This window comes from Streptomyces coacervatus, assembly GCF_029223485.1.
Taxonomy (GTDB): domain Bacteria; phylum Actinomycetota; class Actinomycetes; order Streptomycetales; family Streptomycetaceae; genus Streptomyces; species Streptomyces coacervatus.
In genome coordinates this window covers 1-56537 of record NZ_JARHTP010000019.1, presented here as the reverse complement: position 1 = coordinate 56537, position 56537 = coordinate 1, and the positions used below count along the sequence as shown (strand labels likewise).

52 protein-coding genes and 2 pseudogenes (1 of these 54 running past the window's edge) are annotated in these 56537 nt (G+C 69.9%); 33 read left to right on the top strand and 21 right to left on the bottom strand.

What is annotated here, in order from left to right; all coding sequences use genetic code 11:
* Together P2Q00_RS37545 and P2Q00_RS37540 are read right to left on the bottom strand one after the other, a co-directional pair.
* A protein-coding gene (locus P2Q00_RS37545) for an HAD-IC family P-type ATPase (RefSeq protein ID WP_275778636.1) crosses the window boundary here: on the bottom strand, positions 1-270 show its 5' end (the start). The gene continues 2124 nt to the left of window position 1, outside the view; only the first 270 of its 2394 coding nucleotides appear in the window; it begins with the start codon at positions 268-270; its stop codon lies beyond the left edge, outside the window.
* Positions 271-400: 130 nt separating this feature from the next.
* Positions 401-682 (bottom strand): DUF2530 domain-containing protein, encoded by a 282-nt coding sequence (locus P2Q00_RS37540; protein WP_275778635.1) that lies wholly within the window; start codon positions 680-682, stop codon positions 401-403.
* Between the two features lie 113 nt (positions 683-795).
* Between P2Q00_RS37540 and P2Q00_RS37535 the strand changes: the two genes are divergently transcribed.
* Positions 796-2247, top strand: coding sequence for an NCS2 family permease (locus P2Q00_RS37535; RefSeq protein WP_275778633.1), 1452 nt, complete (start codon positions 796-798; stop codon positions 2245-2247).
* Here P2Q00_RS37535 and P2Q00_RS37530 read toward each other — a convergent pair.
* Positions 2240-2422 carry a ribbon-helix-helix protein, CopG family gene (locus tag P2Q00_RS37530; protein WP_115907461.1) on the bottom strand — a complete coding sequence of 61 codons (183 nt, stop codon included), beginning with the start codon at positions 2420-2422 and terminating at the stop codon, positions 2240-2242. The genes P2Q00_RS37535 and P2Q00_RS37530 overlap by 8 nt on opposite strands.
* 152 nt (positions 2423-2574) lie before the next feature.
* On the opposite strand from P2Q00_RS37530, the gene P2Q00_RS37525 reads away from it, so the two are divergent.
* Positions 2575-3012, top strand: a complete 438-nt coding sequence (locus P2Q00_RS37525; protein WP_275778630.1) for a MarR family winged helix-turn-helix transcriptional regulator — start codon at positions 2575-2577, stop codon at positions 3010-3012.
* Between the two features lie 24 nt (positions 3013-3036).
* A complete protein-coding gene (locus tag P2Q00_RS37520) occupies positions 3037-4443 on the top strand; it encodes an MFS transporter (RefSeq protein ID WP_275778629.1) in 1407 nt (468 codons plus the stop codon).
* Between the two features lie 21 nt (positions 4444-4464).
* Here the strand turns inward: P2Q00_RS37520 and P2Q00_RS37515 are convergent, their stop codons facing one another.
* Positions 4465-4971 (bottom strand): GNAT family N-acetyltransferase, encoded by a 507-nt coding sequence (locus tag P2Q00_RS37515; RefSeq protein WP_275778627.1) that lies wholly within the window; start codon positions 4969-4971, stop codon positions 4465-4467.
* Positions 4972-4997: 26 nt separating this feature from the next.
* On the opposite strand from P2Q00_RS37515, the gene thpR reads away from it, so the two are divergent.
* Positions 4998-5564, top strand: a complete 567-nt coding sequence (gene thpR / locus P2Q00_RS37510; RefSeq protein WP_275778625.1) for an RNA 2',3'-cyclic phosphodiesterase — start codon at positions 4998-5000, stop codon at positions 5562-5564.
* Positions 5565-5777: 213 nt separating this feature from the next.
* On the opposite strand, the gene P2Q00_RS37505 is transcribed toward thpR, so the two are convergent.
* Complete coding sequence (locus tag P2Q00_RS37505) at positions 5778-6770, bottom strand: aldo/keto reductase (RefSeq protein ID WP_275778623.1); 993 nt, start codon at positions 6768-6770, stop codon at positions 5778-5780.
* Between the two features lie 150 nt (positions 6771-6920).
* Here P2Q00_RS37505 and P2Q00_RS37500 point away from each other — a divergent pair, with 150 nt between their 5' ends.
* Complete coding sequence (locus P2Q00_RS37500) at positions 6921-7862, top strand: nuclear transport factor 2 family protein (RefSeq protein WP_275778621.1); 942 nt, start codon at positions 6921-6923, stop codon at positions 7860-7862.
* A gap of 62 nt (positions 7863-7924) precedes the next feature.
* On the opposite strand, the gene P2Q00_RS37495 is transcribed toward P2Q00_RS37500, so the two are convergent.
* The 3 genes from P2Q00_RS37495 to P2Q00_RS37485 form a co-directional block, all read right to left on the bottom strand.
* Positions 7925-8299, bottom strand: a complete 375-nt coding sequence (locus P2Q00_RS37495; protein WP_275778619.1) for a VOC family protein — start codon at positions 8297-8299, stop codon at positions 7925-7927.
* Positions 8300-8500: 201 nt separating this feature from the next.
* A complete protein-coding gene (locus P2Q00_RS37490; RefSeq protein ID WP_275778618.1) occupies positions 8501-9142 on the bottom strand; it encodes a maltokinase N-terminal cap-like domain-containing protein in 642 nt (213 codons plus the stop codon).
* Positions 9143-9156: 14 nt separating this feature from the next.
* Complete coding sequence (locus tag P2Q00_RS37485) at positions 9157-9744, bottom strand: Uma2 family endonuclease (RefSeq protein WP_275778617.1); 588 nt, start codon at positions 9742-9744, stop codon at positions 9157-9159.
* 356 nt (positions 9745-10100) lie between these two features.
* Here P2Q00_RS37485 and P2Q00_RS37480 point away from each other — a divergent pair, with 356 nt between their 5' ends.
* The 3 genes and pseudogenes from P2Q00_RS37480 to P2Q00_RS37470 form a co-directional block, all read left to right on the top strand.
* Positions 10101-10310, top strand: a complete 210-nt coding sequence (locus P2Q00_RS37480; protein WP_275778616.1) for a hypothetical protein — start codon at positions 10101-10103, stop codon at positions 10308-10310.
* Between the two features lie 16 nt (positions 10311-10326).
* Positions 10327-11247, top strand: coding sequence for a DUF2637 domain-containing protein (locus P2Q00_RS37475; protein ID WP_275778615.1), 921 nt, complete (start codon positions 10327-10329; stop codon positions 11245-11247).
* Between the two features lie 80 nt (positions 11248-11327).
* Positions 11328-11576 (top strand): annotated as a pseudogene (locus P2Q00_RS37470) (DUF4111 domain-containing protein); the annotation flags it as partial.
* Here P2Q00_RS37470 and P2Q00_RS37465 read toward each other — a convergent pair.
* Positions 11564-12238: an SGNH/GDSL hydrolase family protein gene (locus P2Q00_RS37465; RefSeq protein WP_275778613.1), complete on the bottom strand. Its 675-nt coding sequence runs from the start codon at positions 12236-12238 to the stop codon at positions 11564-11566. The pseudogene P2Q00_RS37470 and the gene P2Q00_RS37465 sit on opposite strands and share 13 nt — an antisense overlap.
* A 120-nt stretch (positions 12239-12358) precedes the next feature.
* On the opposite strand from P2Q00_RS37465, the gene P2Q00_RS37460 reads away from it, so the two are divergent.
* The 3 genes from P2Q00_RS37460 (at position 12359) to P2Q00_RS37450 (ending at position 15651) form a co-directional block, all read left to right on the top strand.
* Positions 12359-13342: a WD40 repeat domain-containing protein gene (locus tag P2Q00_RS37460; RefSeq protein ID WP_275778611.1), complete on the top strand. Its 984-nt coding sequence runs from the start codon at positions 12359-12361 to the stop codon at positions 13340-13342.
* Positions 13343-13475: 133 nt separating this feature from the next.
* Complete coding sequence (locus P2Q00_RS37455) at positions 13476-15002, top strand: cellulase family glycosylhydrolase (protein WP_275778609.1); 1527 nt, start codon at positions 13476-13478, stop codon at positions 15000-15002.
* Positions 15003-15114: 112 nt separating this feature from the next.
* Entirely contained in the window at positions 15115-15651 is a 537-nt protein-coding gene (locus tag P2Q00_RS37450) for a hypothetical protein (protein ID WP_275778607.1), read from the top strand.
* Between the two features lie 84 nt (positions 15652-15735).
* Here P2Q00_RS37450 and serC read toward each other — a convergent pair whose 3' ends face one another.
* Positions 15736-16854, bottom strand: coding sequence for a phosphoserine transaminase (serC, locus tag P2Q00_RS37445; RefSeq protein WP_275778606.1), 1119 nt, complete (start codon positions 16852-16854; stop codon positions 15736-15738).
* A gap of 198 nt (positions 16855-17052) precedes the next feature.
* Between serC and P2Q00_RS37440 the strand changes: the two genes are divergently transcribed.
* The 5 genes from P2Q00_RS37440 to P2Q00_RS37420 all read left to right on the top strand — a co-directional run bounded on the left by P2Q00_RS37440 (position 17053) and on the right by P2Q00_RS37420 (position 24762).
* Positions 17053-19917, top strand: a complete 2865-nt coding sequence (locus P2Q00_RS37440) for an FAD-binding and (Fe-S)-binding domain-containing protein (RefSeq protein WP_275778604.1) — start codon at positions 17053-17055, stop codon at positions 19915-19917.
* Positions 19918-20017: 100 nt separating this feature from the next.
* Positions 20018-21142 carry a lipid II:glycine glycyltransferase FemX gene (locus P2Q00_RS37435; RefSeq protein ID WP_275778602.1) on the top strand — a complete coding sequence of 375 codons (1125 nt, stop codon included), beginning with the start codon at positions 20018-20020 and terminating at the stop codon, positions 21140-21142.
* A 331-nt stretch (positions 21143-21473) separates the two neighbouring features.
* The gene (locus P2Q00_RS37430) at positions 21474-21608 is read left to right on the top strand and encodes a hypothetical protein (protein ID WP_275778600.1); all 135 of its coding nucleotides are present in this window, start codon (positions 21474-21476) and stop codon (positions 21606-21608) included.
* Between the two features lie 77 nt (positions 21609-21685).
* Complete coding sequence (locus tag P2Q00_RS37425) at positions 21686-23689, top strand: ABC transporter ATP-binding protein (RefSeq protein WP_275778599.1); 2004 nt, start codon at positions 21686-21688, stop codon at positions 23687-23689.
* A gap of 134 nt (positions 23690-23823) precedes the next feature.
* Complete coding sequence (locus P2Q00_RS37420) at positions 23824-24762, top strand: EamA family transporter (RefSeq protein WP_275778598.1); 939 nt, start codon at positions 23824-23826, stop codon at positions 24760-24762.
* Between the two features lie 18 nt (positions 24763-24780).
* Here P2Q00_RS37420 and P2Q00_RS37415 read toward each other — a convergent pair whose 3' ends face one another.
* Both P2Q00_RS37415 and P2Q00_RS37410 read right to left on the bottom strand, forming a co-directional pair.
* On the bottom strand, positions 24781-25056 hold the full coding sequence (locus P2Q00_RS37415; protein ID WP_275778597.1) for a DUF397 domain-containing protein: 276 nt from the start codon (positions 25054-25056) through the stop codon (positions 24781-24783).
* A complete protein-coding gene (locus P2Q00_RS37410; RefSeq protein WP_275778596.1) occupies positions 25016-25861 on the bottom strand; it encodes a helix-turn-helix domain-containing protein in 846 nt (281 codons plus the stop codon). Before P2Q00_RS37410 ends, P2Q00_RS37415 begins: the two co-directional genes overlap by 41 nt.
* A gap of 119 nt (positions 25862-25980) precedes the next feature.
* On the opposite strand from P2Q00_RS37410, the gene P2Q00_RS37405 reads away from it, so the two are divergent.
* Genes P2Q00_RS37405 through P2Q00_RS37370 form a run of 8 tightly spaced genes read left to right on the top strand, consistent with a single transcriptional unit; the run spans position 25981 to position 36050 of the window.
* Positions 25981-26775 carry a TIGR03084 family metal-binding protein gene (locus P2Q00_RS37405; protein WP_275778595.1) on the top strand — a complete coding sequence of 265 codons (795 nt, stop codon included), beginning with the start codon at positions 25981-25983 and terminating at the stop codon, positions 26773-26775.
* The gene (locus P2Q00_RS37400; protein WP_275778593.1) at positions 26772-28445 is read left to right on the top strand and encodes an acyclic terpene utilization AtuA family protein; all 1674 of its coding nucleotides are present in this window, start codon (positions 26772-26774) and stop codon (positions 28443-28445) included. The genes P2Q00_RS37405 and P2Q00_RS37400 overlap by 4 nt, the downstream gene beginning before the upstream one ends.
* Positions 28400-30040: an acyl-CoA carboxylase subunit beta gene (locus tag P2Q00_RS37395; RefSeq protein ID WP_425579672.1), complete on the top strand. Its 1641-nt coding sequence runs from the start codon at positions 28400-28402 to the stop codon at positions 30038-30040. Before P2Q00_RS37400 ends, P2Q00_RS37395 begins: the two co-directional genes overlap by 46 nt.
* Positions 30041-30048: 8 nt before the next feature.
* Entirely contained in the window at positions 30049-31908 is a 1860-nt protein-coding gene (locus P2Q00_RS37390) for an acetyl/propionyl/methylcrotonyl-CoA carboxylase subunit alpha (protein ID WP_275778589.1), read from the top strand.
* 42 nt (positions 31909-31950) lie between these two features.
* Positions 31951-33087, top strand: a complete 1137-nt coding sequence (locus P2Q00_RS37385; protein ID WP_275778587.1) for an acyl-CoA dehydrogenase family protein — start codon at positions 31951-31953, stop codon at positions 33085-33087.
* 43 nt (positions 33088-33130) lie between these two features.
* Positions 33131-34699, top strand: coding sequence for a 4-coumarate--CoA ligase family protein (locus P2Q00_RS37380; RefSeq protein ID WP_275778585.1), 1569 nt, complete (start codon positions 33131-33133; stop codon positions 34697-34699).
* Complete coding sequence (locus tag P2Q00_RS37375) at positions 34696-35430, top strand: enoyl-CoA hydratase family protein (RefSeq protein WP_275778583.1); 735 nt, start codon at positions 34696-34698, stop codon at positions 35428-35430. Before P2Q00_RS37380 ends, P2Q00_RS37375 begins: the two co-directional genes overlap by 4 nt.
* Complete coding sequence (locus P2Q00_RS37370) at positions 35418-36050, top strand: TetR/AcrR family transcriptional regulator (RefSeq protein WP_275778581.1); 633 nt, start codon at positions 35418-35420, stop codon at positions 36048-36050. The genes P2Q00_RS37375 and P2Q00_RS37370 overlap by 13 nt, the downstream gene beginning before the upstream one ends.
* Positions 36051-36073: 23 nt before the next feature.
* Here P2Q00_RS37370 and pdxH read toward each other — a convergent pair whose 3' ends face one another.
* Positions 36074-36742: a pyridoxamine 5'-phosphate oxidase gene (gene pdxH / locus P2Q00_RS37365; RefSeq protein WP_275778580.1), complete on the bottom strand. Its 669-nt coding sequence runs from the start codon at positions 36740-36742 to the stop codon at positions 36074-36076.
* Positions 36743-37021: 279 nt separating this feature from the next.
* On the opposite strand from pdxH, the gene P2Q00_RS37360 reads away from it, so the two are divergent.
* A complete protein-coding gene (locus P2Q00_RS37360) occupies positions 37022-38122 on the top strand; it encodes a citrate synthase 2 (RefSeq protein WP_275778579.1) in 1101 nt (366 codons plus the stop codon).
* Positions 38123-38222: 100 nt separating this feature from the next.
* On the opposite strand, the gene P2Q00_RS37355 is transcribed toward P2Q00_RS37360, so the two are convergent.
* On the bottom strand, positions 38223-39251 hold the full coding sequence (locus P2Q00_RS37355; protein WP_275778578.1) for an isopenicillin N synthase family dioxygenase: 1029 nt from the start codon (positions 39249-39251) through the stop codon (positions 38223-38225).
* Between the two features lie 556 nt (positions 39252-39807).
* Between P2Q00_RS37355 and P2Q00_RS37350 the strand changes: the two genes are divergently transcribed.
* Both P2Q00_RS37350 and P2Q00_RS37345 read left to right on the top strand, forming a co-directional pair.
* On the top strand, positions 39808-40635 hold the full coding sequence (locus P2Q00_RS37350; RefSeq protein WP_275778576.1) for a GNAT family N-acetyltransferase: 828 nt from the start codon (positions 39808-39810) through the stop codon (positions 40633-40635).
* A gap of 134 nt (positions 40636-40769) precedes the next feature.
* Positions 40770-42176 carry a PAS domain-containing protein gene (locus P2Q00_RS37345; protein WP_275778575.1) on the top strand — a complete coding sequence of 469 codons (1407 nt, stop codon included), beginning with the start codon at positions 40770-40772 and terminating at the stop codon, positions 42174-42176.
* A gap of 16 nt (positions 42177-42192) precedes the next feature.
* Here P2Q00_RS37345 and P2Q00_RS37340 read toward each other — a convergent pair whose 3' ends face one another.
* A complete protein-coding gene (locus P2Q00_RS37340; RefSeq protein WP_275778574.1) occupies positions 42193-42948 on the bottom strand; it encodes an SIS domain-containing protein in 756 nt (251 codons plus the stop codon).
* Positions 42949-43174: 226 nt separating this feature from the next.
* On the opposite strand from P2Q00_RS37340, the gene P2Q00_RS37335 reads away from it, so the two are divergent.
* Together P2Q00_RS37335 and P2Q00_RS37330 are read left to right on the top strand one after the other, a co-directional pair.
* Positions 43175-43867: an iron-dependent transcriptional repressor DtxR gene (locus tag P2Q00_RS37335; protein ID WP_062703554.1), complete on the top strand. Its 693-nt coding sequence runs from the start codon at positions 43175-43177 to the stop codon at positions 43865-43867.
* 638 nt (positions 43868-44505) lie between these two features.
* A complete protein-coding gene (locus P2Q00_RS37330) occupies positions 44506-45432 on the top strand; it encodes an alpha/beta fold hydrolase (protein ID WP_275778573.1) in 927 nt (308 codons plus the stop codon).
* Between the two features lie 40 nt (positions 45433-45472).
* On the opposite strand, the gene P2Q00_RS37325 is transcribed toward P2Q00_RS37330, so the two are convergent.
* From P2Q00_RS37325 to P2Q00_RS37315, 3 genes are all read right to left on the bottom strand, one after another.
* On the bottom strand, positions 45473-47065 hold the full coding sequence (locus tag P2Q00_RS37325) for a transporter (RefSeq protein WP_275778572.1): 1593 nt from the start codon (positions 47063-47065) through the stop codon (positions 45473-45475).
* The gene (locus tag P2Q00_RS37320) at positions 47062-47835 is read right to left on the bottom strand and encodes an ABC transporter ATP-binding protein (RefSeq protein WP_275778571.1); all 774 of its coding nucleotides are present in this window, start codon (positions 47833-47835) and stop codon (positions 47062-47064) included. The genes P2Q00_RS37325 and P2Q00_RS37320 overlap by 4 nt, the downstream gene beginning before the upstream one ends.
* 82 nt (positions 47836-47917) lie before the next feature.
* Positions 47918-48571 carry a bifunctional DNA primase/polymerase gene (locus P2Q00_RS37315; protein ID WP_275778570.1) on the bottom strand — a complete coding sequence of 218 codons (654 nt, stop codon included), beginning with the start codon at positions 48569-48571 and terminating at the stop codon, positions 47918-47920.
* Positions 48572-48836: 265 nt separating this feature from the next.
* Here P2Q00_RS37315 and P2Q00_RS37310 point away from each other — a divergent pair, with 265 nt between their 5' ends.
* Positions 48837-50222 (top strand): NsdA family TPR-like regulatory protein, encoded by a 1386-nt coding sequence (locus P2Q00_RS37310; RefSeq protein WP_275778569.1) that lies wholly within the window; start codon positions 48837-48839, stop codon positions 50220-50222.
* 190 nt (positions 50223-50412) lie between these two features.
* The gene (locus P2Q00_RS37305) at positions 50413-52200 is read left to right on the top strand and encodes a hypothetical protein (RefSeq protein ID WP_275778568.1); all 1788 of its coding nucleotides are present in this window, start codon (positions 50413-50415) and stop codon (positions 52198-52200) included.
* Positions 52201-52228: 28 nt separating this feature from the next.
* Here the strand turns inward: P2Q00_RS37305 and P2Q00_RS37300 are convergent, their stop codons facing one another.
* Entirely contained in the window at positions 52229-53536 is a 1308-nt protein-coding gene (locus P2Q00_RS37300; protein WP_275778567.1) for an ABC transporter substrate-binding protein, read from the bottom strand.
* Positions 53537-53653: 117 nt separating this feature from the next.
* On the opposite strand from P2Q00_RS37300, the gene P2Q00_RS37295 reads away from it, so the two are divergent.
* Both P2Q00_RS37295 and purU read left to right on the top strand, forming a co-directional pair.
* Complete coding sequence (locus P2Q00_RS37295; protein WP_275778566.1) at positions 53654-54154, top strand: SCO4402 family protein; 501 nt, start codon at positions 53654-53656, stop codon at positions 54152-54154.
* 46 nt (positions 54155-54200) lie between these two features.
* Entirely contained in the window at positions 54201-55082 is an 882-nt protein-coding gene (gene purU, locus P2Q00_RS37290) for a formyltetrahydrofolate deformylase (protein WP_275778565.1), read from the top strand.
* Between the two features lie 168 nt (positions 55083-55250).
* Here purU and P2Q00_RS37285 read toward each other — a convergent pair whose 3' ends face one another.
* Entirely contained in the window at positions 55251-56405 is a 1155-nt protein-coding gene (locus tag P2Q00_RS37285; protein ID WP_275778564.1) for a maleylpyruvate isomerase N-terminal domain-containing protein, read from the bottom strand.
* Between the two features lie 5 nt (positions 56406-56410).
* Positions 56411-56537, bottom strand: a pseudogene (locus P2Q00_RS37280) (IS481 family transposase); the annotation flags it as partial.

The window sequence follows — 56537 nt, the reverse complement described above, 5'->3', positions numbered from 1 at the left end:
GGCGATGATCACGTATCCGAACAGGCTGTCCTGGAACGGCGCGACGAACAGCATGATCAGCCAGAGCACACCGATGATCGCGTTGAACCGGGTGAAGACGTTCGCCCGGACGATCTCGCCCATCGACCGGCTGCTGCGCACCGGAACGTCGTTGACCTGTCCCCGCGCGACCCGCTCGGCGACCTCGGCCGCGGTCAGCCCGCGCGCCGTCGCCGGGATGGGTACCGGGTGCACAGGGTCGAGCTCCGCGCCCGCGTCGATGTGCGTCATGCATTCGACGGTACGTGTGGATTTACGGCTTCACCCGCCGAGTGCCCGGAAGATCCGACCTGGGGAGGAGCGAACTCGTGCGCTGGTTGTACGGCCTATTCGGTCACCGAGGCCTACTCCTCACGGAGGCCTACTCGGTCACCGGCTGTTCGGTCGACCCCGACTCCGGTGCCGCCGCCCGCTTGATCGCCGCGTCCCGCTTCCTGACGAACCAGACGCCGTACAGCCCGAGCACGCCTCCGGCCAGGCAGGTCCACAGCCACCACAGGTGCCCGTGGTCGTCGAACCAGCCGTAGAAGGGGAGCTGCACCAGGAAGAGGACGAACCAGAGGATCGTGCCGCCGGTGATGGTGGCGACCACGGGGCCCTCAAGGGGCTCCGGCGCCTCGTGCTTGGGGGTCCACTTCGCCATGAGGGACAGCTTACGAGGCGATCACATCTACGCGCGGAGATAGCGCCCAAGGATTCATATGTTCATACTGAAACAGTTTCCGTGTGTCCACTTCTGCTCGTAGGAACCTCTGAATGCCCACCTCGGCCCCCACCAAGGTCCCCGCCCCCGACCAGTCGGGGGCCCAGCCGGCATCCGGCGCGCTGGACCGCTACTTCAAGATCTCCGAGCGCGGCAGCACGCTCCCGCGCGAGATCCGCGGCGGTTTCGCCACCTTCTTCGCGATGGCCTACATCATCGTGCTGAACCCGATCATCCTGGGCAGCGCGAAGGACATGTACGGGCACCACCTGGACAACGGCCAGCTGGTCACCGCGACCGCCGTGACGGCCGCCTTCACCACCCTCCTCATGGGCGTCGTCGGCAATGTGCCGATCGCGCTCGCCGCGGGCCTCGGTGTGAACTCGGTCGTCGCGCTCCAGCTCGCCCCCCGGATGTCCTGGCCGGACGCCATGGGCATGGTGGTCCTGGCCGGCTTCGTCGTGATGCTGCTGGTCGCCACCGGACTGCGCGAGCGCGTCATGAACGCCGTGCCCTACAGCCTGCGCAAGGCGATCTCCATCGGCATCGGCCTGTTCATCATGCTGATCGGGCTCGTCGACTCCGGCTTCGTCTCCCGCATCCCGGACGCCGCCCAGACCACGGTCCCGCTCCAGCTCGGCGGCAACGGCCACCTCAACGGCTGGCCGGTCCTGGTCTTCATCCTGGGCACGCTGCTGACCCTGGCCCTCATCGTCCGCAAAGTCTCGGGCGCGATCCTGATCTCGATCGTGACGATGACCGTCCTCGCGGTGATCATCAATGCGGTGGCGAAGATCCCGTCCTGGGGTCTTACGACGCCCAAGTGGCCCGGCAACCCGGTCGCCACCCCGGACTTCGGCCTGATCGGAAAGGTCAGCCTGTTCGGCGGCTTCTCCCATGTCGGTGTGCTGACCGGCATCCTCTTCGTCTTCACGGTCCTGCTGTCGTGCTTCTTCGACGCGATGGGCACGATCATGGGCGTCAGCGACGAGGCCAAGCTGACCGACGCCCAGGGCCAGATGCCCGGCATCAACAAGGTCCTTTTCGTCGACGGCATCGCGGTCGCCGCGGGCGGCGCCAGCTCCTCCTCGGCCACCACCTGCTTCGTGGAGTCCACGGCCGGCGTCGGCGAGGGGGCCCGTACGGGCTTCGCGAACGTCATCACCGGCGGACTGTTCGCCCTCGCCCTGTTCCTGACCCCCGTCGCCACGATGGTCCCGTCCCAGGCGGCCACCCCGGCCCTGCTCGCGGTGGGCTTCCTGATCCTGGCCGGCTCGGTCAAGGAGATCGACTGGGCCGACTACACCATCGCAATGCCCGCCTTCGTGACGATGGTGATGATGCCGTTCACCTACTCGATCACCAACGGCATCGGCATGGGCTTCATCACCTTCGTGGTACTGCGCCTGGCTGCCGGCCGGGGCCGGGAGATCCCGGTAGCGATGTACGTCGTGGCGGCGGTGTTCGGCTTCTACTACCTGATGCCGGCGCTGGGCCTCACGTGACGCCGTAGAACCTCTCCGTCTCCTCCACGGCGGACTGGAAGCGCTCGTCGAAGTCATCGCGAATGAGCGTCCGGACGACATAGTCCTGGACGCTCATTCCTCTTTTGGCGGCGTGGTGCCGGAGCCGTTCGAGCAGCTCTCCGTCTATCCGCAGGCTGAGCACACTGGTCCCCATGGGTACGAGGGTCGCTGCACCCTTCGGCGCGGTGTGTCACGTTCCGCGTCTCGATCACCCATATGAGTGATGTTCCGATTCAGTGGCCCGGGTCACGGGAATCGCGGCGCATTCCAGCTTGTTTAGCGAGAGTAATGAGTTATCCTAAAGACATGTCGGACCTCAGCCATGGCGACGACGCTGCCGCCGTGAACTCCCTGCGATCAGCTGTCATGCGGCTGTCCCGTCGGCTCAAGCACCAGCGCGTCGACGAGTCGCTCAGCCCCACCGAGATGTCGGTGCTGGGCACCCTCTCCCTCTGCGGGAAGGCCACCCCGGGCGAACTCGCCCGCAAGGAGCATGTGCAGCCGCCGTCGATGACCCGCATCGTCGCGCTGCTGGAGGCCAAGGGGCTGGTCCGGCTGGAGCCGCACCCCGAGGACCGGCGCCAGAAGGTCGTCACCAAGACCGAGCAGGCCGAGGCCATGCTCGAGGAGAGCCGCGCCAAACGGAACGCGTTCCTGGCCAACCTGGTCGACGGCCTCGACGAGGACGAGTGGGCCAAACTGCGCGCCGCCGCCCCCGTGCTGGAGAAGCTCGCACACCTGTAAGCCACAACGAGGAGGCGAACCCTTTTGAGTTCGGGACCCGGAGCAGACTCCGCCCCCGCACCGATACCTACTACCCCTGCTCCTCCCCCTCCTTCTCCCCTTCCTTCTCCGTCTCCCTCTTCGTCTCCTTCTCCCGCTGTTTCCCGCAAGTCCTCGATGTTCAGCTCGCTGAAGGTCCGGAACTACCGCCTGTTCTTCGGCGGCCAGGTCGTCTCGAACATCGGCACCTGGATGCAGCGCATCGCCCAGGACTGGCTGGTCCTCAGCCTCACCGGCTCCGCCACGGCCGTCGGCGTCACGACGGCACTGCAGTTCCTGCCGATGCTGCTCTTCGGCCTCTACGGCGGCGTCCTCGTCGACCGTCTGCCCAAGCGCCGCACGCTGCTCGTCACGCAGACCTCGATGGCCGTCACCGGCATCGCGCTCGCCGCGCTCACCCTCTCCGGCCATGTCCAGATCTGGCATGTCTACCTCGCCGCCTTCGCGATGGGTCTCGCCACGGTCGTCGACAACCCGGCCCGCCAGTCCTTCGTCTCCGAGATGGTCGGCCCGGAGCAGCTGCAGAACGCGGTCAGCCTCAATTCCGCCAACTTCCAGTCCGCCCGCCTGGTCGGCCCCGCCGTCGCGGGCCTGATGATCACCGGCGTGGGCACCGGCTGGGCGTTCCTCTTCAACGGGCTGTCCTTCGTCGCCCCGGTCGCCGGTCTGCTGCTGATGCGGCCGCGTGACCTGCACGTCGTAGAGCGGGCGCCGCGCGGCAAGGGCCAGCTGAGGGAGGGCCTGCACTATGTCGCCGGGCGCCCCGACCTGATCTGGACGATCGTTCTCATCGGGTTCATCGGGACCTTCGGCTTCAACTTCCCGGTCTACCTCTCCGCCTTCGCGAACGACGTCTTCCACGCGGGCGCCGGCTCCTACAGCCTCTTCAACACGCTGATGGCGGTCGGTTCGCTGTCGGGTGCCCTGCTCGCCGCCCGGCGCGGCACGGCCCGGATGCGCATCCTGATCGCGGCGGCGGTGGCCTTCGGCGCGATGGAGATCGTCGCCGCGACCGCCCCCTCGCTCTGGCTGTTCGCCCTGCTGATGGCCCCCATCGGCATGTTCGGCATGACGGTCAACGTCACCGCCAACACCAGCATCCAGATGGCCACCGACCCGGCCATGCGCGGCCGGGTCATGGCCCTCTACATGATGGTCTTCCTCGGCGGATCCCCGGTCGGCGCACCCATCGCCGGCTGGATCACGGACACGTACGGCGTCCGGGCGGGCCTCGCCGTCGGCGGCGCGATCGCCACGGCGGCCGCCGTCACCATCGGCGTGGTCCTGGCCCGCGTGGGCAACCTGCGTCTGTCGGTCGGCTGGAACCGCGGCCATCCGCAGGTGCGGTTCGTGCCGCGGGAGGCCCAGCAGCAGCTGGCGACTGCGGTCTGATCTCCCGGCCCGGGGGCGTGGCTACACCCTCCGGGCCAGGAGCTGCCCCGGCCACTCGCCCACGGTGAAGGCCTCGACCCTGGCGAAGCCGTTGTCCTCGTAGTAGCGGACGAGCCTGCCGTCGTCGCCCGCGTAGCAGTCCACCCGCAGGAGCGAGACGCCCGCGCGCCGGGTCTCCTCGGCGGCGTGCGCGAGCAGGGCGCTGCCCAGGCCGTGGCCCTTGAAGCGGCGGTCGGAGGCGAGCCAGTGGATGTAGCGCTCCGGCTCGTCGACCGGCGGGATGTAGGAGCCGGGTGCGTCGGTGAGGGTCAGGGACGCGGCCGGTACCCCGTCCGCCTCGGCGATGAACGCGCTGCCGCCGTCCATGTACCCGGCGAGCGACTCGGCCACCTTCGGGTTCTCCGACAGCGGCTTCGTCCCCCACTGCCCGGTCCGCCCCTGCGCGACCAGCCACTCCACACCGCTGTCGAGCATGCCCAGGATCACGGGTATGTCGTCGGGTCCGCCTTCTCTGATGGTGATCTCCATGCGTCCATGGTGGCAGGGTGGGCGGTATGAGACTCTTCGCCGCGGTGCTGCCCCCCGAGGGGGTCGTCCATGAACTCGCCGCCGAGGTGGCCGAGTTGAAGAAGCTGCCGGGTTCGCTTCGCTGGACCGGGCGGCCGGGCTGGCACTTCACACTTGCCTTCTACGGCGAGGTGGACGACGGCGTCGTAGCCGATCTGTCGGCTCGGCTGGAGCGGGCGGCGCGGCGATCCGAGCCCTTTGCGCTGGCCTTGCGGGGTGGTGGGCAGTTCGGGCACGGGCGGGCCTTGTGGGTGGGCGCGGAGGGGGATCTGGAGGCGCTGAGGCGGTTGGCGGAACGTGCCGAGGCGGCGGCGCGGAAGGCGGGCGTGGCGATGGACGAGCACCGGCGGTACAAGGCCCACCTGACCGTGGCCCGCAGTCGGGACGCGGCGGACGTACGGCCGTATGTCGCGGCTCTCGGGGAGTTCACGAGCCGTACCTGGACGGTGGCGGAGCTGGTGCTGGTGCGGAGCAATCTGCCGCGGTCCGGGGTGCCGGGGGAGCAGCCGCGGTATGAGGCGGTCGCCCGTTGGCCGCTCGGGGGCGCCGGTTAGGCTCGGGTACGTGGACCCGAAGACCCGGAACCGGATCATGGCCGGTGTGCTTGTTCTTTTGTTCGTCGTGGTGGGGCTGGCGGCTGCCCTCGGTAAGTAGCGCTCGGCAAGGTAGCGGCGGGAAACTGCGCGTTCGTTGCCGGGTGCGGGTTGTTCGTGGCTTGTCGCGCAGTTCCCCGCGCCCCTAAAAGAAGGGCGCTTCCGTCGGCGGCGCTACCAGGCGAAGGCCTCCGGCGACGGGCCCGGGCCCGGGAAGATCTCGTCCAGGCCTGACAGCAGCTCCTCGCTCAGCTCCAGCTCGACAGCCCTGATCGCGGACTCCAGCTGCTCCGCAGTGCGCGGGCCGACGATCGGGCCGGTCACGCCCGGGCGGGTGAGGAGCCAGGCCAGGGCGGCCTCGCCCGGCTCGACGCCGTGCTTGTCGAGCAGGTCCTCGTACGCCTGGATCTGGGCGCGGATGGTGGTGTTGGCGAGGGAGTCGGCGGCCCGGCCGCTCGCCCGGCGCCCGCCCTCGACCTCCTTCTTGATGACGCCGCCGAGCAGTCCGCCGTGGAGGGGCGACCAGGGGATGACCCCGAGGCCGTACTCCTCCGCGGCCGGAATGACCTCCATCTCGGCGCGCCGCTCGGCGAGGTTGTAGAGGCACTGCTCGCTGACGAGGCCGATGGTCCCGCCGCGGCGGGCAGCGATCTCATTGGCCTGGGCGATCTTGTAGCCGGGGAAGTTGGAGGACCCGACGTAGAGGATCTTCCCCTGCTGCACCAGGACGTCGATCGCCTGCCAGATCTCCTCGAAGGGAGTGCGGCGGTCGACGTGGTGGAACTGGTAGACGTCGATATGGTCGGTCTGCAGCCGCTTCAGGCTGGCGTCGACCGCGCGCCGGATGTTCAGCGCGGAGAGCTTGTCGTGGTTCGGCCAGGCGTCGCCGTCGGCGGCCATGTTGCCGTAGACCTTGGTGGCGAGGACGACCTTGTCGCGGTGGGCCGCGCTCTTGGCGAACCAGTTCCCGATGATCTGTTCCGTACGGCCTTTGTTCTCGCCCCAGCCGTACACGTTGGCGGTGTCGAAGAAGTTGATGCCGGCGTCCAGCGCCGCGTCCATGATCGCGTGGCTGTCGGCCTCGTCCGTCTGCGGTCCGAAGTTCATCGTGCCGAGGACCAGTCGGCTGACCTTGAGTCCGGTGCGTCCGAGCTGCGTGTACTTCATGACCACCTAGCCAACGGCGTGGAGTGCGCTCTAAGCAAGGGAGCTCGGCGGGTCGTGGGGGTCTTGGAGATCTTGACGCTAACTGCTGGTTAGTGCTTTCCTGTGGGAAGCGTGAGCTTGAACTTTCAATATCCATTTCTGGAGAGCCACATGCCCCCCACCACGCCTGCCCGCAGGACCCTTGTCGCCTTCCTCGCCTCAGCCGCACTGCTGGGCGCCGCCGCCGTGCCTGCCGTAGCGTCCGTGCCGGCCTCTTCTGATTCTGGTGCGCACACCGGTTTCGGCTACGACGACTGCGCCCGCCTCGGCTATCAGAAGGCCGTCGCCGTCCGTGTCCTCAAGGGCGTCTTCGAGCAGGGCGACACCGAGGTCGTGGACCGCTTCGTACGGCCGGACTACATCCAGCACAACCCGCTCGCACCGGACGGGGCGGAGACGTTGAAGAACCTGGGCAAGTCCGTCCACCAGCAGTTCCCGGACTTCTCGTACGACATCAAGCGGGTCATCTCCGAGGGTGACCTCGTGCTGGTGCACTCCAACGTCGTCGCGACGCCGGGGACGCGGGGCTCCGCGGTCTTCGACATCTTCCGCTTCCAGGGCGGGAAGATCGCCGAGCACTGGGACACCGGGCAGAGCGTGCCGGAGAAGTCGGCCAACGGCAACGACATGTTCTCGACGGTGAGCCTGCCGCGGACCGAGCAGCCGGGGCCGGGCTTTCTCACCGCGTACAACAAGAAGCTGGTGACGGCCGCCTTCGACCAACTGCTGGTGAAGAAGGACCTGTCGGCGATCGACCGGTACTGGGGTGCCGAATACCACCAGCACAACCCGAACATCGCGGACGGTGTGGACGGCGTGAAGTCGGGGCTGGGCGCGTACTTCAAGCAGTTCCCGCAGCTGACGGTCACGCCGAAGCGGGTGATCGCCGAGGGGGACCTGGTGGCGGTCCACAGCCACTACGTGAACGCGCCGGGGGAGCGCGGGCAGGCGATCGTGGACCTGTTCCGGGTGCGGGGCGGAAAGATCGTCGAGCACTGGGACGTGATCCAGGACGTGCCGGCCACCTCGGCGAACGGCAACGGGATGTTCTAGGCGGCCAGTTGATCGCCCGGTCGGGCGCCGTGTTTCCGGCACCCGACCAGGCCCTGACTCGGCTACAGATACGGGCGGGTGATCAGCTCGATCGCATGACCGGCGGGGTCCTTGAAGTAGACGCCTCGACCGCCGTGCCCGTTGTTGATCTCGCCCGGGCGGCGCATCTGCGGATCGGCCCAGTGCTCGATGCCGCGGTCGCACAGCCGCCGGTACGCGCGGTCGAACAGCTCGTCGTCGAGCAGGAACGCGTAGTGCTGCATCTGGATCTCCACCGGCGGCTCGGCGAACTGCAGCAGTACGCCGTCGGTGAGCTGGATGTTGGTGAACGGGCCCCAGGACGGTGCCTCCGGGAGTTCCAGCAACTCCCGGAAGAACCGCGCCGATTCGTTGCGGTCCTTGGAGGCGATGATGGTGTGGTTGAACGTGGCTGTCATTCGGCTGACCTCATTGGTGTTCGACGCGGGAAACGGACTCGCGGTGCGCGAGTGCGGGGAGGTCCGCGTGCGGAACTGAGGGGGTGCGTTCGTTGCACCCGCCGTGCGATCAGTCGGCCACCGGGTGGCCAATCCGTGTGTGGCGCAATGCCGGTCCGGTGTTCACGTCGGAGGACTCTACAGGGACACCAGGAAATTCGGTCAGGCGTGCAGCGTGACGAACACGGCCCGGGCGCGGGTGTCGGCCGTTGCCTGCCAGGCGCCGGTGACGTGGCCGAGTACGCCCTCCGCGGGCAGCGCTGCCGGGCGCAGGATGCGGTGCACGCGGAGCAACTTGCCGTCGGCGGTGTGGAGTTCGGTGCTCTCGGTGGTGTCGGTGGCCGTGGTGAGCGGGCCCTTGACGGTGGGGGAGCCGCCGCCGTAATCGCGGGTCACCTCATGGTCGGGGGTGTCCGTGATGCTCTGGGCCATGGCCTGGACCCGGCCCTCGATCAGAGCCAGGAGCTCGGCGCGGAGCACCGGGTCCTGGCAGCCGTCGTAGGCCCAGCGCTTGCCCAGTACGCCGTGCTCCATGGTGCCGACGAGGGCGTCTTCCGCACCGTTGAGCGGGGCGCCGCGGTAGGTCAGCGGCACCAGGTAGGCGGCCGGGGCAGGGCCCGACGCGTCGGTGGCGACCATGAACTCGATGCCGACCTCGCCCTCCGGGTCGTCCAGCCGGAAGCCGCCGGCCTTGGTCAACTCCGGTGCGGCCGGGCCGCCTTGGTACCAGGCGCGGGTGGGCAGCCAGGTGGTGAGCAGTTCCACCTTGGTCGGCTTGAGGGTGGTGCGGTGGATGATCGCCATACGACCGGATTCTGTCAGTCGCGGGGGAAGTCGTCGGTCTTGAGGGTGAGGCCGAGGTGGGTGGTGGTCATGTCGACGTCGGCCCCGAAGGTGACGGACAATTCGGTGAGGTACTCGCCGTCGTTGGGCTGAGTGTAGAGGTGGCACTTGGCCTGGTAGGGGTCGGCGATGAGATAGACGGGGACCTCGGCGACGGCGTAGGCGGTCTTCTTGGGGCCGTAGTCGTTGGCGGCCGTGTCCTTGGAGATGACCTCGGCCGCGAACTCGATGTCCTGATAGCGCCAACGCCCCTTGTCGTCCTTCACCGAACGCTCGGCCACCGCCGCTACGTCACACGCGAAGCCGTTCAGACGGCCGGGGAAGTCGATCCTCACGTCTGACGCCAGCCGCGTGCGGGGGTACTTGGCGCGCAGCTGCTCCAGGATGTCGAAGATGATCTGGAAGTGGGTGTGCCGCTGCGGTGACATGAAGATGTTTCCCCCGACGATCTCGACCTTCGTTCCCTCGGGGATGGGCATCTTCTCGAGCCACTCGAACATGACGTCCAGGGTGAGCTCGCCGCTCGCTTCGGCCATCTCGATCCTGTCTTCAAGGACGGTCATCGTGGCGCTCCTCCCCGGCTGCCTTCGCACAAGTGCAGCCGCGCAGTACAACGATACGCACGGTGGCGGGGGCACGGGGCGGATCAGCGCCCAGGGTGACCGCCCGCCGGGAATAAATGATCTTTCCTGTGGGAGAAGAATTCAAAAGACAAACTGCTCGATTCTTTACCTATTGAGGACAGTGTGGTCGGCTCGGATTACAAACGTTTTCGCCGATGTTTTCGTCAAATTGGCCTCACTCGTTTGCCGCGCATCCGGAGGAGGGGACGCGGCGTTAGCGGAATATGGCGAAAGCAAGGCTCCTTAACCCGTACCGTTCCGGAGCGACAGCGGAGGATCCGTCCAACGCCCGTGCTGTGACAGTGGGGCGCTACACCTTCACGCCCGCCGCGGCGTACTCGGCGGCCGAGGCCTGCGGCACCTTGCACGGAGACGGCGCACGGATCGAACTGCAGGTCACCGGGGCTCTGTTCACCGAGTTCCTGACGGTCCTGGACACGGCACAGGAGGAACTCGGGCGACGGTGGAACGACCAGGGGCGCGCCGGCTGCCACGCAGCCACATGACGGGGGCGGACCTCGCATGAACGACGAATATCTGGATCTTTCCTTCACGCCGCATGAACGGTATCCCGGTGACCGGTATCCGAGTGATCGGTATCCCGGTGACTACAACACCGGGCTGGCCACCGGCCGCCACCGGGGCCCCTCCGATGACATGTACTCCGCGGGGCCCCTGGTGGAGGGCTGGGACCCGGTCGAGGAGCTCACCTCCCTCTTGCAGAATGCCGTGACGGCCGAGCAGACGGGCACTGTGTCGCCGCCCGGTCGCGAGCCGCGGTCGCCCGACCTCGACTTCACGGGCGAGTCGATGGACAACCTGGCAAAGATCACAGCCGAGTTGCCGCCCATCCGGCGCCGTACCGTCCGGCATCGGAAAGTGCGCTTCCGGTTCCGTCTGCGCTTCACGTGGTTGCAGACGGTCAGCTTTCTGATCGCCGCGCTCGCTGCCGTGATCGTGTCGATGGTGAGCGTCTTCGGCGGCATGGTGGCCTATGCACCGCTGCGGCACGTCGCGTCGGCCACGCAGGGCGGCATGCTGACCTGGTGGCCTCTTCTGGTCTACGGCCCCTGGATGGTGGCCTCGCTGTCCATCCTGCGCAGCGCCCTTCACCAACGCCGGGCACTGCACTCCTGGTTCGTCGTGCTGCTGTTCTCCTTCCTTGCAATGTCGCTGTGCGTGGCCGAGGCCGACAGGAGCTTCACCGGTGTCGCCGCAGCCGCTCTGCCGACACTCGCGTCGCTGGCGTGCTTCCAGCAGCTGGTCCGCCAGATCACTCTGACCCGGCCACCGCGGAAGACCATCTCCCGCCACCGGCACCGCAACACGCCCACAACTGCGAAGTCCCCTGCAACTGCCACCAGGAGCAGTTCGGCCGCTTCCAGAAGCGGTTCGGCGACTCCCAGGAGCGGTTCAGCCACTTCGAAGCCGCGTACGGCCTGAACGGCCGCCTTCAAGCCGTCTTCAAGCCTGCTGCTTCCCGTCGGCCTGCCGCGCCGCACGCTCCAGTCGGCTCCGACACCCGCAACGTCCTCCTCACCCTCGCCCGCATCTGGACCACCCTCGCCACCGGCCGTATCCGCTCCAAGGACGCGGCGGCCGAGTGGGCCCTGCGGCGGCTGCCCGCCGGGCACCGCCCCGTGCTCGCACGCGCGCGTGCCGTCTATCTGGGGGAGGAACAGGAGGGCTGGAGCGACCTGACACGCGCCGTGCGGCCCTGTGCCGCATTCCTTGTCGCGGGCATCGAGGCGGAGGCGGCTCAGGCCTCGTAGGGCTCGCCGACGTCCCACGCCTGGTGCATCGCGTCCGCGAAAGCAGCCGCGATCTTGTGCTCGCCGCTCGCGTTCGGGTGCGTGCCGTCGTAGGTGTCGAGGTGGATGTCGTACGACGGCGGGGGCGAGGCCAGCAGGAGCGGAGAGCGCGGCTCGTCCAGGTCGGCCACCGTCTTCGCCAGGAGTTCGTTGAAGCGGGTCACCTGCGCGGCGAAAGGGGCGTCCGAGGTGGCGCGGACATTCGGGATCACCGGCAGGACGACCAGCCGGATGTGGGGGTTCGCCGACCTCGCCTCCGCAACGAAAGCCCCTACGTTCTCCGCCGTCTGCTCCGCGTTCGTGTAGAAGCCCAGGTCGATCAAGCCGAGGGAGACGAGAAGGACGTCCGCGCGGCAGGAGCGCACCGCCTCCCCGATCAGCGGAGCCATGTGCAGCCAGCCCTCGCCCCAGCCGGCCAGATGGGCGCGCGGGAAGCCGGGGTCGGCGTACTCGTACGACACCGGCGCGTCCGTCGCCTTGTCGTACAGCGTCTCGCGCGGGCCGACGAGGGCGAACGGGCTGCCGTACGTCTCGCGCAGGTGCTCCCACATCCGGTAACGCCACGTGTGCTCGCCCGCGCTTCCGATCGTCATGGAGTCGCCGACCGGCATGAACCTAAGCATCCGCTCATGATGGACGATCGACGGTCACTCGTGGGGAGGGTGGGGTGTGAGGCCTGCCACGCGCCCCACCCGGCCGTGCGTCCGTCCATGCGGTGGGGCCGGGATGGCAGGCTTGGGCGCATGCGCCGACCGTTCGCTCTCCTCGCCGGGGTCCTTCTCGTGGGCGCCTTCGCCGTGCCCGCCTCCGCCGCCGACGGCGACGGCAAGGGGGACCAGGGGTTCACCATCAAGGACTCCCGCATCGCCGAGTCCAGCGGCCTCGCCGCCTCCCGTCTGCACCCCGGCGTCTACTGGACCCACAACGACAGCGGCGACGGGCCGTACATCTACGCCGTCGACAGCAGCACGGGGAAGACCGTCGCCCGGGTCACGCTGAGCGGAATCGGTTCGCCCCGCGATGTCGAGGCCATCTCCATCGGGCCCGACAACCAGATCTACGTCGGCGACATCGGCGACAACCTCGGCGGCAAGTGGCCGTACGTCTGGATCTATCGGCTGCCCGAGCCGAAGAAGCTCGTCGACCAGACGGTCCGGGCCACGCAGTACGTGGTGAAGTACTCGGACGGGGCGCGGAACGCCGAGTCGCTGGTCGTCGATCCGAAGACCGGGCGGGCGTACATCATCGACAAGAACGAGGACGGCGGGCACCTCTACGAGGGCCCGGCCGAGCTCTCCACCTCCGGGACCAACATCTTCAGGCCCGTCGCAGCCGTGGACCTCTGGGCCACCGACGCCGCCCTCTCCCCGGACCGCAAACAGCTCGCCGTGCGCGGCTACTTCGGCGGGATCTACTACGACTGGAACGGCGGCAAGATCAAACGCAAGGGGCGGCTGAACGTGCCGCTGCAGGGGCAGGGCGAGTCCATCACCTACTCCGTCGACGGAACCAGGCTCATGTACGGCAGCGAGGGCGCCGACAGCTCCGTGCAGCCGGAGGACGTACCGGGTGGGGGCGGTGCCTCCAAGTCGCCGTCCGGGGGCGGGAGTTCGAGCGCCTCGGGCAGCACCGGCGGTGGCTTGGACGGCAACCTCAAGGTCGGTGCACTCGCCGTCGCCGTCGCGGCGGCGGTCCTCTTCGGCATCCGGCGGCTGCTGCGCCGGTGACGTCGTGACGCAGTGACGCAGTGACGCCGCAACGCTTGACGTGTTCATGTGGTGTGGCTTCCATGGAAGGTGCCGGGTTGTGGGAGCGCTCCCACTGGTTCCGGGCCCGCGCCTCCCGAGAGGAAGCAGCGACATGTTCCGCAGTCTGCGAAGAGCGCGGTGTGCTGTTGCCGCGGCGCTTCTGATGCCTCTGACGCCGTTGGGGCTCAGTGCTGGGTCGGCACACGCGGCGGATGCCGCCGGTGCCGGGTACTGGCACACCAGCGGCCGGCAGATCCTGGACGCGGCCGGGCATCCGGTCCGGATCGCCGGGATCAACTGGTTCGGCTTCGAGACCGGCAACCATGTCGTCCATGGGCTGTGGTCCCGCGACTACAAGTCCATGATCGACCAGATGAAGTCGCTGGGGTACAACACCATCCGGCTGCCCTACAGCGACGACATCTTCAAACCGTCGACCGTCCCAGACAGCATCGACTTCAGCACCGGCAAGAACGCCGATCTGCAGGGGCTCAACTCCCTTCAGGTCATGGACAAGCTGGTGGCCTATGCCGGTCAGGACGGGCTCAAGGTCATCCTCGACCGGCATCGGCCGGACGCGGGCGGGCAGTCGGCGCTCTGGTACACGTCGGCGGTTCCCGAGTCGACGTGGATTGCCGATCTGAAGGCTCTCGCGGCCCGTTACAGGGGCCAGGACACCGTCGTAGGCATCGATCTGCACAACGAGCCGCACGATCCGGCGTGTTGGGGGTGCGGGGACGCGGCCACCGACTGGCGGCTGGCGGCTCAGCGGGCGGGGAACGCGGTGCTGTCCGTCAATCCCGATCTGCTGATCTTCGTCGAGGGTGTGCAGACATACGGCGGTGTGTCCGGCTGGTGGGGCGGGAACCTGATGGGGGTCGGGCAGTATCCGGTGCAGCTGGATGTGGCCGACCGGGTGGTGTACTCGGCCCATGACTACGCCACCAGCGTGGCGCAGCAGCCCTGGTTCAGTGACCCGTCCTTCCCGGACAACATGCCGGGGGTCTGGGACAGGTACTGGGGTTACCTCTTCAAGCAGAACATCGCGCCGGTGTGGGTGGGGGAGTTCGGTACGACGCTGGCGTCCGCGACCGATCAGAAGTGGCTGGCTGCGCTGGTGAGTTATCTGAGGCCGACGTCGACGTACGGGGCGGATTCCTTCCAGTGGACGTTCTGGTCGTGGAATCCCAACTCCGGTGACACGGGCGGGATTCTGAAGGACGACTGGGTGACCGTGGACACGGTGAAGGACGGGTATCTGGCGAGCGTCAAGGCGCCGCTCTTCCCGAGTACGGGTGGGGGAAGTGGCGGCGGAGGCGGTGGCGGTGGCGGGAGCGCGGCTGCCTGCTCGGCCGCGTACACCGTGAGCAGCGACTGGGGGAGCGGCTTCAACGCTGACGTAAAAGTCACCAACTCCGGTACTACGGCGATCAGTTCGTGGAAGGTGACCTGGACGTCGAGCGGGTCGCAGCAGGTGACAAACATGTGGAACGCGTCGTACACCCAGAGCGGAGCCACCGTGACGGCCGTGAACGCCTCGCACAACGGGAGTGTGCCGGTGGGGGGTTCGGTGAGTTTCGGGTTCGGGGGTGCGCCGGGTGGGGGTGCGGTGCCGATTGTGAGCTGTACGGCGACGTGACAGCTGCACCTCTTCGCCCTGAAAGTGGCAATTCTCCGACCCTCGGCGCAGCGGCCATCTACTGTGACGGCAGACCCGTGCTGCCCCTCGCGGCCGCCTGAGGAGGAATCCTGTGTCATCGCCCTACGGCCCCGAGCACGCTCCCGTCGGCGAGGTGGGTGCGGCGCTCATGATGATCGACTCCCGGCTCAAGGCCGTCCACGACGGCAGGACCGCGATCGATCCCGAACAGCAGGCGCTGATCGACCAGTTCACCGCGTCGCTGGGCCCCGAGGGAATCGATGACGTGCTGGACGGCACCTGCACCCTCATCTACATGTTCATGACGTGGCTGCGGAAGGCCCACGAGGACCACGACAAGGACGTCATCGAGTACGTGGTGCCCAGCCTTGTGGCCTCGATGCGCATGATGCCCAAGAGCGTCCGCCCCGAGGCCATCCCCACCATGGCCGGCCTGGTCATCGCCGCGGGCACCGGCCTGAGTCCCAACCTGTGGCGCAAACAGTACGGAGACTGGACCGCGGCGGAGATGAATCCCCTGGAGACCTGTGCCTTCCTCCTCGCGGAGCACATCAACCGCATCACCGACGACCCCGACTTCGCCACCCGCCTGATCAGCGAGGCGCTGTCCCGTACGGAAGAAGTCTGACGTGCTTCCGGCACGCGTGACATACGGCGAAGGGCGCCCCGCGGATCTCCCGCAGGGCGCCCTTCGCCGTCGTAGAAGAAGCGGCTACAGCTTCTCGATCACGTAGTCGATGCACTTCGTCAGCGCCTCGACGTCCGCCGGGTCGATCGCCGGGAACATCGCGACGCGGAGCTGGTTGCGGCCGAGCTTGCGGTACGGCTCGGTGTCGACGATGCCGTTGGCGCGCAGGACCTTGGCGACGGCCGCCGCGTCGATCTCGTCGGCGAAGTCGATCGTGCCGATGACCTGGGAGCGCTTGGCCGGGTCGGAGACGAACGGGGTGGCGTACTTGCTCTCCTCCGCCCAGGTGTAGAGGCGGGTCGAGGAGTCCTTCGTGCGGGCCGTGGAGAAGGCCAGGCCGCCCTGCCCGTTGAGCCACTCCAGCTGCTCGTTCAGCAGGAAGAGGGTGGCCAGGGCCGGGGTGTTGTACGTCTGGTTCTTGCGGGAGTTGTCGATCGCCGTGGGGAGGCTGAAGAACTCCGGGACGTGGCGGCCGGACGCGTGGATGCGCTCGGCGCGCTCGATCGCGGCCGGGGAGAAGACGCCGATCCACAGGCCGCCGTCGGAGGCGAAGGACTTCTGCGGGGCGAAGTAGTAGACGTCCGTCTCGGCGATGTCGACCGGGAGGCCGCCGGCGCCGGACGTGGCGTCGACCAGGACCAGGGACCCGGAGTCCGCGCCCTCGACGCGCTTGATCGGCATCGCGACGCCGGTGGAGGTCTCGTTGTGCGTGAAGGCGTAGACGTCGACGCCCGCCTCGGCCTGCGGCTGCGGGTGAGTGCCGGGGTCGCTTGCGATGACGGTGGGCTCGGCCAGCCAGGGGGCCAGCTTGGCGGCCTTCGCGAACTTCGAGCTGAACTCGCCGAAGTTGAGGTGCTGCGACTTGTTCTCGATCAGGCCGTGGGTTGCGATGTCCCAGAAGGCCGTGGAGCCGCCGTTGCCGAGGATGACCTCGTAGCCGTCGGGGAGCTGGAACAGCTCGGAGATGCCCTCGCGGACCTTGCCGACCAGGTTCTTCACGGGAGCCTGGCGGTGGGAGGTGCCGAGGAGGGAGGTTCCGGTGGCGGCCAGCGCGTCCAGCGCTTCCGTCCGCACCTTGGAGGGGCCCGCGCCGAAACGTCCGTCGGCGGGCTTGATGTCAGCGGGAATCTGGATCTCAGCCACGGGGTGAGGTTATCCGGTGCGGAAACCTGGGCGAAACGTCGTCCGTCGGGTGAGACGGCGTTTTGGGTGACCGTCCCTGGGGGCTCCGCCCCCAGACCCCCGTTCGGCCCGAAAGGCCTCGTCCTCAAACGCCGGACGGGCTGACATTGCCTGACCGGCGGCTGGAGGGTGCCGGCCGGTGGCTGGTTTGCTGGACTCATGTCGGATCTCGAGGCACGTTTGCGCGAGGTCGTCCGGGGCGATGTGCGGTTTGACGTCGCCGCACGGGCGCTGGTCACCATGGATGCGTCCAACTATCGGCGTGTCCCGCTGGGGGTGGTCGCTCCCAGGGACGGCGACGACGTGGCGGCGGTCCTTGGGGTGTGCCGGGAGTACGGTGTGCCCGTCGTCGCCCGGGGTGGGGGTACGTCCATCGCCGGGCAGGCCACCGGTACCGGCGTCGTGCTGGACTTCACGCGGTACATGAACCGGCTGGTTTCGCTCGATGCGGAGGCGCGTACCGCCGTCGTGCAGCCGGGGCTCGTCCTCGACCGGCTGCAGGAGGCCGCCGCCCCGCACGGCCTCCGGTTCGGTCCCGATCCCTCCACGCACAGCCGGTGCACGCTCGGCGGGATGATCGGGAACAACTCGTGCGGCTCGCACTCGGTGGCGTGGGGGACGACCGCGGACAGTGTGCGGGAGCTGGGCGTGATCACCGCGCGCGGGGAGCGGCTGCGGCTCGGGCAGGGGTGGGCCGGGGCGCCGGAGGGGCTGCGGGCGCTGGTGGAGGGGGAGTTGGCGCGGCTGCGGACCGGGTTTCCGGAGCTGCCGCGTCGTATCTCCGGGTATGCGGTGGACGCGCTGCTGCCCGAGAAGGGCGCGGATGTCGCCCGTTCCTTCTGCGGGAGCGAGGGCACACTCGGGGTGCTCACGGAAGCCGTCGTACGGCTTGTCGAGGCGCCACGCGCGCGTGCGCTGGCCGTGCTGGCGTACGCCGCCGAGAGCGCTGCCGCCGAGGCCGCGGCCGGGCTGCTGCCGTACGGACCGCTCACGGTGGAGGGGATGGCGGCCGATCTGGTGCCGTCCACGGCCGGGCTGCCCAGGGGCGGCGCCTGGCTGTTCGTGGAGACCGGTGGGGAGACGGAGGCGGAGGCACGCGCGCGTGCGGAGGCGGTCGTGCGGGCCGCCGATGTCGTGGACTCGCTCGTCGTCACCGATCCGGGCGGGCAGCAGGCGCTGTGGCGGATCAGGGAGGACGCCAGTGGTACGGCGACGCGGATGCCCGACGGGAGCGAGGCGTGGCCCGGGTGGGAGGACTGCGCGGTGCCGCCCGAGCGACTCGGCGCGTATCTGCGGGATTTCAGACAGCTGCTGACCTCCCACGGGCTGCGCGGCACTCCGTACGGGCACTTCGGGGACGGCTGCATCCACGTCCGGATCGACTTCGACCTGCTGAGCGAGGCGGGGGTCGGTCGTTTCCGGCGGTTCTCGGAGGAGCTCGCGGACGTCGTCGTCGCGCACGGCGGGTCGCTGTCCGGGGAGCACGGGGACGGGCAGGCGCGGGCCGAACTGCTGCCGAAGATGTACGGCGCGGAGATGGTGGCCCTCTTCGAGCGCGTGAAGGGCGTCTGGGACCCGGACGACCTCCTCAACCCCGGCATGCTGGTCCGCCCGGCCCCGCTCGACGCGAACCTCCGCTTCTCGGTGCTGCCGCGGGAGCCGGTCGATGTGGCCTTCGGGTATCCGGCGGACGGCGGCGACTTCTCGGCGGCGGTGCGGCGCTGCGTGGGGGTCGCGAAGTGCCGTACGACATCCGTGTCCGGCACGGCTGTCATGTGCCCCTCCTTCCGGGCCACCGGCGAGGAGGAGCACTCCACGCGCGGGCGTGCCCGGCTGCTGCACGAGATGCTCGCGGGTGAGCTGGTGACCGACGGCTGGCGGTCGGTGGAGGTGCGGGACGCGCTCGACCTGTGCCTGTCCTGCAAGGGGTGCCGCTCCGACTGCCCGGTCGAGGTCGACATGGCCACGTACAAGGCGGAGTTCCTGTACCACCACTACGAGGGGCGGCGCCGCCCGGCCGCGCACTACAGCATGGGGTGGCTGCCGGTGTGGCTGCGCTGGGTGTCCCGTACGCGTACGGCATGGCTGGTCAACCTCCTCGCCTCCGTACGGCCGCTCGCGGCGTTCGCCAAGCGGCTCGGTGGGATCGCGCCCGAGCGGGGGATTCCGCGGCTGGCGACCGTGACGTTCACCCGGTGGTACGGGCGTCGGGCCAGGGCGCAGGAGCGGCGGAAGATCCGGGAGACGGGGCTGGAGTACGAGGAGGAATCCGGCAGGCCCGTCCTGCTGTGGCCCGACACCTTCACGGAGTACCTCTCGCCGGACGTGGGCAAGGCGGCCGTGCGGGTCCTGGAGGCGGCCGGACTGTCGCCGGTGCCGATCCCGAAGCTGAGCCGAGGCCGGGTCTGCTGCGGGCTGACGTACCTCTCGACGGGCCAACTCGACCGCGCCCGTGCGGTGTTGCGCGACACCCTGGACCGGTTCGGCGTACTGCTCGCCCCCGGAGCGGGGGAGGGCACCCTGCCCTTCATCGTCCTGGAACCCAGCTGCGCCGCCGCCCTCCGCACGGATCTGCCGGAGCTGCTGCACGACGATCCGCGCGCGGCACGTCTGGCGGCCTCGGTGCTGACGTTCGCGGAGGCCCTGGAGAAGTACGCCCCGGACTGGGTCCCCCCGTCCCTGAACCGCCCGGTCACCGGCCAGACCCACTGCCACCAGCATGCGGTCCTCGGCGACGGCGCGGACCGCCGGCTGCGCGAAGCGGCCGGGCTTGCAGGGGAGTTGGCGGGCGGCTGTTGTGGTCTGGCGGGCAACTTCGGTTTCGAGACGGGGCACTACGAGGTGTCGGCGCGGTGTGCGGAGGACCAGTTGCTGCCGGCGGTGCGGGAGGCGCCGGAAGGTGCGGTCGTCCTGGCGGACGGGTTCTCGTGCCGGACACAGCTGGAGCAGCTGGGCGGGGTGCAGGGGCGGCATCTGGCGGAGGTGCTGGCGGAGGGGCTCGACGAGGGGCCGCACGAGGGCTGAACCGTTCGCGGGCGGGAGGCGACTTCATAGATTGGCAGGTCCGGCCGATTCATTGGTTGACCAGCCAACTCGAACGGAATCGAACGAAGGAGTCCATCGCATGCCCCTGCACCTCCGTCCCATCAGCCGCGCCGAGCACCTCGCCTTCGTGGCGGCCCGCCCCTCAGCCAGCCATATGCAGGTCCCCTCCTGGGGCGATGTGAAGCCGGACTGGCGGGCGGAGAGCCTGGGGTGGTTCGGAGGCGACGACCGGATGGTGGGGGCGGGGCTCGTGCTGTACCGGCCCGTGCCGAAGCTGAAGAAGTACCTCGCGTATCTGCCCGAGGGCCCGCTCATCGACTGGTATGACGCCGACCTCAGCGAGCGCTGGCTCGACCCGATGCTCGCGTATCTCAAACAGCAGGGCGCCTTCTCCGTGAAGATGGGCCCGCCCGTCGTCGTACGGCGATGGAGCGCCGAGGCGGTGAAGGCAGCGATCGCCGATCCGGACGCCCGCCGACTGCGCGACGCGGAGGCGACCTCGTACGAACCGCGGGCCTTCGACGTCGCCGACCGGCTGCGCCGGGCCGGCTGGCAGCAGACCGAACCCGGCGGCGAGGACGGCTTCGCCGCCGGGCAGCCCCGGTATGTGTTCCAGGTCCCGTTCGCCGGGCGGAGCCTGGACGACATCCATCGCGGCCTCAACCAGCAGTGGCGGCGCAACATCAAGAAGGCCGAGAAGGCCGGCGTCGAGGTCGTCCGCGGCGGCCACGACGACCTGCCCGCCTTCTACGAGCTGTACGCCGAGACCGCCGAGCGCGACCGCTTCCTCCCGCGCCCCCTCTCCTACTTCCAGCGCATGTGGACCGCCCTCACCACCGAGGACCCCGACCGCATGCGCCTCTACCTCGCCCGGCACGACGGAGACGTCCTCGCCGCGGCCACCATGCTCGTCGTCGGCGAGCACGCCTGGTACTCCTACGGCGCCTCCACCGCCCATAAGCGCGAAGTGCAGCCCAACAACGCCATGCAGTGGCGGATGATGAGCGACGCCCATCAACTCGGCGCCGCCGTATACGACTTCAGGGGCATCACCGACACCCTGGAGGAGTCGAACCACCTGCTGGGGCTGCTCCGCTTCAAGGCGGGGGCCGGCGGGGAGGCCGTCGAGTACCTCGGGGAGTGGGACTTCCCGCTCAACCGGCTGCTGCAGCGGGCCTTGAACCTCTACATGGCCCGTCGCTGAGCTACCTGGCCTGTCGCTGAGCTACCTGGCCTGTTGCTGAGCTCCGCCTTCAAAGCCTTTTCCCAGGATTCATAAGCCTGCTCTCAGGTTCATAAGAAGACTCTCAGGTTCGAGGGCCTTGCTCAGGAAGCTCCAAGGTTTTCACAGGGCCTGTTTGCCGTTACCTCGCCGACTTTGCCGTTCCTTGAGTTGTGGGGCGTGTAAGTTCATCGGTGTCGGGCGGCGGGGAGATCCCGGATGACGATCCGGAAGAAATTCCCGTCCATAATACCCGGCCGTATTCGTTGAGAATTCTCGCACCACCAGCACTGCACACTCTCAAGGAGTCGCAATGAGCCTCAAGAAGCTCGCGCCGCTGCCCCCGAAGCCCAAGAACAAGCAGCTGCCTCCGCCGCCCCCGCCGAAGCCGAAGAAGAAGCACCCCAAGCCGCCGGTGCCCAAGCCGATCCCCGGCGACGACAACTGAGTGAGCTTTGAGAGGACCGACGGCATGCCGTCGGTCCTCGTTTTCGTGGAATTCAAGCGCTGCGGAGGGAATGTGAAATGGATATGGAAGAGGATGAGGAACTCGAATACGAGGACACCCCCACCATTCCCGCCCGCACCGCTTTCCGTCGTTTCTGGCCGCTGACCAAGGGGCTCAGGAAATGGCTGCTCGCCGTCTGGGTGTGCACGGTGCTCGCCGCGCTCGCCGAGACCGAGGCCATCCTGGTTTTCAGCGACCTCACCGACAACGCCCTGCAGAAGGGGTCGCTGGCCGCGTTCTGGGCCCCGGCCGCGAAGTGGCTGGGCGTGGCCGTCGTCGGCGCGGTCGTCGCCTACGCCGGGAACTCACTGGCCGCCTGGGCCACCGAGCGCTTCGTGATGAGACTGCGCGAGCATGTCTTCGACCACGTACAGCAGTTGCCCCCGCACTTCTTCCAACGCCACCGCCAGGGCGACCTGTTGTCCCGCCTGACGAGTGACGTCGACGCCATCGAGACGATGGTCGTGTCCGGGCTGGTCGGCGCCGCTTCGGCAGCCTTCTCCGCGCTCTTCTACGCGGTCGCCGCCTTCTGGCTGCGCTGGGACCTGGCCGCCGCCACCTTTGTCCTGGCCCCGCTGTTCTGGCTGGCGGCCCGCCGCTTCTCGGGCTCCATCAAGGACGTGTCGCGGGCGGGCCGGGTCGCCGACGGCGCGATCACCTCCGTGGTCGAAGAGTCCCTCGGCAACATCGTGCTGACGCAGGCGTACGACCGCCGGGACGCGGAACGCCGCCGGCTGAACGAGGAGGCGAGCGCCTGGTTCCGAGCCTCCGTGCGCTCCACCCGCCTCAACGAGGCCTATGAGCAGCTCGTGCAGGTCATCGAGACGGTCTGTGTCCTCGCCGTGATCGGCATCGGCGCCTGGGAGATCTCCACCGGCCGGATGACCCTCGGCCAGCTCCTCGCCTTCGCCGCCTTCCTCGGCTACCTCTACCCGCCGGTGCGCGGCCTGGCCCAGCTCGGCCTCACCGTCACGGCCGCCACGGCGGGCGCGGAACGGCTGATCGAGATCCTGGACGTCAAGCCGTCGGTCGCCGACCCGCGCCGGGGCACGGAGACCGGCCGCCCGGACGGCGCGGTCGAGGTCCGCGACGTCGCCTTCAGCTACCCGGGCGCCGACACGGTCGCGCTACAGGGCCTGTCCTTCGCCGTCAGCCCCGGCGAGCTGGTGATCATCACCGGCCCGAGCGGCGCAGGCAAGTCCACGGTCTCCAAGCTGCTGCTGCGCTTCTACGACCCGGACGCCGGGGACCTCCTGCTCGACGGCGTCCCGCTGCGGGACTTCCCGCTGGCCCGCCTGCGCGAGTACGTCACGCTGCTCCCGCAGGAGACCCTCGTCCTGCACGACACCGTCCGCGCGAACATCGCCTGCGGCCGCCCCGGCGCGAGCGAACAGGCGATCGAGGACGCGGCGAAGGCTGCCGACGCCCACGACTTCATAGTCAGATTGCCCGAGGGCTACGACACCAGGGTCGACCCCAACTCGGCCCGGCTGTCCGGCGGTCAGCTCCAGCGCCTCGCCATCGCCCGCGCGATTCTGCGCGACGCCCCGGTGCTGGTGCTGGACGAACCGACGACGGGGCTCGACGCCATGGCCGCCCGCAGGGTCGTCAAACCCTTGCGCCGCTTGATGACCGGCCGTACGACCATCATGATCACCCACGACCTCAACCTCGCCCCCGACGCCGACCGCATCCTCGTCGTCGACCGCGGCCGCATCGTGGAGACCGGCCGCCACGAGGAACTGCTGGCGCGGGGCGGCGCGTACGCCCGGCTGCACCGCTCACAGAACAACGCCGTGATGGACACGGGGGAACTGCGGATGCCGCTGTTCACGGAGCAGGCGGCGGCCCCGGTTCAGCCCGTGTATGCGTACGCGTACACGGAGGAGGGATACGGGACCTGGCAGGCACCGGCACCAGCACCGGCTTACGAGTCGTACGGCTACTACGAACCGGTCGTCACCACACTTCCCGACGGCCGGCCGCTCTTCCGTGACGAGGAGCCCTGGCCCGGGATCTGAGTCCATCCAGGTCCATCTGAGTCCATCATTCGGGACAGCTGCATAACGGGTTTACGCGCCTGACCGAGTCCATTACCCTGGACTCGGCAGTGCATCATGATGAACGTATCCCGAGCCGAGCACCTGGACCGCCCGTGACCACGCCCAGCACCACCACGCCCACCTCACCCTCAGCGGTGCAGGCCGCCGCCGCCCCGCACCGCCGGGGTTCCCTCGGCCCGGTCGGCCTGGTGCTGGCCGGTGGTGTCTCGGTGCAGTTCGGTGCGGCGCTCGCGGTGAACCTGATGCCGCGCGCGGGCGCGCTGGGCGTCGTGACGCTCCGCCTCCTCGCGGCGGCCGTGGTCCTCTTGCTGATCTGCCGCCCCCGCCTGCGCGGCCACTCCCGCACCGACTGGGGAACGGTGCTCGCCTTCGGTGTCACCCTGGGCGCGATGAACGGCCTCTTCTACCAGGCGGTCGCCCGTATCCCGCTGGGTGCGGCGGTCACCCTGGAGGTCCTCGGCCCGCTGGCCCTGTCCGTTCTCGCCTCCCGCCGGGCGGTCAATGCCGTGTGGGCCGGGCTGGCCCTTGCCGGTGTCTTCCTCCTCGGCGGCGGTGGCTTCGGCGACCTCGACCTCGTCGGAGTGGCCTTCGCGCTGGCGGCGGGTGCCATGTGGGCGGCGTACATCGTGTTCAGTGCGCGTACGGGGCGACGGTTCCCGCAGGCGGACGGGCTGGCGCTGGCCATGGCGGTGGGCGCGCTGCTCATGCTCCCGCTGGGGATCGCCGAGTCGGGCGCGAAGCTGCTGGACCCGGTGACCATCGCGCTGGGTTCGGCGGTGGCGATCATGTCGTCGGTGCTGCCGTACACCCTGGAACTGCTGGCTCTGCGCCGCCTCCCCGCCTCCACCTTCGCGATCATGATGAGCCTGGAACCGGCGATGGCGGCCACGGCCGGCTTCCTGATCCTCGGCCAGTCCCTGTCCCTGATCCAGGCCGCGGCGATCGCCCTGGTCATCGGGGCGAGCGTGGGGGCGGTGCGGACGCAGGTGGGGCGGGGGAAGGCCGCGCTGCCGGAGGCGGCCACTCCCTGACGTCGCCGACCGATGTCGTCAGCGGCGTGCTCCGGCAACCGTCGCGAGGAACGCGGTGAAGGCCTCTCCGCCCACTATGAGTGCGCCGGCGGAGGGGTTCTTGGAGTCGCGGACGGCTATGTGGGGGGTGAGGTCGGCGACCTCTACGCATTCGCCGCCGCTGCTACCGCTGTACGAGGACTTACGCCAGGCGGCGGTGCCGAGAGGGGCGCACTCCACGCATTCGCCGCCCGTTCCTCCGCTGTACGACGACTTACGCCACCGCGCTTCTGCCAGGTGTCGGCTGTTCTCCATAGCGTTCCTCCCGTACGCGGGCGATCAGCGCCGCCGAGTCCTCGACTGAGAGGGCTGCGGCCTGGAGATGATCGTAACGATGCGAACAGTCCCTGACGACATCCGGGTTGGCAGTCATGTACCCCTTGTCGTAGTTCTCGGAGTAGGTGATGTCGGGGTCGTCCTCGGAGCGCAGGATGGTGAACGAGCCTGCCGTTGCCGGGTGTTGACCCAATCCGAGTGGCAACACCTGCACCCGTAGCTCCCGCCGCTCCTGGAGCTTCAGGAGGTGTGTGAGCTGCTCCCGCATGACCTTCCGGCCCCCGAACGGCCTGTGCAGCACCACTTCGTCCAGGATCACCCATACCAGGGGCGGCTTCTCCTGCGTGAGGATGCGCTGCCTCTCCAAGCGTGCCGCCACCTGTTCGTCGAGTTTGTCCACCCAGCCCGCTTCCAGTACGGCCCGCGCGTACTCCGGAGTCTGGAGCAGGCCGTACACCACCTGGGACTGGAATGTGGAGATGGACGTCGCTTTCGCCTCCATCTCCGCGAACGGCTGAAACCAGCTCGGCAACTGGCTCCGCAGAACCAGCCCCACCAAGCGCGAGAACATCCCGTCCGTCCCCAGCGCCGCATCCACCCGCTCGGAGAACTCCCGCTGCGGGATCTTGTTCGTCGTCTCGATCTGGCAGATCAACGACCCCGTGCAGAAGACGACCGAACCGAGCGCGTCCTGGGTGAGCCCCGCCGCCTCCCGTGCCCGGCGCAGCTCATAGCCGTAGTAGTCGAGCGGCGACGCACTCGGATCAAGTTCGCGGATAGGCATGCCAACCACCTCCAATCACCGAGAGTAGCCACACGACCGCACACGGATCCCGGAGTTGTGGAAAACGAATTAATGCAAGCACGCTTGCTTGTTTCTGAACCCCCTGCCATGCTCGCCCCATGGCTGACCCCACGCCCGTCATCGAAGACCTGCGTGCCGAGAGCGAGGAACTCGACCTGCTCGTGGCCGAGTTGAGCCCGGAGGGCTGGGCGCTTGCGACCCCGGCGCCCGGCTGGACCGTCGCCCACCAGATCGCGCACCTGGCCTGGACCGACCACTCCTCGCTGCTGGCGGTGACCGACCAGGACACCTTCTCGCGGGAGGTGGAGAAGGCGTTGGCCGAGCCCGGCGACTTCGTCGACAACGGTGCCGAGGAGGGCGCCCGCAAGCCGCCCGCGCAGCTGCTCGCGGACTGGCGGACCGGCCGTCACGCGCTGGAGGAAGCCCTCCGCACTGCACCCCCCGGCGCCCGCTTCCCCTGGTACGGCCCGCCCATGTCCACCGCCTCCATGGCCACCGCCCGCCTCATGGAGACCTGGGCCCATGGCCTGGACGTGGCAGACGCGCTGGGTGTGACCCGCACCCCCACCGACCGGCTCAGTCACATCGCCCGCCTCGGCGTCCGCACCCGCGACTTCGCCTTCGGCGTGCACGGACTGACCCCGCCGTTCGAGGAGTTCCGCGTCGAACTCGCCGCTCCCTCCGGGGAGTTGTGGGTGTACGGCCCCGAGGACGCCACCGACCGCGTTACCGGCCCCGCCCTCGACTTCTGCCTCCTCGTCACCCAGCGCGCCCATCGCAACGACCTCGCCCTGCGTGCGGAAGGCGGAGACGCCGATCGCTGGCTGGGCATCGCCCAGGCCTTCGCGGGCCCGTCCGGCGCCGGGCGCCCGCCGAAGGAGGACACCCCGTGACCCTTCGCATCGGCAATGCCTCCGGCTTCTACGGCGACCGTTTCGACGCCATGCGCGAGATGCTCACCGACGGCGAGCTGGACGTCCTGACCGGCGACTACCTCGCCGAGTTCACGATGCTCATCCTGGGGCGCGATCGGCTGAAGGACCCCGCCGCCGGATACGCCCGCACCTTCCTGCGCCAGCTGGAGGAGTGCCTCGGGCTCGCCCACGCGCGCGGGGTCCGCATCGTCACCAACGCCGGTGGGCTGAATCCCGCCGGACTCGCCGACGCCGTACGGAAGTTGGCCGACCGTCTGGGGATCCCCGTCCGGGTGGCCCACGTCGAGGGCGACGACCTCACCGCCGCCCACCCGGGGAGCCTCGCCGCCCATGCCTATCTCGGCGGCTTCGGCATCGCGGCCTGTCTGCGGGAGGGCGCGGACGTCGTCGTCACCGGGCGTGTGACCGACGCGGCGCTGGTCACCGGGCCCGCCGTCGCGCACTTCGGGTGGGGGCCGGGGGAGTACGACCGGCTCGCGGGAGCCGTCGTCGCCGGGCATGTGCTGGAGTGCGGCACGCAGGCCACCGGCGGCAACTACGCGTTCTTCAACGAGCGCGCGGGTGACCTCCGGAGCCCCGGCTTCCCCCTCGCCGAACTCCACGACGACGGCAGCTGCATCATCACCAAACACCCCGGCACCGGCGGTTTCGTCGACGTCGGCACGGTCACCGCGCAGCTGCTCTACGAGACCGGCGGCGCCCGGTACGCCGGCCCCGACGTCACCGCCCGCCTCGACACCGTGCGGCTCACCCAGGACGGCCCCGACCGCGTCCGAATCGAGGGCGTCCGGGGCGAGGCCCCGCCCCCGACCTTGAAGGTCGGCCTCAACCGCCTCGGCGGCTTCCGTAACGAGGTCGTCTTCGTCCTCACCGGCCTCGACATCGAGGCCAAGGCGGCCCTCGTGCAGAAGCAGTTGACGGAGGCACTCGGCAAGGTCGCCGAGGCCCGCTGGGAGCTGGTCCGTACTGACCGCCCCGACGCCGACACGGAGGAGACGGCGAGCGCCCTGCTCCGGCTGGTCGTACGGGACCCCCGACAGGAAGCCGTGGGACGGGTGCTCAGCGGCACGGCGATCGAACTCGCCCTCGCGAGCTACCCGGGCTTCCACGTCCTCGCCCCGCCCGGCAAGGGTTCCCCGTACGGCGTCTTCGAGGCGTCCTTCGTCCCCCGCGGCGAGGTCGAGCACACCGCCGTACTCCACGACGGACGCCGGATCCCCGTGGCCTCGGCCGCCGACACCCTCGTACTCGACGCCGTACCGGAAGCACCCCTGCCCGAGCCCTTGCCGCCGGGGGCCGTCCGTCGCGCGCCCCTCGGGCTCGTCGCCGGAGCCCGCAGCGGGGACAAGGGCGGGGACGCCAACGTCGGCGTGTGGGTGCGCACGGACGAGGCGTGGCGCTGGCTCGCACACACGCTGACCATCGACCGCTTCCGCGAACTCCTGCCGGAAACACGTGACTTGACGGTCACCCGGCACGTCCTGCCGAACCTCCGCGCCCTCAACTTCGTGGTCGACGGCATCCTCGGCGAGGGCGTCGCCGCCCAGCACCGCTTCGACCCGCAGGCCAAGGCCCTCGGCGAATGGCTGCGCTCCCGCCACCTGGACATCCCGGAGGTCCTGCTGTGACCGTCATCAACTCCGGCCTGGACACGGCGGGTTCGGACTACCGGGCGGGCCGCGAGGCCATGCTCGACAAGCTGGACCAGTTGACCGCCGAGCACGCCAAGGCCCTCGCGGGCGGCGGCGAGAAATACGTCGCCCGGCACCGGGGGCGCGGCAAGCTGCTCGCCCGCGAGCGCATCGAGCTGCTCCTCGACCCGGACACACCCTTCCTGGAACTGTCGCCGCTCGCCGCGTGGGGCAGCGACTACACCGTCGGCGCCTCGCTCGTCACCGGCATCGGGGTGGTGGAGGGCGTCGAGTGCCTGATCACGGCCAACGACCCGACCGTGCGCGGCGGTGCCAGCAACCCCTGGTCGCTGAAGAAGGCCCTGCGCGCCAACGACATCGCCCTCGCCAATCGCCTCCCCTGCATCAGCCTGGTGGAGTCCGGCGGGGCGGATCTGCCGTCCCAGAAGGAGATCTTCATCCCCGGAGGCGCGATCTTCCGGGACCTCACACGACTGTCGGCGGCCGGAATCCCCACCATTGCGGTCGTCTTCGGCAACTCGACGGCCGGCGGCGCGTACATCCCCGGCATGTCCGACCACGTGATCATGGTCAAGGAGCGCGCGAAGGTCTTCCTCGGCGGTCCGCCCCTGGTCAAGATGGCCACCGGCGAGGAGAGCGACGACGAGTCGCTGGGCGGTGCCGAGATGCACGCGCGCGTGTCGGGTCTCGCCGACTACTTCGCCGTGGACGAACCGGACGCGCTGCGACAGGCCCGGCGGGTCGTGGCCCGTCTCAACCACCGCAAGGCGTACGAGGATCCGGGACCCGCCGCACCTCCCGAGTACGACGAGGAGGAGCTGCTCGGCATCGTCCCGGCGGACCTCAAAACCCCCTTCGATCCGCGCGAGGTGATCGCCCGCATCGTCGACGCCTCCGACTTCGACGAGTTCAAGCCGCTGTACGGGACGAGCCTGACGACCGGCTGGGCCACGCTCCACGGCTATCCGGTCGGCATCCTTGCGAACGCCCAAGGGGTGCTGTTCAGCGAGGAGTCCCAAAAAGCCGCCCAGTTCATCCAGCTGGCCAACCAGCGCGACATCCCGCTCCTCTTCCTCCACAACACCACCGGCTACATGGTCGGCAAGGAGTACGAGCAGGGCGGCATCATCAAGCACGGCGCGATGATGATCAATGCGGTGTCCAACTCGAAGGTGCCGCATCTGTCGGTGCTGATGGGCGCCTCGTACGGGGCCGGTCACTACGGCATGTGCGGGCGGGCGTACGACCCCCGCTTCCTCTTCGCCTGGCCCAGCGCCAAGTCGGCCGTCATGGGCCCCCAGCAGCTCGCCGGCGTCCTCTCCATCGTCGCCCGGCAGTCGGCGGCCGCGAAGGGACAGCCGTACGACGAGGACGCGGACGCCGCCCTGCGCGCCATGGTGGAGCAGCAGATCGAGTCCGAGTCGCTGCCGATGTTCCTGTCCGGGCGGCTCTACGACGACGGCGTCATCGACCCGCGCGACACCCGCACCGTCCTCGGCCTGTGCCTGTCGGCCGTCCACACGGCGCCGTACGAGGGCGCACGCGGTGGCTTCGGCGTCTTCCGGATGTGAGGGATCCAGTGATTGCTTCTGTTCTCGTGGCCAACCGGGGCGAGATCGCCTGCCGGATCTTCCGCACCTGCCGTGAGTGGGGAATCCGGACGGTCGCCGTGCACTCCGACGCCGACGAGAACGCGCTCCACGCGCGCGTGGCCGACACGGCGGTACGGCTGCCGGGCGCGGCGCCCGCGGAGACGTATCTGCGCGGCGACCTGATCGTGAAGGCGGCCATCGCCTCCGGCGCGGACGCCGTGCACCCCGGCTACGGCTTCCTCTCCGAGAACGCCGACTTCGCACGCGCCGTCATCGACGCCGGACTGGTGTGGATCGGCCCGTCCCCGGAGGCGATCGAGACGATGGCGTCCAAGACGCGCGCCAAGGAGCTGATGGGGATCGCGTCCCTGGACCGGGACCGGATCACCGAGGCCGACCTGCCGGTCCTGGTGAAGGCGGCCGCGGGCGGCGGCGGACGCGGGATGCGCATCGTGCGCCGCCTGGAGGATCTCGCTTCCGCCCTGGAGGGCGCACGGGCCGAGGCCGCGAGCGCCTTCGGGGACGGCGAGGTCTTCGTGGAGCCCTACCTGGAGCACGGCCGCCATGTCGAGGTGCAGATCCTCGCCGACAGCCACGGCACGATCTGGCCGCTCGGCACCCGAGACTGCTCCCTCCAGCGGCGCCACCAGAAGGTCATCGAGGAGGCACCGGCACCCGGCCTCTCGCAGAGCCTCACCGAGGACCTGTACGCGCTCGCCGTACAGGCCGTGTGCGCCGTCGCCTACGAGGGCGCCGGCACCGTCGAGTTCCTGGTCGCCGACGGCCGGGCGCACTTCCTCGAAATGAACACCCGCCTCCAGGTCGAACACCCCGTCACGGAGGCGGTGTTCGGCATCGACCTGGTGGCCCTGCAGATCAGGGTCGCCGAGGGCCAGGCACTGGAGAACGACCCTCCACGCGCGCGTGGCCACGCGATCGAGGCCCGCCTCTACGCCGAGGACCCGGCGAACGACTGGACCCCGCAGACCGGCACCCTGCACCGCCTGGCCGTCCCCGAAGGCATCCGCCTGGACACGGGTTACGGCGACGGAGACGACATCGGCGTCCACTACGACCCGATGCTCGCCAAGGCCGTCGCCCACGCCCCCACGCGCGCGGAAGCGCTCCGCAAACTGGCCGGCGCCCTGGAGCACGCCACGATCCACGGCCCGACGACCAACCGCGACCTCCTCCTCCGCTCCCTGCGCCACGAGGAGTTCACGACGGCCCGCATGGACACCGGCTTCTACGACCGCCACCTGCCCGAACTGACCCGCTTTGGGACGGGTGACCCCCACGCCCCCCTGGCCGCGGCTCTCGCAGACGCAGCCCGTGCCCGCGCCCACTCCCGCTTCGGCGGCTGGCGCAACCTCCCCTCGCAACCGCAGATGAGGCGGTACGAGGTGGCGGGCGAGGAGCACGAGGTCCACTACCGGCACACGCGCGCGGGCCTGGAGGCGGACGGCGTGCGCGTAGTACACGCCGACGCCGAACTCGTCGTACTCGAAGTGGACGGAGTACAGCGGAAGTTCGAGGTGACGAGGTACGGAGACGAGGTGTACGTCAACGCGACAACCCTGAAGGCGCTGCCGCGTTTCCCCGACCCCGCCGCCCAGCACGCCCCGGGCTCCCTGCTGGCCCCCATGCCCGGCACGGTCGTAAAGATCGCCGACGGCCTGACAGTAGGAGCCGCAGTACGGGCCGGAGAACCCCTCCTCTGGCTGGAGGCAATGAAGATGCAGCACAAGATCACAGCCCCCGTCACAGGCACGCTGAGCGCCCTCCATGTCGTACCTGGCCAACAGGTGACGGTCGGCTCATTGCTCGCGGTAGTGCAAGAGACGTAGGGGCGCGGGGAACTGCGCGACCAGCCACGACGAAGGAGTCACATGTCCACGATCGAAACCGAGGAACAAAAAGCCCTCCGCTCAGCTGTCGCCGCCCTCGGCAAACGCCACGGCCGTAACTACGACAGAGAAACTCTCTGGGCAGAGGCAGCCAAGCTCGGCTACCTAGGCGTCAACCTGCCGGAGGCATACGGCGGCGGAGGCGGCGGCATCTCCGAACTCTCCATAGTCCTCGAAGAGCTCGGCGCCGCCGGCTGCCCCCTCCTCATGATGGTCGTCTCCCCGGCCATCTGCGGCACAGTGATCGCCCGCTTCGGCACGGACGCCCAGAAGCAGGAATGGCTCCCCGCCCTGGCGGACGGCACCCGCACCATGGCCTTCGGCATCACCGAACCCGACGCCGGCTCCAACAGCCACCGCATCACCACCACGGCCCGCCGCGATCCGGACACCGGCGACTGGCTCCTGACCGGCCGCAAGGTCTTCATCTCAGGCGTCGACATCGCGGACGCGACCCTCATAGTCGGCCGTACGGAAGACGCCCGCACAGGCACCCTCAAGCCCTGCCTGTTCATCGTCCCGCGGGACGCCCCCGGCTTCACCCGCCGCCAGATCGACATGGAACTCCAGGCCGCGGAGAAGCAGTTCGAGCTGACCCTGGACGACGTACGCCTCCCGGCAGACGCACTCGTGGGCGACGAGGACGCCGGCCTCCTCCAGCTCTTCGCCGGCCTCAACCCCGAACGCATCATGACGGCCGCCTTCGCGATCGGCATGGGCCGCTACGCCCTCGCGCAAGCGATCACGTACGCCCGCGACCGCACCGTCTGGAAAACCCCCATCGGCGCCCACCAGGCCATCGCACACCCCCTCGCCCAGGCGCACATCGACCTCGAACTCGCCCGCCTGATGATGCAGAAGGCGGCGTACCTGTACGACGCCGGGGACGACATCGGCGCAGGTGAGGCGGCCAACATGGCGAAGTACGCGGCGGGCGAGGCCTGTGTTCGGGCCGTCGACCAGGCCGTGCACACCCTCGGCGGAAACGGCCTCACCCGCGAATTCGGGCTCGCCTCGTTGATAACAGCCGCGCGCGTGGCTCGTATTGCTCCAGTGAGCCGGGAGATGATTCTCAACTACGTCTCCCACCAGACCCTGGGCCTGCCCAAGTCGTACTAGGCCGTAAGCCCGACAAGGCCGTCGTGGCCGCCTTGGAGGAACCGTGTTCCGCAGCGAGTACGCAGACGTCCCGCCCCTCGAACTCCCCATCCACGAAGCGGTGCTGGGCCGGGCCGCCGAGTACGGTGACGCGCCCGCCCTGATCGACGGAACCGACGGCACCACCCTCACCTACGAACAGCTGGACCGCTTCCACCGGCGCATCGCGGCCGCGCTCGCCGAGGCGGGCGTACGCAAGGGGGACGTGCTCGCCCTGCACAGCCCGAACACCGTCGCCTTCCCCACCGCCTTCTACGCGGCCACGCGCGCGGGTGCCTCCGTCACCACCGTGCACCCGCTGGCCACCGCCGAGGAGTTCGCCAAGCAGCTGACGGACTCGGCGGCCCGCTGGATCGTCACCGTGTCACCGCTGCTGGAGACGGCCCGCAGGGCAGCCGAACTCGCGGGCGGCGTCGAGGAGATCTTCGTCTGCGACAGCGCGCCGGGACATCGTTCGCTGATCGACATGCTGGCCTCCGCCGCCCCCGAGCCGCAGGTCGACATCGACCCCGTGGAGGACGTCGCCGCACTGCCGTACTCCTCGGGCACCACCGGCATCCCCAAGGGCGTCATGCTCACGCACCGCCAGATCGCCACCAACCTCGCCCAGCTCGAACCCGTCATACCGGCCCGCCCCGGCGACCGCATCCTCGCCGTCCTCCCCTTCTTCCACATCTACGGCCTCACCGCCCTGATGAACGCGCCCCTGAGGCAGGGCGCCACGGTCGTCGTCCTGCCCCGCTTCGAACTCGACACCTTCCTCGCGGCCATCCAGAACCACCGCATCACCGGCCTGTACGTCGCCCCGCCCATCGTCCTGGCCCTCGCCAAGCACCCCCTGGTCGCCCATTACGACCTGTCGTCTCTGCAATACATCGTCAGCGCCGCCGCCCCCCTGGACGCCAAACTGGCCGCAGCCTGCTCCCAGCGGCTCGGCCTGCCGACCGTCGGCCAGGCCTACGGCATGACGGAACTGTCGCCCGGCACCCACGTCGTACCGCTCGCCGCCCTGCACGACGCCCCGCCCGGCACCGTCGGCAAACTCATCGCCGGCACCGAGATGCGCATCGTCTCCCTGGACGACGCCGACAAGGACCTCGGCACCGGAGAGTCCGGCGAGATCCTCATCCGCGGCCCCCAGATCATGAAGGGCTACCTGGGCCACCCCGACGCCACCGCCGCGATGATCGACCCGGACGGCTGGCTGCACACCGGGGACGTGGGCCATGCCGACGCCGACGGCTGGCTGTTCGTCGTCGACCGCGTCAAGGAACTCATCAAATACAAGGGCTTCCAGGTGGCACCCGCCGAACTCGAAGCCCTCCTCCTCACCCACCCGGCCATCGCCGACGCAGCCGTCATCGGCGTCTACAACGACGACAACAACGAAATCCCGCACGCATACGTCGTCCGCCAGCCCACCGCCACCGACCTCTCCGAAGGAGAGGTCATGATGTACGTCGCCGAACGCGTCGCCCCGTACAAACGCGTCCGCCAGGTCACCTTCATCGACGGCATCCCGCGGGCCGCCTCCGGGAAGATCCTGCGCCGTGAACTCAGGAGGCTCTCGTGACGCTGATCGGACGCACACGCGCGCGTGGCATCGAAACACTCAGCCTCGACTCACCGGCCAACCGCAACGCGCTCTCGGCGGCCCTGGTCGGCGAGCTGGCCGACGCACTCACGGACTGCGCCAAGGACACCGACGTCCGCGCGATCGTCCTCACCCACACCGGCAACACCTTCTGCGCGGGCGCCGACCTGCGCGACCCCCCGCACCCGGACGGACTGGTCCAGCTCCTCCGGCAGATCGTCGAGCTGCGCAAACCCGTCGTCGCCCGAGTCACCGGCCATGTACGCGCGGGCGGGCTCGGCCTGCTGGCCGCGTGCGACATCGCGGCGGGGTCGACGGAGTCCACCTTCGCGTTCACCGAGGTACGGATCGGCGTGGCCCCCGCCGTCATCTCCCTGCCCCTCCTCCCGCGCACGGACCCCCGTGCCCTCGCCCGCTACTACCTCACCGGCGAGCGCATCGACGCCGCGGAGGCCACCCGCATCGGCCTGCTCACGGCGGCCGGGGAGGACGTGGACGCCGTACTGGAACCGGTCCTCGACGGACTGCGCCGAGCCGCCCCCCAGGGTCTGGCCGAGACGAAACACCTGCTCACAGCTAAGGTGCTCGAAACATTCGACCGGGACGCGGCCGACCTCACCGCCCTCTCGGCCCGGCTGTTCTCCTCCCCGCAGGCCCGCGAGGGAATGACGGCCTTCCTAGAACGACGGGATCCCACATGGGTGCTGTGACCGCAGACGACAGCGTCGAACGAGTCGACCGCGCCGACCGCGTACCCAAGCAGGACCGCAGCCGCGCCACCCGGCAGCGGCTCCTGGAGGCCGCCGTGGCCTGCCTCGCCGAACACGGCTGGGCGGGCTCCACGGTCTCCGTCGTCGCCGAACGCGCCGGAGTCTCCCGCGGCGCCGCCCAGCACCACTTCCCGACCCGCGAGGACCTCTTCACAGCAGCAGTGGAATACGTCGCCGAGGAGCGGTCGACGGCCATCCGCGCTCTCTTCCCGCAGGGCTCCGCAGGCGACCGGCGGGCGGTCGTGTCGGCCCTCGTCGACCTCTACACCGGCCCCCTCTTCCGCGCCGCCCTCCACCTCTGGGTCGCCGCCTCCAACGAAGACCAGCTCCGCCCCCGCGTAACCGAACTGGAAGCCCGCGTCGGCCGCGAAACCCACCGCATAGCAGTGGACCTCCTCGCCGCGGACGAATCCCGCCCCGGCGTACGCGAAACCGTCCAGGGCCTCCTCGACATGTCCCGCGGCCTCGGCCTCGCCAACCTGCTCACGGACGACGGGGGGCGGCGGGAGGGGGTTGTGGCGCAGTGGGCGGAGATCCTGGACCAGGTGCTCAAGGACTGAGCCGGGCCCTCAGGCGCTGACCCTCAGGGACTGAGCCGCTCCACCCGCCATCCCCCGTCCGCCTCCGCCACGTACCGCAAGCGGTCGTGCAGCCGGTTCTCCCGCCCCTGCCAGAACTCCACCTGCTGCGGCGCCACCCGGAAGCCGCCCCAGTTCGGGGGGACCGGGACCTGCTCGCCCTCGGGATAGCGAGCCGCCAGCTCGGCGTATGAGGCGTCCAGGTCGGCGCGGGTGGCGATCACGCTCGACTGGGCGCTGGCCCAGGCGCCGAGCTGGGAGCCGTGCGGGCGGGTGCGGAAGTAGGCGGCGGTCTCGTCGCGGCCGGTGCGGCGGGCGATGCCGGTGACGATGACCTGGCGGGCCATCGGGTGCCAGGGGAAGAGAAGCGAGAGATACGGGTTCTCGGCGAGGTCGCGGGCCTTGCGGGAGTCGTAATTGGTGTAGAAGACGAAGCCCTGCTCGTCGAAGTGCTTCAGCAGTACGGTGCGTGAGCTGGGGTGGCCCTCGGCGTTCGCGGTGGAGACGACCATGGCGTTCGGCTCGAAGAGGTGGGCCTCCGTCGCGGCCTGTTGGAACCAGCGCGCGAACTGCGCCACCGGAGTGGCGGCCAGATCGGACTCGGCGAGGCCCTCGGCCCGGTACTGCTTGCGCATCGAGGCGGGATCGAGGGGGGCTGCGTCTCGGTCGGTCACCCGGTCATCCTGCCGTATGTGCAGGTGCCGTTCGGCATGGTGTCCGTCATGATTTCGGCATGAGGTCACTCGTCACGGATGAGTGGACGTGGCACTGAGTGCCGTTGAGCCTCCCCAAAAGTGGCACTCGGGGATATCGTGCTAGTCCGTTCTGGTTGAGCCGCCAGCCGCACGGGGCATCACCAGGGTGGCCACCCAGGACCACGAGTCGCACGAACCGACCGGGGATCCAGCGGCCGAGCCGCCACTTCTGCCGTACACATCATGAGGAGCCGCCTGATGTCCGACTTCGTACCCGGACTCGAGGGAGTCATCGCGTTCGAGACGGAGATCGCCGAACCGGACAAGGAGGGCGGCGCCCTCCGGTACCGGGGCGTCGACATCGAGGACCTGGTCGGTCACGTCTCCTTCGGGAACGTCTGGGGGCTGCTCGTCGACGGCGCCTTCAACCCTGGTCTGCCGCCCGCCGAGCCGTTCCCGATCCCCGTGCACTCCGGCGACATCCGGGTGGACGTCCAGTCTGCGCTGGCCATGCTGGCGCCCGTGTGGGGTCTCAAACCGCTGCTGGACATCGATGCCGAGCAGGCGCGCGCGGACCTGGCCCGAGCAGCCGTCATGGCGCTCTCCTACGTCGCCCAGTCCGCCCGTGGTCAGGGGCGGCCCATGGTTCCGCAGCGCGAGATCGACAAGGCCCACTCGATCACCGAGCGCTTCATGCGCCGCTGGCGGGGCGAGCCCGACCCCAAGCATGTCGCGGCCGTCGACGCCTACTGGACCTCGGCCGCCGAGCACGGCATGAACGCGTCCACCTTCACCGCCCGCGTCATCGCCTCCACCGGTGCGGATGTCGCTGCCGCTCTGTCCGGCGCCGTAGGAGCCATGTCCGGGCCGCTGCACGGCGGCGCGCCCTCCCGGGTGCTGGGCATGATCGAGGAGATCGAGCGGACCGGGGACGCGGAGGCGTACGTCAAGCAGGCCCTCGACAAGGGGGAGCGGCTGATGGGCTTCGGCCACCGGGTGTACCGCGCCGAGGATCCACGCGCGCGCGTGCTGCGGCGTACCGCCCGTGAGCTGGGGGCTCCGCGGTTCGAGGTGGCCGAGGCGCTGGAGAAGGCGGCGCTGGCGGAGCTGCATGCGCGGCGGCCGGACCGGGTGCTGGCGACGAATGTCGAGTTCTGGGCGGCGATCGTGCTCGACTTCGCCGAGGTGCCGGCCCATATGTTCACGTCGATGTTCACCTGTGCCCGTACGGCGGGGTGGTCGGCGCACATTCTGGAGCAGAAGCGGACGGGGCGGCTTGTGCGGCCGTCTGCGCGGTATGTCGGGCCTGGGGCCCGGTCGCCGCGGGAGATCGAGGGGTACGGGGATATCGCCCACTGAGGGGGGTGGCTTAGGAGTGCGGGCGACTGCGGGTTGGTTGTGGCTGGTCGCGCAGTTCCCCGCGCCCCTGGAAAAAACGGGCCCTTCGGGCCCGGTTTTTTCATGCCACCGCGAGCAGATCCGCATGGTGTCGTTCCGCCACCAGCGGGTGGGCCCGCAGTTTGCCCTTCAGCTCGTTGTAGCCGTATTCGGCGAAGAGGGGGTTGGTCGGGTCTTCGGTGATGCCCGGAGCCCTTGTCGCGTGCGGGAAGGGCAGGGGTTCCACCCTCGCGTCCAGGCGCGGGTTGTAGAAGAAGGGCACCGAGAAGCGCTCGGTGGCCCCGGGTGGGCTCACCACGCGGTGATTGGTGGCGATGAGGTAGCCGTTGGTCGCCACTTCCAGCAGCTCGCCGAGGTTGACGACGAACGCGCCCTCCAGGGGCGGGACGTCATGGAACAGTCCGTCCTCCCGCTGGACCTGCAGCCCGCCGACCTGGTCCTGCAGCAGGAGCGTCAGGAAGCCGTAGTCCTTGTGTGCGCCCACGCCCTGATCGGCACCGTCGCCGGCGCTCCCGGGATATCGCACGAGCTTGAGATGCGGATGGGCGTGGTCGCCGAAGACCGGGTCGTAGAAGTCGGCGGGTGCGCCGATGGCGGTGAGCAGCTCGTGCAGCAGCCGGTGTGCGACCGTGCTGAGCCGGTCGATCCAGGTGAGTGCGGCGGTGCGTAGCTCGGGGAGGGCGGTGGGCCACTGGTTGGGGCCCTGCAGCCACCAGTAGGCGGGCTCGTCGGGGCCGGGTGTGCGGGCGGGCCGTTCGGCGCCGATGTCGAGTTGGTCGCGCCAGTCACGGGCGCCCGCGGTGCGTTCGTCGCCGGTGCGGGTGTAGCCGCGGAAGTGGGGTGAGTTGACGTTGTCCAGGGCGAGCCGGTCGGCCTCGGGGAGCCGGAAGAAGGCGTGCATGGCCCGTACGAGCGCCTCGGTCTCGGCCGGGGTCACTCCGTGTCCGACGAGCTGGAAGAAGCCCACGTCGTGGGCGGCGCTGTGCAGTTGGGCGTGGAGCAGCGCACGGGCCTGAGGTCCGCGGTGGGCGGCCGAGAGGTCGATGATCGGGAGCTGCTGGTACGACGGGGTCGTCGCGGTGTGCGTCATGGGGTGCGTCCGCAGGGTGTACGGGGCACGGGCGGCCGCCGAGGGTGGGGCGGGGGCCCAGATGCCAGAACGGAGAAAGAAAAGCAAGCAAGCAGAAAGGGGCTGGGTCAGGCGGAGCGCCGACAGCCCGTGCTCGTGACGCGGACGTAGTCCACATGGCGGCGTCGAACGAGCAGAAGCATGCGTTCAGAGTACTGCTTGCCGAAGGATCCGTACGTGGCACTCCTCGCCGCCGCAGATCTTCCCGTGTCCCGGGAATGCAGACGACCCGCGAACTCTGGTTCCTCCGCCTCGGCGGAGGAGCCGGCCGGACGTACCGGCGAGCTCGCGGGTCGGGTGACTGCTTGGGATTGGGCCGGCTGCACGCTTCGCTCACGTGCTGGTCCGGCACCGCACTCGGTGTGGTGGCGAGCCGCTAGCCCGCAGTCACCTCACGCGTCCGGTATTCATACATCTGCCGAACCACCTCCCTTCTCGTGTAGCCCACACCCTAAGAACCGGTCCGCGCACGATCAACCGCTTTTTCGGCAGAGGCCGGTGATCTAGCGTTCCGTGCATGACAAATCGGCGCGCAATTCTCAGTGGTTCGACCTTCGAAGAGCAGATCGGATACGCCCGAGCCGTGGTCGACGGCGACTGGGTGCACGTCTCCGGGACCACCGGCTTCGACTACGCCACCATGACGATTTCCGACGACGTGGTCGAGCAGGCCGAGCAGTGTCTGCGGAACATCGGGGCGGCGCTCGCGGAGGCGGGGTGCGGGTTCTCCGATGTCGTACGGGTGCGGTATCTGCTGCCCGAGCGGGACGACTTCGAGCCGTGCTGGCCCGTGCTGCGGCGGGCGTTCGGGGAGGTGCGGCCGGCGGCGACGATGATGGTGGTCGGGCTTGCGGATCCGCGGATGAGGATCGAGATCGAGGTGTATGCGCGGCGGACCGGACTGCGGATCGAAGCCGTCGACTCGGAGGCCATGCTGGAGGAGTGGCGGTTCGTCCACAATGCGATCGTGCCGCCCGCCGCGATGTCTCTCGACGGGGCGCGGGAGCGGCTCGGGCGGTACCGGCTGGAGAACGCGTACCTCGGGGACGTCCTGGTCGGGTGCTCCACCGTGCGGCCGCCGGAGGGCGAGCAGGGCGTGGCGACGGTGATCGCGCGGGTGCTGCCCGAGTACCGGGGCCGGGGGTTCGGGGCGGCGTTGTACGAGAAGGGGCTGGCGCACGCGCGCGTGCTGGGCGCCGAAGCCGTCGAGACCTGTGTGCTGGCGGCCAATGAAGACGGGCTGCGATTCGCCGAGAAACGTGGATTCGTCGAGGTCGAGCGGTATGTGCTGGATGGCGAGACGGATCTGTGGATTGATCTTCGGCTGGCCGTGGGCGGATCATAGGTAGTGGCAGGGCGTACAACGATTCGTTCAATCTTGGGGAACTCGGTGTGTGCTGCATCACGTTCCAGTTAGATGATTGCGAGTGAGCGAACCGACGCGCCGTACGTGCGGACGCAGCTTGGCAGGGGGTCCAGGTGAGTGCTTCCCGGCGTAGTGGGACCACCGACGAGCTGGGGCCGGACGAGCCCGAGCGGGCCGGCCCGGTGGGTCCTGACGGCTCCGATCTGCTGGCCGCGCTGCTCGACGGGATGGATGCGGCGCTGTGTGCCTTCGATGCGGGCGGGGTCGTAACCCATTGGAATCGTGAGGCCGAGCGGATTCTCGGGTGGACCGCTGCCGAGGCGGTGGGGCGGCACGGGTTCGCCGGGTGGGCCGTGCGCAGTGCGGATGCCGAGGAGGTCGAGGGGCGGCTGATGTCCGCCATGGAGGCTCCCGGGCGGCAGGTGCACGAGTTCGCGTTGCTGACCAAGGACGGTGGGCGGGTGCTGGTGCGGACGCAGTCCGCGGCCGTGCGCGGGCCCGACGGGAAGCCTGCCGGTGTGTACTGCGCCTTCAGTGAGGTGCATGCGCAGATCGATCTGGAGCGGTCGATCGCGCTGAGTGAGGCGTTGTTCGAGGATGCGAGCTGGGGTGTGGTGCTGGTCGATGCCGATCTGCGGCCCGCCGTGGTGAATGCTCATGCGGCGCGTGCGCTCGGGATCGGGCGTACGTCGGCGTTGGGGCGGCCGCTGGGGGAGTTGCTCGCCCAGGGTGTGGAGGAGCTGGAGAGCGCGCTCACTCATGTGCTGGCGGAGGGTGCGCCGCCGGCGCCGGCGGAGATCTGGGTGAGTGTGCGTACGCCGGAGGGCGATCAGCGGCGGTGCTGGCGCTGCGGTTTCGTACGGCTGGCGTCGCCGCTTGCGGAGGAGCCGGTGCCGTTGGGGGTGGCCTGGCTCTTCCAGGATGTGACCGAGGGCAAGCAGGGCGAGCAGGAGGCGGCGCTGCTGCGGTTCCGGACGAATCAGCTGCACCGGGCGGCGCGGGCGGCCGCGGAGTGCGAGGACCCGGGCGAGGCGGCGACGGTGCATCTCGATTTCGCGCTCGCCGGGTTCGCCGACCATGCGCTGATCGACCGGGTGTCGGGCGGTGCGGTGGCCGACGGGTCGGCGGAGGGGCCCGTACGGCTGGTGCGGGTGGCCGCGACGCCGTCCGGGGCGCCGGGGCCGAGTGTGCTGACCGGGCAGGCGGGGTTGCCGGTGCGGTATGCGCAGGGGCATCCGGCGTTGCAGTGCGTGGAGCGGACGGGGTCGGTGCGGGCGAGCGTGGGTGCGGTGCCGGCCGAGCAGGCGCGGGAGTGGGCGCTGGCCCGGCAGTGGCCGGGGGATGCGGTGCATGCGTTGTGCGCGGTGCTGCGCAGTCGGGGGCGGACGTTGGGGGTCGTGACGTTCTTGCGGGGGAGTGGGCGGAGTCAGTTCGAGCGGGTGGATTCGGTGTACGCCGAGGATGTCGCCGTGCGGATTGCTGCGGCCTTGGATCTGGCGGGGGTTGCGGGGCGGGAGTAGGCGCCACCGGCGCTTTTCAGCGCTGGTAGAAGATCCGGTCCCCGTACTCCTCCATCACTCGGCGGTTCCACTCGTGGCCGCCGTCGACGTTTCCCGATCGCAGCAGTGGCGGCTCGATGCCGCGTTCGGCGAGTGCGCCCGCTGCCGTGGCCATGACGGCCTGCAGGATCGCGCTGGTGACGACGGTCGAGGCCGGGGCGAAGGGGGCCGGGACGGTGTCGACGGTGAGGGTCGCGTCGCCGATGGCGATCTTGGAGTCGAGGACGATGTCGCAGTGGTCGCGCAGGTAGGTGCCGGAGGTGTGCCGGGACCGGGTCTCGGTGGCGTAGGCGACCGAGGTCACGCCGATGACCTTCACGCCGAGCGTGCGGGCCTTCATGGCCATCTCGACGGGGAGGGCGTTGCGGCCGGAGAGGGAGATGATCACCAGGGCGTCCCCGGAGCGGAGCGGCGAGCAGTCCAGGACGGCGCTTGCGAGGCCGTCCACGCGCTCCAGGGCGGAGCCCAGCGTGGCCGGCATCACGTCGACGCCGACGACGCCCGGTACGGCGAGCAGGTTCATCAGGGCGAGGCCGCCCGCGCGGTAGACGACGTCCTGTGCGGCGAGGGAGGAGTGGCCGGCGCCGAAGGCGAAGAGGCGCCCGCCGTCCGCGACGGTGTCGGCGAGCAGGGTGCCGGCCGCCGTGATGGACTGTGTCTCCTCGTCCCGGACCCGTTGCAGGAGTTCGATCGCGGCGTCGAAGAACTGGTCGGCCAGTTTGCCGTCGCTCATGCGGGTCCTTCCGGGACGGTGGGGGGTGTCCGGGGCGCGGATGTGTCGCGGATCACCGTGCGGTCTGGACCAGTGCTGTGTCAATACGGGGTGAGTGCCTCCGCGTAACCCCGTGGTTTCAACGGCGCGGCACGGTTGTCAGTGGTATGCGTCAGAATTGAATCCAGGGCCAGCGCACGCGCCGGGAAGCTGTCGTGCTTCCGGCAGATCTCATCAAGGGGCACGTATGTCCGGACTGATCGACACCACGGAGATGTATCTCCGCACCATCCTCGAGCTGGAGGAGGAAGGTGTGGTCCCCATGCGCGCCCGGATCGCCGAGCGGCTGGACCAGAGCGGGCCGACCGTGAGTCAGACGGTGGCGCGGATGGAGCGGGACGGCCTGGTGTCCGTCGCGACGGACCGCCACCTGGAGCTCACGGACGAGGGCCGTCGGCTGGCCACGCGCGTGATGCGCAAGCACCGGCTCGCCGAGTGTCTGCTGGTCGACGTGATCGGCCTGGAGTGGGAGCAGGTGCATGCGGAGGCGTGCCGCTGGGAGCACGTGATGAGCGAGGCGGTGGAGCGGCGCGTGCTGGAGCTGCTGCGGCACCCGACCGAGTCGCCGTACGGCAACCCGATCCCGGGTCTGGAGGAGCTGGGCGAGAAGGACGGCGCGGACCCGTTCCTGGACGAGGGCATGGTGTCGCTGGCGGACCTTGACCCGGGGGTGGAGGGCAAGACGGTCGTGGTGCGCCGTATCGGTGAGCCGATCCAGACGGATGCGCAGCTGATGTACACGCTGCGGCGGGCGGGCGTGCAGCCCGGTTCGGTGGTGAGTGTGACGGAGTCGGCGGGCGGTGTGCTGGTGGGCAGCGGCGGTGAGGCGGCCGAGCTGGAGGCGGATGTCGCCTCGCATGTGTTCGTCGCCAAGCGCTGAGCGTTGACGGATCATCGGCGGATGATCGGCGGCGTACTGCTCCTCGTCTCGTCCCTGGCCTCGTAAGTGTCGTCAACTTCCGGTGTTCCAGGGGAATTTGAGGCACCCTGCGGGCTTGTCGTCGATCTCTTCGGCGCCGTGATTCGGTGCGTCGAAATCGCAGCGCTCGGACGATTCGCGTGCGAGGCTGTCGCGTGAGGCATATGACCGGAGGGGGCGGGAGGATGTGCCGCAGACGTGTGGAGGGCCCCGGCGCCGTGTGGCGCCGGGGCCTGTCCTCCCCTGTGCTGACCCGGAGCCCCGAGCTCTCAGGGTCATCCCCTTCGGACCGTTTTCCCCGAGCGGTCCGCCTCCCGCTGAAGATCTCCCCTCGGCGGCGGCGATCATTCCTCGGTCGAGGTCACTCGTACGAGGGGTGTTGCCCGCAGACACAGTATTTTCGAATACCCATTCGATAGTCTTCGGGTGACGGGTCACGCGGAATGTGCGCTTCAGGAGTGAGTGCACAAGAACTGAGCGCACGAGAACTGGGCGCACAGCAACAGGCAGCTGCACGGCACGGCAGGACACGGTTCACAGGACCGGCCGGCTCGAGCGGGAGCGAGCGGTCCGAGCGGAGCTAGGGGGGTGCCAGGACCATGGCGCGACGCATCGACGTGACCGGGGCGGGCGGCGTACGCCTCGCGGCCTGGGAGTTCGGCGACCCTCCCAAGACCGACCCGGCGAAAAGTGTGACGGAACCCGTGATTCCGGCACAGTTCTCCGGCGAGCAGGCCGGGCAAGTTCCGAGCGAGGACATCCCCGGTGTGCTGTTACTGCACGGTCTGATGGGCCGCGCCTCGCACTGGGCGTCCACCGCCCGCTGGCTCTCCGGGCGGCACCGCGCCGTCGCGCTCGACCAGCGCGGCCACGGCCAGAGCGACAAGCCACCGGAGGCCTCCTTCACACGTGAGGCCTACGTCGAGGACGCCGAGGCCGCCATCGAGCATCTCGGCCTCGCCCCGGCCGTCCTCATCGGCCACGCCATGGGCGCGCTGACCGCCTGGCAGCTCGCCGCCAAGCGCCCCGATCTGGTCCGCGGGGTGGTCATCTGCGACATGCGGGCCTCCGCGCTCGGCGCCGCCTCGCAGCGCGAATGGGCCGACTGGTTCAAGTCCTGGCCCGTGCCCTTCGCCACGCTCGCCGACGTACGCAAGTGGTTCGGCGAGGACGACCCCTGGGTGGAGCGGCCCAACCCGTCCCGCGGGGAGTTCTACGCCGAGGTGATGCACGAGTCGCCCGACGGCTGGCGCCCCGTCTTCGACTACGAGCAGATGCTCCGCTCCCGTGAGACCTGGGTGTACGACGCGCACTGGGAGGAGCTCGCCCAGGTGCAGTGCCCGGCGCTCGTCGTGCGCGGGCTCGACGGGGAACTCGGCCGGGCCGAGGCGCAGGAGATGGTCCGCGTGCTGCCCCGCGGGGAGTACGCGGAGGTGGCCGACGCCGGTCACCTCGTCCACTACGACCAGCCGGAGGCGTGGCGCGCGGCGATCGAACCCTTCCTCGACGCGGCGCTCACCCCCTAGGCAGGCCCGCCCCTCCAAGTGGATCCACCCCTGGACCCGGCTACCCCTTGCTGACCGCCGTCAGGATCTCCGGGAGGCGGGCCGCCGTCCGCGGGGCTGCCAGGCGTAGGCCTGACCAGGTGATCGTGGCGCCGTATGCCGCGCCCACCGGCAGCAGCAGCCAGCCCCACTGGTCGCCGTCCTTGGCCACGTTCACCCAGATCGTGGCCACGATGACGGGTGCGGAGAGCAGGGCCGCCGAGACCATGCCGCCGAAGATGGAGATCCAGGCGAGGCCGGTCTGCCCGGGGACCACGTTCTTGTAGCCCTCCTGCGGGATGGAGTACGGGAACCGTGCGGACGTCCATGCGCCGGTCGCCAGCATCGCGCCGAGCAGCGCCAAGGACAGGCCGAGCACCTCGGGCAGCCGGGGCCAGTCGCCGAGCATCGCGGTGGTCACGACGGTCACGAGGGTGGCGTACGGCAGGGTGATCACCAGCAGGGCGAGGGCCCGCCCGCGCAGCTCGACGTAGGCGTCCTGTGCGGAGGAAATAGTCGTGGCGACCATCCAGAACGCGGATGTGTCCTGCCCGAACTGGTTGTACATCTGGATGCCGAGCATCCCCGCGGCGAAGCACGCGAAGTAGATCGAGCCGGTGCCCTGCAGGGCATTGAACACGGGCACGATCAGGCCGATGGCCAGCGAAGTGACCCAGGCCGCCTTGGTCTTGGGGTCGCGCCAGATGTAGCGCAGGCTGCGTTCCATGACCGTGCCGGTGCGGCCCGCGGGCAGCAGGCGGGCGAGGCCGCCGGCGGTCCGTTCGCGGGCGGCGGGTTCGGCGGCCTGCAGGGTGGAGCCGTCGGGCGAGGTCATCAGCCGGGTCAGATGGCGTGACCACACGGCGAGCAGCAGCACCAACGCACCCACGCTCAGGGCCAGTTGGAGGACGGCGACACCGTACGACCCGTCGCTCACCGAGTCCACCGCGCCGACCGCCGACGCGGGCGGCACCCACTTCAGCACGTCGGCCACCGGGTCGAGTTGCGAGAGCCCGGACGAACCCAGGTGCTGCGCCCCGAAGTTGACCAGCTGCGCCCCGATCGCGATGACCAGCCCGCTCAGCACCGCGAGGTCACGGCCCTTGCGGCTGGTCAGCAGCCGGATGTTGGCGGCGGCGACGGCCCGCGCCAGGGCCACGCACACCAGCAGCCCGAGGACGACGGCGACGACACCGACGGCGTACGCCGCCCCGCCGTGCGCGACCGCGATCACCGAACCGGCCAGCAGAAGCAGCGTGAACAGCGGCCCGATGCCCACCAGCGAGGCCGCAAGCAGCGCCCGCACCAGCGGCCGGGGCCGCAGCGGCAGCATCACAAGGCGGGTCGGGTCGAGTGTCTCGTCGCCGCCCGGGAAGAACAGCGGCATCACCGCCCAGCCCAGCGCCAGTACGGCCACCAGCAGCACGGTCACGGGCAGGGCGTGCGTGTTCCCGTGCAGCGCGATCAGCCCGAGCAGCTGCAGCGCCCCGAAGAGCACCACGACGACGGCCGAGGCGACGTAGGCGGCCCGCCGCCCGCCGGACTGCCTGAGCCCGTTGCGCAGCAGGGACAGCTTCAGCCGTACGACGAGGGGAGTGACGTTGACGTCCGTCATCGCGCCCCGCCGCCCAGCCAGTCCAGGTTCGACGCCGTGTCGCGACCGCCCGCACCGACGAGTTCGAGGAACGCCTGCTGCAGCGAAGCCGACTCCCCGCGGACCTCGGCGAGCGTGCCGTGCGCCCGGATGCGGCCGGCGGCCATCACGGCCACCCAGTCGCACAGGGACTCGACGAGCTCCATGACATGGGAGGAGAAGACGACGGTCGCGCCGGAGGCCGTGTAGCGCTCCAGGACCCCTCGGATGGTCTGGGCGGACACCGGGTCGACGCCCTCGAACGGCTCGTCGAGGAAGAGCACTTCGGGATTGTGGAGGAGCGCCGCCGCGAGCCCGATCTTCTTGCGCATGCCGGTCGAGTAGTCGACGACGAGCTTGTGCTGGGCGCCGGCCAGGTCGAGCACATCGAGAAGCTGAGTGGCCCGCTTGTCGACCTCGGCCCCCGGCAGCCCGCGCAACCGCCCGCTGTACGCGAGCAGTTCCCGCCCGGACAACCGCTCGAACAGCCGCAACCCCTCCGGCAGCACCCCGATCCGCGCCTTCACCGCCACCGGATCCCGCCACACGTCATGCCCGACGACCTCGACACTCCCCTGATCGGGCCGCAGCAACCCGGTCACCATGGAGAGAGTCGTGGTCTTCCCCGCCCCGTTCGGCCCGACGAGCCCGATGAACTTCCCTGCGGGCAGTTCCAGATCGATCCCGGCAACGGCAACTTGCTGCCCGAATCGTTTCCACAGTCCTTGTACGCGTACGGCGGCTGAGGTCATGGATCAACCCTACGGCGGGGCACCACCCTCAAGGGGCGCGGGGAACTGCGCGAGCAACCACGAACAACCCGCACCCGCCGAACTACCGATCCCGCCCACACGCATAGGCGAGCGGCGAAATCAATTCCTCCGCATCCGGCAGCCACCGGTTGGCAGGCGTAGGCCGGCAGGCCCACTGCACGGCCCCCCGAGAGCCGTACCGCGTGGGAGGCCCGGCCACATACGACCCCTCGCCCAGCGCAACGAGATTGAGAGACGAGGGCGACCAGCCCAACTTCCGCACCAGCTCCGGCACCTTCACCGCCGCACCCGGCAACACAAAGAAGTGCATCCGACGATCCGGCGTCAACGTCACAGGACCGAGCGTCAACTCCATGCGCTCCATGCGCGCCAGCGCGAGGAACCCCGCGGTCTCGGCGACCTCGATCGCGTCGAACGTCCGCCCCGTCGGCAGCAGAATCGACGCCGTCGGCTGCTTCTGCCACATCCGGCGGGCAACGGTCGCGCTGCCCGTCGCCAGCGTCGCCCAGTCCTCGCGCGCCGCATGCGCGCCGGGTGCGGCGCATGCGGGGTCGCCGCAGGAGCAGTGCTGCACTCCGTCGACGGCTTCCAGCCAGGTGCCGGGGAAGACGTCCCAGTGGCGCTCCTCGGCGTAGCGTACGGCGGTCTCCTGCAGCGATTCCCCACGCTGCTTCGGAATCTGAGCGGCTTCGGGGCCGGCGATCGTCTCTTCCACGGTGAACTCAACTCCCGCATACACCTGGAGTTACGGGGGTAGCGCGCGCGGGGGAGGAGCATTGATTCCGTATCTGGGGCGCATGGATGCACGTGTGGGGGCGCGCGGGAGGAACCTCGGCCTGGGCTGGGTAGCCACGTGTGGGGTCGGCATCAGCCTTTACCCCGGCAATCCGCGCAAGCCTCGCATTTAAGTGATCTCGGCGGGGCATTGATCTTCACGGCCGGATGTTTTCGCTTTCAGGGCTTGGTCCCAGGGGGTAGCCATGGCCGCAAGGCCTCTCGTCGCGCGACAGCCGAACGAACGGTTGCAGGCGCTCATCCAGGAGGCGGGGTGCTCGAACGCCGGGCTCGCCCGCCGGGTCAACATGTGCGGCGCCGAGCACGGCCTCGACCTGCGCTACGACAAGACGTCCGTGGCCCGTTGGCTGCGCGGGCAGCAGCCGCGGGGCCGGGCGCCCGCGATCATCGCGGAGGCGCTGGGCCGCAAACTCGGCCGCACGGTGACGATCGACGAGATCGGCATGGCCAACGGCAAAAACCTTGCTTCAGGAGTCGGGCTCCAGTTCTCGCCGACCGTACTGGGAGCCATCGAGCAGGTCTGTGAGCTGTGGCGCAGTGATGTGGGGCGCCGGGACTTCCTGTCCGGTTCGTCCGTCGCCGCGTCAGCGCTCGTCGAGCCGAGCCGTGACTGGCTGATCTCCTCGCCCGACTCGCAGGTCTCGCGCTCGGCGGGACCGCGGGTGGGACAGTCCGACGTGGCGGCCGTGCGCGCGATGACGCAGGCGCTGGTGGATCTGGATCATCAGTACGGCAGCGGGCATGTGCGCCCGGTCGTCGTGCACTACCTCAACAGCGTCGTCTCGGGGCTGCTCGCGGGGTCGTACCGGGAGGCGGTCGGCCGCGATCTGTTCGCCGCGGTGGCCCGACTCACCGAGCTCGCGGGCTACATGGCCGTCGACACCGGTCAACCGGGCCTCGCCCAGCGGTACTACATCCAGGCCCTGCGGCTCGCACAGGCCGCCGGAGACCGCGGATACGGCGGGTACGTTCTCGCCGCCTCCATGAGCCACCTCGCCGCGCAGCTCGGAAACCCGCGTGAGATCGCGCAGTTGGCACGGGCGGCGCAGGAGGGGGCGCGTGGGCGTGTGACACCGCGCGCGGAGGCGATGTTCTACGCGGCCGAGGCGCGCGGGCACGCGTTGATGGGCGATGCGCGGGCGGCCCAGACGGCGTCCGGGCGGGCGGTCACGGCGCTGGAGTCCGCCGACTCCTCCTCCGGGGACGACCCGGCGTGGATCGCGCACTTCGACGAGGCGTATCTGGCCGACGAGTTGGCGCACTGCCACCGGGACCTCGGGCAGGCCGAGGCGGCGGCGCGGCGCGCGCAGGAGGCCCTGGCCGGGCTGCCCGAGACCAAGGCGCGCAGGCGGGCCATCGGGTACGTCCTGCTGGCCACCGCGCTGGTCCAGCAGCGCGAGGTCGAGCAGGCCTGCCACACGGGACTGAAGGCCGTGGAGCTCCTGGAGTCCCTCCGCTCCAACCGGGGCGCCGAGTACCTGGAGGACTTCCAGCAGCGGCTGGAGCCGTACCAGGACGAGCCGGTGGTGCGGGAGTTCGGGGCGCGGCTGGAGCTGCAGGCGGCTGCGTGAACCCGCGGGAAACGGCCGGTTGCCGTTCGGGAGCGGGCGGAGAGGGTGACAGATACAGCGGTCTGTAGAGCGGTTTTGTTACTGCTGTCACAGGGAAGGGGGTTGCGCCCTGAGCTGCGTGGCACCCGGCTCGGGGGACCCGGTAGCGTGAGCCGACGATTCCGAAGGTCCCCCATTCGTAGGAGTCCCGGTGACGCAGAGTGGACAGGGCGAGGAGCCCTCGCCGCGCGAAGCGCGCGAAGGCATCGTGCTGCCCTCCGACGGCGGCGAGCCCCTGCTGCCGGGCATGCTGGGCGCACAGGGGCCGACCGGCCCGCAGGCCGGTCCCTATGCCGGACCGCAGTCCGGTCACTACGGCGGACCGCAGCCCGGTAACTCCGCCGGGCCGCAGGCCGGGCCGTACAACGGGCAGCAGGCGGGCTCGTACGGCGGTCACCAGACCGGCCCGTACGGCGCCCCGCAGACCCCGGCCGCGGCCCCGCCCGGCGGCCAGGCCTGGGGCACGCCCTGGGGCCCCGACCAGCAGCAGAGCCCGGCCCCGCCGCCGGGCGAGGGCTGGCCGACACCGCCGGCCCAGGCGTGGGGAGCTCCCGACCAGCAGCAGTCGCCGCCCCCTGACCAGTGGGGTGCGCCCGCGTCCGGTGCGTTGCCCACGGAGGGCGCCCCGGCTCCGTCGTACGGCGGGCAGCCCGCGATATCGCAGCCACCGGCGAGCCCGCCCCTGCCGCCCGCCGACCCGTACGGCGCTTCCGCGCCGGGTGCGGCCCTGCCGCCCGCCGGGCACGGGGGGCCTGCCGCTCCGCTGCCGCCCGCCGACTCGTACGGCGCTGGTGCCCCCGGCGCGCCGCTGCCGCCCGCCCACCCCGGTGCCTACGGACCTCCCGCCATCTCAGGCGGCTTCGCTGGCTCCGCCCTTCCGCCCGCTGCGGACGACGGGGCCACCCAGTACATACCGCCCGTCGCTGCCGTATCCGATATGGAAGGGGCGACGCAGTACATTCCGCCGGTCGCGCCGGGGGCGCTGCCGCCCGAGGTGGGCGGGGGCGGATCGGTCTCCGAGGGGACGCAGTTCCTGGGGCATGCGCCGCACGCGGTGGGGCCCGACTCCGAGGCCACGCAGTACATACCGCCGGTGACCGGGCAGGCGCCGTACGGCATGCCGCAGGGCGGGGACCGGCAGCCGCCCGCCGAGTTCGACAACCTGTTCCGCAGCGCGCCGGGCGGCGAGAGCCCGGCGCAGGCCACCCAGCAGCTGCCGCGCTTCCAGCAGCCGCCCCAGCAGGCCGCCTACGCCCCCCACCAGCCCGCGTACGCCCCGCCGGGCGACGACGGAGGCAGTGGCCGCGGCGGCCGGAGCGGGGCGCGGGTGCCGCTCATCGCCGCCATCGGCATCGGCATCGTCGTGCTCGGCGTGGGCGCCGGAGCGATGCTCAGCGGTGGCGGCGGCGACGGCAAGGACAAGAACCAGACCGTGTCCGCCACGGCCCCGGCGACCGACGGATCCGCCTCGTCCGCCGTCGATGCGGCCAAGCAGCAGGCCGTCGCCCTGGACAAGCTGCTGGCCGACAGCGGCAGCAGCCGGGCCTCGGTGATCCAGGCGGTGGCGAGTGTGAAGGGGTGCAACAACCTCGGCCAGGCCGCCTCCGACCTGCGCGGCGCGGCCAAGCAGCGCACCGAGCTGGTCACCCGGCTGTCCGGCCTGTCCGTCGACAAGCTCCCGAACCACGCCGCGCTGACCACCGCCCTCACCAAGGCATGGCAGGCGTCCGCGGCGGCCGACAACCACTACGCGGCCTGGGCCGACCAGGTCGGCGGCAAGAAGGGCTGCAGGAAGAGCCAGGCCCGCGCCACCGGCCAGACCCGGGCCGGCAACGCGGCGAGCGGCACCGCCAGCCAGCAGAAGGTCAAGGCGGCCCAGCTGTGGAACGCCATCGCGAAGACATACGGCCTGAACCAGCGCCAGCCGGTCCAGCTGTGAGCGCCCGCTGAGGGAGCGGACGTGAGCGTCAGTTCACGTCCGCGCTCTCCAGCGTCTTCGTCGCGTCCACGAACCCCTTCTTCGCCGCCACGAGCTGCCCCTGGCGCACGATCTGAAGCGTCACGTCGGCGTTGACCAGGCGGGAGAAACCGATGGCGGCCAGCGGGCTCTCGGAGGCCCACTGCAGCGTGGGCGTGAGTCCGCCCGTGGTGACCTTCAGCCCGTCGTCGAGGGCCTTGCGCACGGTGTCGGAGGTCACGTCACCGCTGCCCAGCGACGCGACGACGGCCTTGAACACGGTGTACGCGATCCAGGTCGTCTGCACCCCGGTGTCCGCGGCGTCGATGCGGTTGTCGCCGAAGGCCTGCTCCTGGATCACCTTCTTCATGGCGTCCCAGCGCGGGTCGCTCGACGCCGGGTACCAGCCGGTGACGTACGACCCCTCGTACGGGCCCGAGGGCCCGCCGGACTCGTTGATCACCGTCTGGTCGACGCTGTCGAGGGTGGCGGCGGTCTTCACCGCGGGGTAGTCCTGGCGGTCGCGCCGGAAGGAGTCCATGAAGGTGTCGGTGCGGTCCCCGAGCGCGGGAACCACGCACCCCTTCTTCGCCAGGTTGCCGGTCGTGGCCTTCAGCGCTCGCTGCGAGGGCCCCGAGTACTCGGTGGTGTCGTCCGCCGCCCGCTGGTCGATCGCGTCGGCGTGCCCGCCGGCCTTCAGACCGGAGTCGAGCAGGGCGGGCAGCTCGTCACCCGCGATGCTGTCGGGCCGTACGAGCGCGACGGGGCCGCAGCTGTCGGCGAGTTCCTTGCCGAGGCCGGCCAGCAGGGCGGGCTGGCCGCCGTTGACGGGGTAGGACATGGGGCTGGTGAACTCGGTGGTGGTGACGCCGTAGCCGCCTATGTAGGGGATGCCGGAGCCCTCCAGCTCGGGGAGGTAGGTGTCGGCGTACTGGCTGTAGGAGCCGACGACCGCGACGACGTTCTCCTTGACGGCGGTCCGGGCGCACTTCGCGGCGGCCACGCTGTCGTTGTGCTCGTTGCAGGTCAGGACGTTCAGCTTGCGGCCGTTGATGCCGCCGTGGGCGTTGATCCAGCGGGCGTAGGCCTGCGCGAAGGCGGGCATGCCGGGCTTGTTGGTCGCCTTGGTGTCCGAAGGGGCCCAGGTCATGACGGTGATCGGGTCATCCCCGGAGCCCCCCGTGGCACCGGGGATGACCCCGCATCCGGCGGCGAGCGACGCACACACGGCCAGCGCCCCCGCCGACAGGGCGGTGGCTCGGAGCGGCCGGGTGCGGGTGGGGAGGAAGGTGCTGCGATTGCGTCGCCTGCCGGTCATGGACACACACGTTTCCGCCACACCGCCAACCCGAGGGTGACCTTCGGTTATGGACCGGTGACGTAAAGGTGAATTACGGGGGTCGGTCAGACGCTCGAGCGGGAGAACGTACGATCGATGACCGTGCAAGGTTCGGAGAACTCTTCCCGTCGCGGCCGTCGCTCCTCCACCATGGGCGGCATGCCACTGAACGACATGCCGTGGTGGCGCTGGCGCAGCAATGTGCGCTCCGCGCTGCACATGCTCTCCGATCCGGCGTTCCAGCAGAACGTCTGGCTGGCCGGCGTCGACGGATACGGGGACGTGACCGACGCCGTGTACCGGCTGGTCGAGGACACCTGGCTGGACAACTGGTCCGCCGAGAAATACGTCGGCACGATCTTCCGGGACTCCCAGGAGGCGGCCCTCGTCGACACCGCCGTGCTCCGGGTGCTGCGGATCATGCACCAGGTCGGGCCCGACGCCGCGGTCTCCGCGTACGTCGAGAACCAGGCCTGGCCGGAGGCGGTCCGGGCGGCCCGGGACGCGCATGTGCGGATGGCCATGGCCGACGGGGAGGACCCGGACGTGCCGCCGCGCACGCTCGAAGTGCTGCGGATCATGACGAGGTCCGCGTAGCGGACTCCGGCCCGGGCGGGGGCTCACTTATGGGACCCTGTCCTGCATGAACGAGCAGTCCACCCGAGTCGCAGCGCCCGCCGACCAGTACGTCCTCACGATCTCCTGCCCCGACAAGCCGGGCATCGTGCACGCCGTGTCGAGCTACCTCTTCATGACCGGCTGCAACATCGAGGACAGTCAGCAGTTCGGCGACCACGACACGGGTCTGTTCTTCATGCGTGTCCACTTCTCGGCGGAGGCGCCGGTGACGGTGGACAAACTGCGGGCGAGCTTCGCCGCGATCGGTGACTCCTTCCGCATGGACTGGCAGATCAACCGGGCCGACGAGAAGATGCGGATCGTCCTGCTGGTCAGCAAGTTCGGCCACTGCCTGAACGATCTGCTGTTCCGGGCGCGTATCGGTGCGCTGCCGGTGGAGATCGCGGCTGTGGTGTCCAACCACACGGATTTCGCCGAGCTGGTGGGCTCGTACGACATCCCCTTCCACCACATTCCGGTGACGAAGGACACGAAGGCCGACGCTGAGGCGCGGCTGCTGGAGATCGTTCGGGAGAACGATGTCGAGCTGGTGGTGCTGGCTCGGTACATGCAGGTGCTGTCCGACGATCTGTGCAAGCAGTTGAACGGGCGGATCATCAATATCCACCACTCATTCCTGCCGAGCTTCAAGGGTGCGAAGCCGTATCACCAGGCGCATGCGCGGGGTGTGAAGCTGATCGGGGCGACTGCGCACTACGTGACCGCCGACCTGGATGAGGGGCCGATCATCGAGCAGGAAGTTGAGCGCGTGGGGCATGACGTGACGCCGGATCAGTTGGTTGCGGTCGGGCGGGACGTGGAGTGCCAGGCGCTGGCGCGGGCCGTGAAGTGGCATGCCGAGCGGCGGATTTTGCTGAATGGGCGGCGGACGGTCGTGTTCGCCTAGTAGCTCGGGGGGTTCGGTTGCCGGGCGGGTGCGGGTGCGTCGTGGTTGCTCGCGCAGTTCCCCGCGCCCCTAACAGCCGTGCAGTGGCCCCACGGTTTTCAGGGGCGCGGGGAACTGCGCGACCAGCCCCCACCCACCCGCACTCGCCGACGAATCCGCAACCCACTCCTACATCCGGCTCAAGCTCGCCGCCGCGAACAGCACATCCCTGATCGCCTCGCGGTCACCGCCCTGCCCTGCTGCCGCCTCCGCAGGAGACACGTGCCCCGCCGCCAGCCGGCAGAACTCCACGCCGTCCAGGGCCACATGCGCCACCTCATGCTCGGCAGAGCCTCGCGCCGCCGGGGAGTCCAGCGGGATCAGCCACTCGCCGCCGCCCAGGCCCTCGATCTCCAGGCGGAGGCTGCGGCCCGGCTCGCCCGCCGGGACGAGGTGGCGGTGGTGGGGAGGTGCCGCCAGGCCGGCCTGGCGGCGGGCCGCGAGTGCCGTCGGCAGGACGCGTGCCGCCAGGTCAATCATGCCGTGCAGATGGCGCGGGGACGGCGGCCCGTACGGGTAGTCGACCGCCTCGGCGATGTCCTCCGCATGCACCCAGCACTCGAAGGCCCGGTCCAGCATCGCGTCCTGCAGCGGCAGCTCGAAGTCGCCGTAGGAGACGGCCAGCCGGGCGGGGCCCGAGTCGCTGGTGAAGGCCACGGTGCGGACCAGGTCATGGGTCTGCTCGCGCCAGGGGGCCCGGACGGCACGGGTGGGCGGGAAGTGCGAGGTGCGCCAGTACGCCTCGGTGCGGGCCCGGGGTGTGGGGCTCGCGGCTGCGACGTCACCGAGCGGGTCGTCCAGGCCGAGGGCGACCGCGACCAGCCCGTCGACCGTCAGCAGGTGGGCGATGACCCCGGCGACCGTCGTACGACGGGTCATCGGGCCCTCGCCCTCGAACCAGCGCAGCCGCACGGGCGCATGCCACTCGGCGTCCCCGATGTCCTGCAGCAGGGCGTCCAGCCGGGCGGTCTCGGCGTCGTACGGAGCCGCCCACTCGGGCACCGGGATGCGTGGCGGGCGCCGGTCGAGGCAGCCGTCCAGGACGCGGGTGCGCAGGGCCGGGTCCAGGTCGAGGCTCTCCGGCTGGTGCAGCAGGCCGACCGCCTCGCGCAGCCGCAGCGCCTCGTCGGCGCAGGTGCCGCAGTCGCCCAGGTGGACCTCGACGGCCGCCGTCTCCTCCGGCGAGCAGGCGGCCAGGGCCCATGCGCCGAGGAGCGACTTCAGGACGCGGTGCTCCAGGACCAGCGGGGCGGGCTGCGGCGCCAGGCCTCCCAGGACTCCCAAGCCTCCTAGGTGTATTGCCCTGAGAGGTTAGGAACGCGGCTGGCGGGTGGCTGGCCCTTCAGCGCGGTGTGTCCGCGGTGGTGATTGTAGGTGTGCAGCCAGCCGGCGAATGCTGCGTGCCGTTCAGCCTGC

Coding starts and splice junctions, on each gene's coding strand:
- P2Q00_RS37540 (WP_275778635.1), bottom strand. CDS start 682: ATGGCGAAGTGGACCCCCAAGCACGAGGCGCCGGAGCCCCTTGAGGGC.
- P2Q00_RS37535 (WP_275778633.1), top strand. CDS start 796: ATGCCCACCTCGGCCCCCACCAAGGTCCCCGCCCCCGACCAGTCGGGG.
- P2Q00_RS37530 (WP_115907461.1), bottom strand. CDS start 2,422: ATGGGGACCAGTGTGCTCAGCCTGCGGATAGACGGAGAGCTGCTCGAA.
- P2Q00_RS37525 (WP_275778630.1), top strand. CDS start 2,575: ATGTCGGACCTCAGCCATGGCGACGACGCTGCCGCCGTGAACTCCCTG.
- P2Q00_RS37515 (WP_275778627.1), bottom strand. CDS start 4,971: ATGGAGATCACCATCAGAGAAGGCGGACCCGACGACATACCCGTGATC.
- thpR (WP_275778625.1), top strand. CDS start 4,998: ATGAGACTCTTCGCCGCGGTGCTGCCCCCCGAGGGGGTCGTCCATGAA.
- P2Q00_RS37505 (WP_275778623.1), bottom strand. CDS start 6,770: ATGAAGTACACGCAGCTCGGACGCACCGGACTCAAGGTCAGCCGACTG.
- P2Q00_RS37500 (WP_275778621.1), top strand. CDS start 6,921: ATGCCCCCCACCACGCCTGCCCGCAGGACCCTTGTCGCCTTCCTCGCC.
- P2Q00_RS37495 (WP_275778619.1), bottom strand. CDS start 8,299: ATGACAGCCACGTTCAACCACACCATCATCGCCTCCAAGGACCGCAAC.
- P2Q00_RS37490 (WP_275778618.1), bottom strand. CDS start 9,142: ATGGCGATCATCCACCGCACCACCCTCAAGCCGACCAAGGTGGAACTG.
- P2Q00_RS37485 (WP_275778617.1), bottom strand. CDS start 9,744: ATGACCGTCCTTGAAGACAGGATCGAGATGGCCGAAGCGAGCGGCGAG.
- P2Q00_RS37475 (WP_275778615.1), top strand. CDS start 10,327: ATGAACGACGAATATCTGGATCTTTCCTTCACGCCGCATGAACGGTAT.
- P2Q00_RS37465 (WP_275778613.1), bottom strand. CDS start 12,238: ATGCTTAGGTTCATGCCGGTCGGCGACTCCATGACGATCGGAAGCGCG.
- P2Q00_RS37460 (WP_275778611.1), top strand. CDS start 12,359: ATGCGCCGACCGTTCGCTCTCCTCGCCGGGGTCCTTCTCGTGGGCGCC.
- P2Q00_RS37455 (WP_275778609.1), top strand. CDS start 13,476: ATGTTCCGCAGTCTGCGAAGAGCGCGGTGTGCTGTTGCCGCGGCGCTT.
- P2Q00_RS37440 (WP_275778604.1), top strand. CDS start 17,053: ATGTCGGATCTCGAGGCACGTTTGCGCGAGGTCGTCCGGGGCGATGTG.
- P2Q00_RS37435 (WP_275778602.1), top strand. CDS start 20,018: ATGCCCCTGCACCTCCGTCCCATCAGCCGCGCCGAGCACCTCGCCTTC.
- P2Q00_RS37430 (WP_275778600.1), top strand. CDS start 21,474: ATGAGCCTCAAGAAGCTCGCGCCGCTGCCCCCGAAGCCCAAGAACAAG.
- P2Q00_RS37425 (WP_275778599.1), top strand. CDS start 21,686: ATGGATATGGAAGAGGATGAGGAACTCGAATACGAGGACACCCCCACC.
- P2Q00_RS37415 (WP_275778597.1), bottom strand. CDS start 25,056: ATGGAGAACAGCCGACACCTGGCAGAAGCGCGGTGGCGTAAGTCGTCG.
- P2Q00_RS37410 (WP_275778596.1), bottom strand. CDS start 25,861: ATGCCTATCCGCGAACTTGATCCGAGTGCGTCGCCGCTCGACTACTAC.
- P2Q00_RS37405 (WP_275778595.1), top strand. CDS start 25,981: ATGGCTGACCCCACGCCCGTCATCGAAGACCTGCGTGCCGAGAGCGAG.
- P2Q00_RS37395 (WP_425579672.1), top strand. CDS start 28,400: ATGGCTGCGCTCCCGCCACCTGGACATCCCGGAGGTCCTGCTGTGACC.
- P2Q00_RS37385 (WP_275778587.1), top strand. CDS start 31,951: ATGTCCACGATCGAAACCGAGGAACAAAAAGCCCTCCGCTCAGCTGTC.
- P2Q00_RS37370 (WP_275778581.1), top strand. CDS start 35,418: ATGGGTGCTGTGACCGCAGACGACAGCGTCGAACGAGTCGACCGCGCC.
- P2Q00_RS37360 (WP_275778579.1), top strand. CDS start 37,022: ATGTCCGACTTCGTACCCGGACTCGAGGGAGTCATCGCGTTCGAGACG.
- P2Q00_RS37355 (WP_275778578.1), bottom strand. CDS start 39,251: ATGACGCACACCGCGACGACCCCGTCGTACCAGCAGCTCCCGATCATC.
- P2Q00_RS37350 (WP_275778576.1), top strand. CDS start 39,808: ATGACAAATCGGCGCGCAATTCTCAGTGGTTCGACCTTCGAAGAGCAG.
- P2Q00_RS37340 (WP_275778574.1), bottom strand. CDS start 42,948: ATGAGCGACGGCAAACTGGCCGACCAGTTCTTCGACGCCGCGATCGAA.
- P2Q00_RS37335 (WP_062703554.1), top strand. CDS start 43,175: ATGTCCGGACTGATCGACACCACGGAGATGTATCTCCGCACCATCCTC.
- P2Q00_RS37330 (WP_275778573.1), top strand. CDS start 44,506: ATGGCGCGACGCATCGACGTGACCGGGGCGGGCGGCGTACGCCTCGCG.
- P2Q00_RS37325 (WP_275778572.1), bottom strand. CDS start 47,065: ATGACGGACGTCAACGTCACTCCCCTCGTCGTACGGCTGAAGCTGTCC.
- P2Q00_RS37320 (WP_275778571.1), bottom strand. CDS start 47,835: ATGACCTCAGCCGCCGTACGCGTACAAGGACTGTGGAAACGATTCGGG.
- P2Q00_RS37310 (WP_275778569.1), top strand. CDS start 48,837: ATGGCCGCAAGGCCTCTCGTCGCGCGACAGCCGAACGAACGGTTGCAG.
- P2Q00_RS37300 (WP_275778567.1), bottom strand. CDS start 53,536: ATGACCGGCAGGCGACGCAATCGCAGCACCTTCCTCCCCACCCGCACC.
- P2Q00_RS37295 (WP_275778566.1), top strand. CDS start 53,654: ATGACCGTGCAAGGTTCGGAGAACTCTTCCCGTCGCGGCCGTCGCTCC.
- purU (WP_275778565.1), top strand. CDS start 54,201: ATGAACGAGCAGTCCACCCGAGTCGCAGCGCCCGCCGACCAGTACGTC.